The following is a 44,553-nucleotide window of genomic DNA, read 5'->3' as shown; positions in this document are numbered from 1 at the left end:
GATGAATTCCTTATCGGCGCTTTGGGTAGAAGGGGCGGGAGGAGAAGTCTCCCACGGTCTGTACTGGTCAGAGTCAGAATCGAGTCTGTAGTCCCGCCCACCCCTTCAAGTCTAAACATACAAGCGAGCCTGCTCGCGAAGAGGCCGGCACGCCGAAAAGATCGCAGCCTGCGGCAGCTCCTACAGAATCGCGTCTGCTGTAGGAGCTGCCGCAGGCTGCGATCTTTTGATTCTATTTCTTCTTCAGACACTCACTCATGAACACCTTGCGCGCATCCCCGGTCAGCGCCTTGGTTTTCGCATCGGCATTGCAAGTGGTCATTTTCTGCTGCTGCGGGGTCAGGACCTTGCCATCGCTGGCCGCTGGAGCTGCCTTCAGGCACGTGCTCATAAAGGCTTTGCGCTCATCGCCCTTAAGGCTCTTGGCGGTCGCATCGGCGTTGCAAGTGGTCATCTTGTTCTGTTGCGCCGTAGCGGCGAAACCCTGGGAACACAGGAGCAGACCGATCATCAACAACGGCACACGCAACATCTTCATGGAGTTTTCTCCTTGTTGCCGCACCGACGGATGCGGCCTCTGTCGCAGTGTAGCCAAATCCTGTTACACCTTCCTGCCGTGCAGATGACTTCGGCGATAGCGTTCAGGCGGGCGGTCGCAGTATGCGGCGGCATCCGGGATAATCGCGCTTCATCAACACACTGGTTTTGTCCCATGCAATACGCGTTTCCCCTGCTGGCGATCTTCATCTGGGCCGGCAACACTGTGATCAACAAACTGGCGGTCGGTGCGATCCTCCCGGCGGAGATCGGCTTCTATCGCTGGCTGCTGGCCGGCTTGCTGTTCACACCGTTCATGCTCAAGAAAGTCATCGCGCACTGGCCGCAGATTCGTCCGAACCTGGGGCGTATTTTCATCCTCGGCGTGCTCGGCATGGCGGTGTATCAGAGCCTCGCCTACTTCGCCGCAACGCTGACTACAGCGACCAATATGGGCATCATCCTGTCGCTGATGCCATTGATGTCGCTGGCCATGGCGATCATCAGCCTCGGACAGCGCCTGACTGCCGGCGCTCTGGCAGGTGCGCTGCTGTCGTTCGCCGGCGTGTTGGTGGTGGTGTCGTCCGGCAGCCTTGCTGCGCTGCTGCAACACGGAGTCAATCTGGGTGACGCGATGATGCTGATCGCGACGCTGGCCTATGCGGTTTACAGCACGCTACTGAAAAAGTGGCAGCTGCGCCTGCCGCCGCTGGTGTTGCTGTATCTGCAGGTGCTGGTGGCGATTGTGGTGCTGTTTCCGTTGTTCGCCATTTCGTCAAAAACCGGCCTGAATCTGCAGAACGTCCCATTGGTGCTGTATGCGTGCCTGCTCGCATCGATGGTCGCGCCGCTGGCGTGGATGCGGGCGGTGCAGCGGCTGGGGCCGAGCCGCACGACCTTGTTCTTCAATCTGCTGCCGTTGATTACCGCGCTGATAGCGGCGGTGGTGCTCAAGGAGCAGTTGGCGATGTATCACCTGGTGGGCGGGTTGCTGACCTTGGGTGGAGTGGTTTTGTCGGAGCGTTGGACCACCGTGTTGGGCCGTAAAACCAGCGTCGCCTGATTGAGAAGATCGCAGCCTTCGGCAGCTCCTACAGGGACCGCATTTCAAGGTAGGAGCTGCCGAAGGCTGCGATCTTTTGATTTTGCTTCTATAAACCGGCCGCCTCCAGCCGCGCCGCATGCTCGACAAACAGCCGCAGCGGATCCGCGCCTTTGCCGACCAGCCCCAGCGACTGATTGACGATGTCGAAATGATCCAGCGGATAGTCATCGCCAATCACCGTGCCCAGATGCGAGCTGTAACGGCCGACCATGCCATCGCACTGCCCCCGCTCGCGGACGAAGGTTTTTGCGAACACGCGGCAACTGCGGTTGGTGCCGTCGAAGAGATTGCCGCCACGGTCGGTCTTGCCCGGTTGCAGCGTCCCTGACCAGGAGTAGTAACGCACACCGTTGACCTCTTCCGGCCCCTGCCCGCCCCAGTTTTCCGGCAGCCCTTGTGGATAACGTTCATTGAATAATGCAACGCCCGCCGTGGTCAGCGATTGGTGAGAGGCGTGTATATCCACCGGCAGTTTCGGCCCGCGATAACCAGTGTCGAGCAACGCCATTACCCAACCGATCAGGCGCAACAACGCTTCGAGTACGCGCCCTTTGGCGCTGCTCGCCGGATAGTGCTTTTCCAGATAATCAGCCAGCTCGGAACCGTGATTCGGCCCGGCCACCGATGTTACCGAGGCCACCAGATCCGGACGCTTCGCCGCTACATAGCGCGCGGTCAACGCGCCCTGACTGTGGCCGAACAGATTGACCTTCTGCGCCCCGGTCTCGCGGAGGATTTCCTCGATCCGCGCCAGCAACTGCTCACCACGGACCTCGGTGGAATTGAGCGGCGAGACCTGCACCGCGATCACCGTCGCACCACCGCGACGCAGTGCCTTGATGATCCCGTACCAATACGGGTACAGCACCAGCCGGATAAATCCGAGCATGCCCGGTACCAGCACCAGTGGATAACGTGTCGACATGGGCAACATCCTTGTAGTCGGTGAGTGGATGCCAGACGTGCAAGACGCCCGCCAAGCATCCTCCCTGACGATGACAAACCAAAGAGCAGCCTACTTCAGCCCCACCACCCCCGCCACAATCAGTCCCACCGAGACCAGTTTGACCAGCGTCAGGCTCTCGCCCAGCAAAGCAAAACCGAGAAACACCGTGCCCAGCGAACCGATCGCGGTCCAGATCGGATACGCGATGCTCACTGGCAAGTCACGCATGGCCAAAGTCAGAAACCAGATGCCGCCGACCGCCGCGATCACGGTAATCAGTGACGGCCACAACCGGGTGAAACCCTCGGCGTACTTCATGCCCATGGCAAAGGTCACTTCGAAGCCGGCAGCGATCAGCAGAAACAGCCAGGCCATCTAAAACTCCCGGGCCAGTTCGAGCAGGCGCTGCTCGGCCTCGGCCACCGACACCGCGAATGTACGTTCGGCAGATTCCTCGCCCTCGGCCGCGACCACAGCGACGTCATTGATACCGATAAAGCCCAGCGCGGTGCGCAGCCATGGATCGGCGTGATTGAGCGCAGCCAGTTCACCACCCGGGCCGAAGCCGAAGCCTCCGCGACTGGTGACGATCAGGGCCTTCTTGCCCTGCACCAGCGGCGTGTATTGCGCGACACCATTGTCCAGTGTGTGGTCGAAGGTCAGTCCCAACCGCACGATCTGATCGACCCACGCCTTGAGCCCGCTGGGCACGCTGAAGTTGTACATCGGCGTGGAAATCAGCAGCAGATCGTGCCCGAGCAACTCGCCGACCAGCTGGTCGCTCAGCGCCAGATCCGCCTGCATCGTCAAGGGCCGCGCCTCAGGCTGGGGATAAAACGCCGCCGCCACAAACGCCTCGTTAACCGCAGGAATCAGCGCACGCCCGACTTCACGACGAGTCACCTGCCCTTCTGGGTGACGCCCCTGCCAGGCACTCAAAAAACCCTCCGCCAACCGCCGCGAAGTCGATCGATCCCCACGCGGACTACCGTGCACCACAAGAATTCTGCTCATCTATTAACTCCTCCGACTACACTTGATTAACTTGCAGCTTGTAGCGTGTAGCTTGAAGCTCGCAGCTGCGCCTCTCAAATGAGCAAATATCAGTCGGGATGAATCTATTTCATCCATGGAGTGTTCAATGTTTGCCTCCCTGCCGCTGACCGCCCTGCGCGCCTTCGAGTCCGCTTCCCGCTTGCTGAGCTTCAAGGCGGCGGCGGAAGAACTGGCGGTGACGCCCACGGCGATTTCTCACCAGATCCGTTCGCTGGAAGACTGGCTCGGCGTTGCCCTGTTCGAACGCCTGCCGCGTCAGGTGCGCCTGACCGAGAGCGGCGAGCGCTTGTTTCGCAGCGTGCATGGTGCGCTGCTGGAGGTTGCGCAGAGCGTCGATACCCTGCGCCCGCAGCGCAACGCCAGCACCCTGACGCTGTCGACCACCGCCGCGTTCGCTGCGCTATGGCTGGTACCGCGACTTGGCCGGTTCTATGCGCAACATCCAACGATCACTGTGCGCCTCGACACTCATTGCGAAGTCATCGACCTGCATCAGGACGCCAGTGTCGACCTGGTCCTGCGCTACAGCCTCGACGCTTATCCGAACCTGTATGGGCTCTGCCTGTTCGATGAGTCCTTCGGCGTTTACGGCTCGCCCGAACAGGTGGCGCTGGCCACGCGGCGTACGCCGACCTTGATCAGCGTGCACTGGCACAACTCAAAGCTTTACGCCCACGGTTGGCAAGCGTGGTGCGCCAGGGCGGGCGAGCACTGGCTGGAGCAGGAACCGGTCCAGCGCGAATACGACGAAGAGCACTACGCGCTGCAAGCGGCCATCGCCGGCCAAGGGCTGGTGCTGGCGAGCAATATTCTCGTGTCGCAAAGCGTCGCCAGCGGTTTGCTCGTGCCCTACAGGGGTGAGGTGCAGGTCGACGGTGCCGGTTACAGCGCGCTTTGCGTCCCCGGGCGCGAGCGGCATCCGCCGGTGCGGGCTTTTTTTCGCTGGCTGCAGGAAGAAGCGCTGTTATCCGGGCTGACGCCAAGGTCGCAGCCTGCGGCAGCTCATGCACGGAGTCCGGCGTAAATCGCATAAAACTTTTTGCTGCGCTCAAGACTCACAACCTGAGTAGCGACCGCGCCCTCAGAGCGTGGCGCCTATCGGATTAGCTTCCAGGAGAATGAAATGAGTGACCTGCATTTGTCTGATGTTCAAACCCTGCGCGAGCGCGCGCGGCAACACGTGGAAAACGGCGCGGTCACCGAGGGTTACAACGCGAACCGCGAAGAAATACTGCGTTTGCTCAACGAGTCGCTGGCCACCGAGCTGGTGTGCACGTTGCGCTACAAGCGCCACTACTTCATGGCCAACGGCCTGAAAGCCAACGTCGCCGCCGACGAATTCCTCGAGCACGCCAACCAGGAAGCCGAGCACGCCGATCGCCTGGCTGAACGCATCGTGCAACTGGGCGGTGAGCCGGAGTTCAATCCCGACCTGCTGAGCAAGCTGTCCCACGCGCAATATGTGGCCGGCAACTCGCTCAAGGAAATGGTTTACGAAGATCTGGTGGCTGAGCGCATCGCCATCGACAGCTACCGTGAAATCATCCAGTACATCGGCGACAAGGATCCGACCACCCGCCGCATCTTCGAAGACATCCTCGCCCAGGAAGAAGAGCACGCTGACGACATGGCGGACATCCTCAACGATCTGTAACCCTTAACAGCAAAAGATCGCAGCCTTCGGCAGCTCCTACAGTAGACCGCATTCCCCTGTAGGAGCTGCCGAAGGCTGCGATCTTTTGATCTGCCCTTCTTACCTGGTGGGTTTGACGGTGACAGGCGCCTTGCCCTGCTTCATCTGCTCCAGCAACGGCGCGCATTGATTCGGCTCACCGCCACTCGGTGCCACCAGCGCCAGCAACCCCGCCGCGGGTGCGGCAATCACGCCCAACGCTACCATCCCCGCCCCACGCAGCATCAGCGGTACGGCCTTGACGCCGGCATCCGGTTTGATGAATTTGCCGCGCACATACAGCGGCGAGCGCAGGGAGATCAAACGCCAGCCCTTGGACTCCGGGGTGACGGTCAGGTCCAGTTGCTCGGTGGCCATGTTCGCCGTGCCATCGATGTAGATGATTGCGTTCTCGGTATCGAAAACGAACAGCCGCGTGGTTGCCAGGCCGGTCTTGATATCGAAGTCCGCCGCCGCGCAATTGATCTTCACTTCCTTGTCGCCAAAGATCTTGCCGACCACGTAGTTACCGACGTTGAGCCCAGCCAGTTCCATCAGCTCACGGCTGATCGCACCGTCGTTGATCAACATTTTCAGATCGCCGTTAGCGCCGCCGAGCAGCTTGGCCACCGAGTTGCCACGGCCACTGATGTCGGCATCGCCGTTAAGCTCGCCGAAACTGGTTTTCATCGGCTCGAAGGTCGGGAACAGTTCCTTGAGCTTGAACTTGCGCGCAGTCAATCGCGCCCGGCCTTCAAGCGGCTCGGTGCGGCCATTGAGGCGAATCTGCGCATCCAGGGTGCCGCCGGCGACGCCAAAGCGCAGCGGCTCCAGGCTGAGTTCGCCGTCGTTGAGTTTCAGATGGGTATAGAGATCCTGGAACGGCAGCTTTTCGCTGTGGACGATGCGCTTGCCAGTGAACTCGACATCGGCGTCCATGGCGCGCCAGCGATCGGTCTTGAACTCTTCGACCGGTAAAACCTTATCCGCCGGCTGCTTGCTTGCGCCGCCACGGGCCTTTTGCTCGGCGTTGGAATCGGCGCCGATCAGCGGCGCGAGGTCGGCGAACAGCAGCTGATTGGAGAGCAACGCACCGCTGAGTTTCGGCCGTGGCTGGCTGGCGACGTAAGTCAGATCGCCGTGGATGTCACTGTCGCCGATCTTGCCGTTGAATTTCTCATACGTGAATTTCGCCCCGGCCGGGTCATGCAGTTTGGCAATCAGGTGGCCGTCGGTGGAGTACGGCGGCGTGTCGGGCAGCGTTACCCCGGTGAGCGGGTAGAGATTGCCGAGACTGTCGCCGGACAGCTTCAGGCGCAGGTCGAGGGCGCCGAGATTCAGCGGGTCAGTCAGGGTCCCGGCCAGTTCGATACGCGTGTCGCCGATTTTCGCCTGGGCCTGCAACGGAAACGGCCTGCTCGCGTCCTGCAACGCCAACAAGCCGCCGATCTTGCCCTGCCCGCTGAGGTTCTGTGCGTGGTACTGGCCTTTGACCTTGAGCGCAAACGCGTAGTCCTGCGGCGCGCCGCCCTTGTCCTGTGCGTTTTTTGCCGCCTTGTCGCCGACGATTTCATTGAACGGAATCGGCTTGCCGAGCGGATCGATCAACACATCAAGATTAGTCTTCAGCGTCTGGTCATCGAGGGTCACATGCCCCTTATCGAAGCCGATCGCGCCGATATCGACCACCCAGTTCGACGGCTCGGCATTCGGGTCTTTCGGGTCGAACTTGAACGTCCAATTGGCGCGGCCATCGGCCAGGCGTTGCAGCTCGGCGTTGGGTTCGGTCAGATCGATACGCGGAATGACCACGCGCTGCGCCAACAGGGCCAGCGGCGAGATGCGTAACTCGACCCGTTTGAGCGTGACCATCTGCGGCTGCTTCGACCAATCCGGATTGCCCAGGGTCAAGTCCTCGGCCACCACATGCGGCCACGGCACCCAGGCGCGCCAGCCGCCCTCTTCGGGCTCGCGCTGCCAGATCACCGCCAGGTTGCCATTGATGGCAAATGCCCGGTGCAGTTCCTCCGAGACTTTGGCGTTGATCGTCGGTTTGACGCGGTTCCAGTCGAAAAACACGATGATCAGAATCAGAACTGCCAACAGCAGCGTGAGGATGGCGAGGGTCCAGCTGAAGATTTTTCCAGTGCGCGTCATGCACAAAGCTCCTGATCACGACCGCGCGCCGACATCCCGACGCACAGCTAAAACGGTAGACCATGCGGCCCTTATGCAGTCTGTGACTGGCGAAAGGCCCGCGGGTTTAATCGAATGGCAGTGTAAGCCATAAAAAGCGCAGCAAACCTGACCGATCGGTCGAGCAGTGTTACCGCTACCCGCACTTTTGCGAGGCGCGAGTGAGTCGAAAATACCCACGACGGTGCAAAACCTTCGCCCGCAAAGGCCCGTGCTAGAGCCTTCGGGCAGAACAATCAATTCTGTTGATTATTACCATTGCGTTTATGAACTTTTATATCGACTTATCGAGAGTAGCATTGCCCTCGTACCCACTTTATCGCCCTCCCAAGGAGCCACTATCATGAAACGCCAATTACTGCTCAGCCTTACCCTGTCGATGCTGGCCAGCACCGCTTTCGCCCTGCCCGCTGCCGATCAGGCTACCCCGCAAATCAAATCGAACCACTCGGTGTTCAGCCAGACTGTTGCTGCTGATGGTTCCGACCGCACTCCGCAGGGTCAGACCCTGGCTGAAAACGGTCGCAATCGCCTGGAAGAAAAAGGCTTGGTCCAAGACGGCTCGGATCGCACCCCACAAGGCCAGGCTCTGGCTGAAAACGGTCGCAATCGCCTCGAAGAGAAAGGTCTGGTTCAAGACGGTTCTGAGCGTACCCCACAAGGTCAGATCCTCGCATCCGACGGTTCCGATCGCACTCCACAAGGCCAGACTCTGGCGTCCGACGGTTCCGAGCGCACTCCACAGGGTCAGACTCTGGCGGATGACGGTTTTGATAAAACCCCACTGGGTCAGGCACTCGCCGAAGGCGGTGGTGACCGTGTGATCGAACGCAACAGCAAATTGAGCTGAGCCCATGACGGCCCGGCAAAAAAGCCCAATCAACGGATTGGGCTTTTGACTTTTCAGCTTCTGTAAATTCCTCGCTGCACGCCTCCCCGTTCGACGCCGACAAAGCCGATTTGCTAGAGTGCGGCGCTTGTCCTGCCGAAGAACACACCCTGCGATGCTGCCCCGCGCCGAACAGAAACAACAGACCCGCAACGCCCTGATGGACGCTGCCCGCCACTTGATGGAAAGCGGCCGAGGATTCGGCAGCCTGAGCCTGCGCGAAGTGAGCAAGACCGCCGGCATCGTGCCGACCGGTTTCTACCGGCACTTCGCCGATATGGACGAACTGGGCCTGGTGCTGGTCAGCGAGGTCGGCCAGACCTTCCGCGAAACCATCCGCCTGGTGCGACACAACGAATTCGTCATGGGCGGCATCATCGATGCCTCGGTGCGAATCTTTCTTGATGTGGTCAACGCCAATCGCTCGCAGTTCCTGTTTCTCGCCCGTGAGCAGTATGGCGGCTCGCTGCCAGTGCGCCAGGCAATCGGGCGCTTGCGCGAAAACATCAGTGCCGACCTGGCAGCGGACCTGGCGCTGATGCCCAAGCTGCAACACCTGAATCTGGCCGCCCTGAGCGTCATGGCCGACCTGATCGTCAAATCGGTGTTTGCCACCCTTCCCGATATCATCGACCCACCCGCCGAAGCCCTGCCGGAGCATCTGACGCCGCAGGCGAAGATCACCCAGCAACTGCGCTTCATCTTTATCGGTCTCAAGCACTGGCAGGGTCTGGGCAGTACCGAATAGACCCCTTCTCTCTGAAACACCGCAAATGCCCCTGTGGGAGCGAGCCTGCTCGCGAAAGCGGTGGTTAAGCTGAATACAGCTTCTGACACGACGCATTCGCGAGCAGGCTCGCTCCCACATTGCACATTCGCCATGGCCTCTCTTTGGTGCATGACAAATTCTTCATGCACCAAAACCTTCCACAATCTCTTCGCCTGTTGAAAGATCCACCCAGCGCCGACAGGCATTTCCTACATCTGCTGCGATTGGCGCGGCCCTTGCTCTAGCCCCTTCATTGTTCATTGCTGGAAGCTTTCCGATGCTGGTGATTCATCGCAGAATCGACGCTCAACCCGTCTGGGCCGCCGAGTTGCACCTGACCTTCGAAGCGCGCAGCAAAAGTCGTTTGCGCTGTTTCAGTGCCGAGGGCGAAGACGTCGGGCTGTTTTTGCAGCGCGGCCAGCCGCCGCTGCATGACGGCGAATGCCTGCAGGCCGAAGACGGCCGCGTCGTGCGCGTCTGCGCCCGTCCCGAACAACTGCTCCACGTCACTTGCGCCAATGCCTTTGAACTGACGCGTGCGGCGTACCACCTCGGCAACCGCCACGTCGCCCTGCAAGTCGGCGATGGCTGGCTGCGATTGCTCGACGATTACGTGCTCAAAGCCATGCTCGAACAGCTCGGTGCACAGGTCGAGGCCATCGAAGCACCGTTCCAGCCGGAGCACGGCGCTTACGGCGGCGGCCATCATCATTCCCGCCACGGCGACGAAGACTTCAACTACGCGCCGAAACTCCACCAGTTCGGCGTGCGTCTGTGAATCCGGCCTGGGCGTTGCTGCGTCTGGCCAGTCCGCAATTGCCGATTGGCGGTTACAGCTATTCGCAAGGTCTGGAAATGGCTGTGGATAACGGCCGGGTCAACAACCCGGACAGCGCCCGCCGCTGGATCAGCGATCAACTGCTGCTCAACCTTGCGCGCTTCGAAGCGCCGCTGCTGCTGGCGCATTGTCAGGCTGCAGCGCACGGAAACTGGAGTGAATTGCGGCAACTTTGCGAAAGTCACCGTGCCAGCCGCGAAACCCGCGAGCTGCACCTGGAGAGCCGGCAGATGGGCTATTCCTTGCAGCAACTGCTCAACGGTCTGCCGGAACTCGATTCACCCGCCCGCGACTTTCTCGGCCAGACCAGCGAACCGCATCTGGCTTTGTGCTGGGCACTGGCCGCGCGCGCCTGGGGCATCAGCGCGCAGGACGCCCTTGCCGCGTGGTTGTGGAACTGGCTGGAAAATCAGCTCGCCGTCCTGATGAAAACTCTGCCGCTCGGCCAGCAGGCCGCCCAGCGTCTGACCAGCGAACTGCTGCCGCTGCTGCAACAGGCACAGCAGGACGCGACCGGCATCAACCCGGAACACATCGGCAGCGCCGCATTCGGCCTGTCTCTGACGTGCATGGCCCATGAGCGCCAGTACAGCCGACTCTTTCGCTCCTAGGAGAAGCACACGATGAACACACAACCTCTGCGCGTCGGCATCGGCGGCCCGGTCGGTTCCGGCAAGACCGCGTTGACCCTGGCGCTGTGCCTGGCTCTGCGCGAGCGCTACAACCTCGCCGTGGTCACCAACGATATCTACACCCGCGAAGACGCCGACTTCCTGGTACGCAACGAAGCCCTGGCGCCCGAACGCATCATCGGTGTGGAAACCGGTGGCTGCCCGCACACGGCGATTCGCGAAGACGCGTCGATCAACCTCGAAGCGGTCGATCAACTGAACCGGCGCTTTGCGGGGCTGGATCTGATTCTGGTGGAGTCCGGTGGCGACAACCTCTCGGCGACCTTCAGCCCTGAGCTGTCCGACCTGACCATCTATGTGATCGACGTTTCGGCGGGTGACAAGTTGCCGCGCAAGGGCGGGCCGGGAATCTGCAAGTCCGACCTGCTGGTGATCAACAAAATTGACCTCGCGCCACTGGTGGGCGCCTCGCTGGAAATGATGGACAGCGACACCCGGCGCATGCGCAACGGCAAGCCGTTCGTCTTCAGCAATCAGAAAACCGGTCAGGGTCTGGACGACATCATCGCTTTCATCGAACGCCAGGGCCTGCTGACCGCCGCCTGATCCACTTATCAACAAGGAAGCTCGACCATGACACTCAAACGCATTCTCGGCGCCTTGGCGCTGCTGCTCGCTCCGGCGCTGGCCTTTGCTCATCCGGGGCATGGCGACAGTGGCTTGATGGCCGGCATCAGCCATCCGATCGGTGGCCTCGACCATTTGCTGGCGATGCTGGCCGTGGGTCTGTGGGCAGCGCAGCAACGAGGGGCCGCGCGCTGGGCGCTGCCGTGCGCGTTTGTCGGCACCATGCTGCTGGGCGGCCTGCTCGGTTTTGAAGGGCTTGAATTGCCGGCGCTGGAAAGCGGGATTGCCGCCTCGGTATTGGCGCTGGGCCTGGCCGTGGCACTCGCGGTGCGCCCGCCGCTGGTGGTGGCGGTGGCGGCAACGGCGCTGTTTGCGCTGTTCCATGGCGTGGCGCACGGTCTGGAGTTGCCGCAGCTGAGCAGCCCGTGGGCGTATGCGGCGGGTTTCGTCGTTGCTACCGCCGTTTTGCATGCGGCCGGTTATGGCGTGGTTCGCGTGTTGCCGCAGGCAGCGGCGCCACTGGTGCGCCTGGCGGGCGCGGCTTCGGCGGTGACCGGGGGCTGGTTGTTGGCAGGATGATTTTTTAGCGGCTGCACTGGCCTCTTCGCGAGCAGGCTCGCTCCCACATTGGATTTGTGGCGAACACAAAACCTGTGGGAGCGAGCTTGCTCGCGAAGGCGGCCGATCAGACGCCGCATCGCTGATGTCGGTCTCTCTGCTACCATGTCGCGCAATCGCCCCAGCCCGTGACGACGCCCGCCCATGCCCCACGCTTCCCGTTCCACCGCCCTGCCCGAATTGACCGCCCTGTTTGGCGAAGTGCAGCAGCACTTCCTCAACGTGATCGTGCCGCTGTGGCAAGGCCCGGGCTGGAACGCCGACATGGCGCTGCCGTTTGAAGCGCTGGACGCCGCGCACCAGCCATTACCGGCGCAGCGCTATCGGGCGATGGCCTGCGCACGGCAGCTGTACCTGTTTTCCAGCCTGATCGGGGTTGTGGATAACGCCGAAGCACGCGCAGCGGCACTGTTCCGCTCCCTGCAACGGCACTTTCACGATGCCGAGTACGGTGGCTGGTTCTACAGCATCGACGCGCAGGGCAAGCCGCTGGACCAGCGCAAGGACCTCTACACCCACGCCTTCATCCTCTTTGCCTGCGCGCATTACTGGGACAAATCCCGCGACGCACTGGTCGAGTCGACGTTGAACGCCGCTCTGGAAATCATCGGCCGACGCTTTGCTACCGGTGATGGCTTGTACGAAGCGTGCCTTGAGCGTGACTGGGTCACCCTGCAGACCGGCCCGCTGCAAAATCCGTTGATGCACCTGGCCGAAGCCTTTCTGGTCACCCTCGCCGTGCGCGAAGACCTGCAGACGCAAAAGGCGTTGCTTGAGTTGTGCACCGCCATGCACAAACAGTTTGTCGATCCGCAATATGGCGTGTTGATGGAGAAGCCGCTGGGCGCTGTGGATAACTGGTACGAGCCGGGGCACCAGTTCGAATGGTATTTCCTGCTGGAATCCTCGCCGCTGTTGCGCAGCTCGAAACTCCACGCAGCGCTGGATCGGGCGTTTGCCTTTACCGAACAGTACGGCGTGCTCGAATCATGCGGCGCGGTGCGGGCGATGCTCGATCTGGACAGCGATGGCCGGCCGAGAGATTCCACCCAACGGATCTGGGCGCAGGCGGAATATCTGCGCGCGCTGACGTTGCGCCCGGACAGCGAAGCGGCAGTGCTGCGCCAGTTGCAGGCGTTGCGCCAGCGGTTTCTGCACGCCGGGGGTTGGCATGAGTGCCGGGATGAAAACGGCGAAGTCAGTCGCAGGGATATGCCCTCGACAACGCCTTATCATTTGGCGACTTGCTACCACGGTCTGGCCACTTATCTTCGCTGACCGAACAATTGCTTTCGCGAGCAGGCTCGCTCCCACATTGGTATTGCGTTCCCCCTGTGGGAGCGAGCCTGCTCGCGAATAGCCGTTATGCGCTGTTCAGGCAATCCACTTCTTGTCGCCAGTGAAGCTGATCGTCAGCCACCGCGCCGCATCCGGCTCGCCCAACTGCGCCGAAATCTGTTCACGCAAGGCATCCAGCTGCGCAACATTGTTCAGCGCGTAAGCCGCCGGCAGCACCACATGAATTTCGATGAAACGCGCGCGGCCGTGCTTTTGCACGTAGGACACGTAATCGTCGAACCCATGCTCGACCTTCGCCACGTCCATCACCTGCCGTACCTGATCATCCAGGGTGTCCGGGGCGATCCCCAGCACATCGCGCAACGCCGGGCCGAGAATCTTGAACGCCGGCGGCAGCATGGTCAGGGCCAGCACAATCAGGATCAGCGGATCGACGTACACCGCCCACTCGCCGTAGCCCTGGGACTTGAGCAGCAGCGCGGCGAGGAAGCTGACCAGCAGCCCCACCGAGAGCATCGCGTCGACCAGCCAACTGATGTTGTCGAACTGGATCAGGCTGGATTTGAGTTTGCGGTTACGCCGACGCACATAAAAGAAGTAGGCGAATTCGACGACTGTGAACACAGCCGCGTAGACGATCACCAGGCCCAATTCGATATCGCGGCCACCATTGATGATGCCGAACACGCCGTTGAGAAATGCATAGATGGCGATCAGCAGCAGAAAACTGCCTTCGATCAGCAGCACCATCGGCTCCAGATGCCAGAAGCCGAACTGGAAGCGCTGATTGCTTTGCTTGGCGATCAACCTGGCGGTGATCAGCATCAGGACTTTGATGAACGTTGCGATCAGCGAGAAAAAACCATCGAACAGGATGGACTGCGAACCTGAAACAAACCCGGTGACGATTCCGGCAATCGACACCGCAAACATCAGCAGGGTCGACTGTTTGAGCAGTGACTGCTCACCTCGGTTACTCACTTGAACTCCTCATGAAACCTTGCACACCGCGGGGTGCGGTGGGCTGGCTGAGTGCGGAGTTTAGCTTATCGTCCTGTTTTGCCTGTGCCGGCCCTTTCGCGAGCAGGCTCGCTCCCACAGGAGAATGCATTCCAAAATGTGGGAGCGAGCCTGCTCGCGATTGGCCTCAGCGCGGTATCAAACCTTGTTACGCTCGATGGCAAATCCGGCCCAGGTCTGGCTCACCGGCATCAGCTCCAGGCTGTTGATGTTGATGTGCGCCGGGGTGTTCATCACCCAGAAGATCGTTTCGGCGATGTCATGTGGCTGGATCGGCTCGGCGCCGGCGTATGTCGCGTTGTAGCGCTCCTGATCACCGGCAAAACGCACCAGCGAAAACTCGCTTTCACACAGACCGGGTTCGATATTGCTGACCCGCACGCCGGTGCCTTGCAAGTCGCAACGCAGGTTCAGCGAGAACTGTTTGACGAATGCTTTGCTCGCGCCATACACGTGACTGCCCGGATATGGGTAGTTGCCGGCGATGGAGCCGAGGTTGACGATCCCGGCACCACGGCCGTGGGCAATCAGCCGCGGCAGCAGCAAGCGCGTGGCGTACATCAAACCTTTGACGTTGGTGTCGACCATGGTGTCCCAATCGTCCAGATCGCACTTTGGCGCCGGGTCCACACCGAGCGCCAGGCCAGCGTTGTTGATCAGGCCACGGAGTCTGGTGAACGACGGCGGCAGGTTGGCGATCGCCTCCTCCATGGCCTTGCGCTCGCGCACATCGAGCACCAGACCGTGCACTTCGGTCTGCTTCGACAGCTCGGCGCACAGGGCATTGAGGCGTTCTTCACGACGGCCGGTCAGCACCAGTTTCCAGCCGGCCTCGGCAAAACGACGGGCACATGCTTCACCAAAACCGGAGGTCGCGCCGGTGATAAACAGGGTGTTGGACATCGTGTTCTCCTTGCTTCGGCCGCCACGGCAGCCCTTGAAATAGAAAATCAGCTGGCAGCATGCCCGCCCTCGCACTTACGGGCAACCATCTGCCGCTGTACAAAAAACGACCAGCCAGGTCGACGCCATAGCCGGCGTGGTCTGTAGCCATATGCACGCATGTTATCCACAGTCCCTTCCACAGTTTCCGGGGGCAAGTGGAAACGCGCAAAGCCGCGTCCCACAAGGCTTTGCGAGCGAAATGCAAAGTTTTTTTCTTGACCTTGAAGTGGTGCATGTGCGGGACATGGCATTTTGCACGACGAGCGGTTCAACTGCGTGATCGCGCGGGGCCAGCAATTACGGTGCTCAGCGAGGTCTTTCCAGAGTTTAGTCACAGACTTATCCACAGGATTTGACAGAGCAAGGCATGCGTCCTCCCTGCACTATAAAAAGGTTGACAACGGCGCCTCACGCTCGCTTTAAAACGCCTGATCAAAAAACGATCACAAGCCTGAAAGCCACGGTATCAAAGGCGTGCAACCACATACACCCACGTTATTCACAGCCAGTTCCACAGCAAACGGGGACAAGTCAAAACTGTGGAAAAACAGCCATTTGCAGCGTCTATATGTCGCGCTTTGGCAGCTTGGTGAATTTGTTTTCCACAATTCTGAATTCCGCTTGATGTCCTGCCTTGATTCCATGTAGGAGCTGCCGAAGGCTGCGATCTTTTGATTTTGTTTTTCAAGATCAAAGGATCGCAGCCTTCGGCAGCTCCTACACAGGGATGTGGTGAATTGGGGAGATAAAAAAACCCCGGGGACTCTCGTCACCGGGGCTGTGCATAACAGCGGAAAAATCAGTGCCCGCCCAGATAGGCGTTACGCACCTCTTCATTCACCAATAACTCTTTGCCCGTGCCCGTCAGGCGAATCTCGCCATTGACCATCACATACGCCCGGTCCGACAGCTTCAGAGCATGGTTGGCGTTCTGCTCGACCAGGAAAATGGTCATCCCGGTTTTCGCCAGTTCGCGCAGGGTGGCGAAAATCTGCTTCACCACGATCGGCGCCAACCCCAGGCTCGGTTCATCGAGCAGTAACAACTTCGGCCGACTCATCAACGCACGGGCGATGGCGAGCATCTGCTGTTCACCACCCGACATGGTCATCGCCCGCTGATTGCGCCGTTCTTCCAGCCTGGGGAACAGCTCGAACATACGCTGCATGTCCTCTTTGGCGTATTTGTCGCCAATAGGGATGGTGCCCATCAGCAGGTTTTCCTCGACGGTCATGTCGGGGAACACCCGCCGCCCTTCCGGCGATTGGGCGATGCCGTTTGAAGCGATGTAGTGCGACGACTTGTGAGTAATGTCGACGCCTTGATAAAGAATCTGCCCGCCCGCAGCCCTTGGCTGACCGAAGATCGACATCAGCAAGGTCGACTTGCCGGCCCCGTTGGAGCCGATCAGGCTGACGGTTTCGCCTTCGTTGATCTGCAGCGAAACGCCCTTGAGCGCCTGGATCGGCCCGTAGAACACGTCCAGGTTGCGCAATTCGAGGATCGGTTGGCTCATACCAGCTCCTCTTCGTCGGCGCCCAGATAAGCCGCGATCACCTTCGGATCGTTGCGGATCGCTTCCGGCCCGCCTTCGGCGATGACGATGCCGTGGTCGAGAACCACGATGTGATCGGAAATGCTCATGACCATACCCATGTCGTGTTCGATCAGCACCACGGTCAGATCGTGCTCGTCGCGCAGCAGCCGGATCATCGCGCTGAGCGCTTCGGTTTCCTGAGGGTTGAGGCCGGCGGCCGGTTCGTCGAGGCAGATGATCTGCGGCCGCGTGCACATGGCCCGGGCGATTTCCAGACGGCGTTGCTGACCGTAGGACAGCTCACCGGCCAGGCGATTGGCGCAGTCCACCAGATCGACCACCTCCAGCCAGTAGAACGCGCAATCGAGTGCGTCGCTTTCGGCCTTGCGATAACCCTTGGTGTTGAGGATGCCGGCGAGCAGGTTGCGGTTGACCCACATGTGCTGCGCCACGAGCAGGTTTTCCAGCACCGACATTTCCTTGAACAGGCGAATGTTCTGGAACGTGCGGGCCAGGCCAGCGCGATTGACCAGATGGGTGCCGCCGAACATTTTGTAGTACAGCCGGCTAAGGAAGGATTTCGGCGAAACGAAATCGGTCGGCCTGAACGACTCGCCCAGCAACTGGATGACGTTGGTCTGCTGGCCGCGCACGTTGAGTTCGATCTTGCCGCCCGAAGCCTTGTAGAACCCGGTCAGGCAGTTGAACACGGTGGTCTTGCCGGCGCCGTTGGGGCCGATCAGGGCGAAGATCGAATTGCGTTTGACCTGCAGGCTGACATCGCTCAAGGCCTTGATGCCACCGAAATGCATCATCAGTTTTTCAACAGAGAGTACGACTTCACTCATGGCGCAGTCCTCTCGTAGTGAATGGCACCTTTGCGTGGTTTGACCCCGGTGCGGCTGATGCGGATCAGCCCGCGAGGTCGCCAGATCATCATCAACACCATCAGAATCCCGAACAGCAGCACGCGATATTCGGCGAAACCGCGCAGCAGTTCCGGGGCGACGGTGAGCACGAATGCAGCGATCACCACGCCGATGGTCGAGCCCATGCCGCCGAGCACGACGATAGCCAGGATCAGCGCCGACTCGAAGAAGGTAAACGAAGTCGGGTTGACGAAGCCCTGGTAGGTGGCGAAAAACACCCCGGCCAGGCCCGCCGTCGACGCACCGATGGTGAACGCCGAAAGCTTGACCAGCACGTGGTTGAGGCCCATCGAGCGGCAAGCGATTTCATCTTCACGCAGGGCTTCCCAGGCACGACCGACCGGCATCTTCACCAGCCGATGCTTGACGTACAGCACCGCCAGTACCACAAGGAACAGCACCGCGTAGATGAAGTAATACTTCACGTCAGGGTTGTAGGTCAGGCCGAAGAACTCATGAAACGGCACCCCGCCATCCTTCGCCCGCTTGCCGAATTCCAGACCGAAGAACGTCGGCAGTGGCGCTGGCATGCCGTTCGGACCACCCGTCAGGGACAGCCAGTTGTTGAGCACCAGACGAATGATTTCACCAAACCCGAGGGTCACGATCGCCAGATAGTCGCCATGCAGACGCAACACCGGGAAACCGAGGATGCAGCCGGCAAGGCCCGCCGTGATCGCCGCCAGCGGCAATACCGTCCAGAACCCCAGTCCCAGATACTGGTAACCCAGCGCCAGACCGTAGGCACCGATGGCATAAAACGCCACGTAACCCAGATCGAGCAGGCCAGCCAGGCCGACCACGATGTTCAGCCCCAGCCCCAGCAGCACGTAGATCAGACCGAGAATGACCACGCCAAGCAGATAGGAGTTGGAGAAGAACGGCAGGGCCACGGCAATGGCGATCATCAACGGGATGATCCAGCGCAGCCGCGATTTGTAATCCGGCGGCAGCACATGCACGCCGGAACCGCTGCTTTCGAAGCTGTCGAGGATCTTCAGCCCCTTGGGCGTCTGCAGGAACAGACTGAGGGCAAACCGCCCGGCCATGACGATGGCAATGATCCACGCCACACGAGTCGATTCGAGGTTGAAGCTGTAGCCGTCGAGGACCACGCCGACAATCGGCCCGAATACGATCAGTGCGATCAGACCGGCGAGAATCGCTTCAACCAGACTTTTTTTGATATCGATGGATTTTTCAGTGGTTGCAGACATCGCTTACACCTTCGACACAAGAGGACGGCCCAACAGGCCCTGGGGCCGGAAGACCAGAACGAGGACGAGCAGCGAGAAACTGAACACGTCTTTGTAGTCGGAGTTGACCAGACCGGAGAACAGCGACTCGGAGATGCCGAGAATGATCCCGCCAAGCATCGCGCCAGGCAGTGAACCGATGCCGCCAAGTACCGCTGCGGTGAACGCCTTGATGCCGATGATGAAGCCGGCATAGAAGTCGAACGTGCCGTAATTCATGGTAATCAGCACACCGGCCAGTGCCGCCATGGCGGCACCGATGATGAACACGTAGGAGATCACCCGGTCGGTATTGATCCCCAGAATCGAGGCCATCTTGCGGTCTTGCTGGGTTGCGCGGCACATGCGGCCGAGCTTGGTGTATTTGATGACGTAGGTCAGCAGCCCCATGCCGACGAACGCGGCAATCAGGATGAAGACTTTGGTGTAGGTCAGTTGCACGAAGCCGCTGCCGACTTCAACACGCCAGGCACCGGTCAGCAGCGTAGGCACGCCCTGTTGTTTGGCGCCCTGAGCGATCTGTGCGTAGTTCTGCAGAATCAGCGAGATGCCGATGGCGCTGATCAGCGGCGCCAGTCGGGTCGAGTTGCGCAGGGGTTTGTAGGCAACACGCTCGATGACCCAGCCATACACCGCCGTGACGACGATGGTGAAGATCAGCGTGCCGAGCATCAGCAGCGGGAAGGATTCGATACCGAAGTAAGCCAGCAGAGCCAGACTGATTGCCGCCAGGTAAGCGGAAATCATGTAAACCTCGCCGTGGGCGAAGTTGATCATGCCGATGATGCCGTAGACCATTGTGTAGCCGATGGCGATCAGGCCATAGACCGACCCGAGGGTCAGGCCATTGACCAGTTGCTGCAGGAAAATACCATCCATAACGCAATCTCACGCAGTGAGAACCTGCGCACGCATGGTGCGCGGTTCTTCTAGGAAAAATACAGATGTACGTCGGAGCAATGTCGGAGCGCATTCAGAAAAACCAACCGGCCCTTGTGGGAGCGAGCTTGCTCGCGAAAGCGGTGCATCAGCTACCGTTTATGGCGACTGACACCCCGGATTCGCGAGCAAGCTCGCTCCCACAGGGAATTGTGGGTTAACTGATCGCGTCAGCCCTTACTTCTGCTTTTCCAGCTGGTGGTATTTGCCGTCCTTGTCCCACTGGTAAACCACGTAGTCGGAGACTTTCAGGTCGCCTTTGGCATCCCAGGCCTTCTCGCCCATCACGGTTTTCACCGGGTTGGCTTTCAGCCATTTGGCAGCGGCTTCGCCGTCGTTCTTCTTGGCGCCGTTGAACGCTGCGGCCAGGGTCTGTACCGAGGCGTAGGCATACAGGGTGTAGCCCTCAGGCTCGGTGCCGGCCTTGCGGAACGCGTCCACGACGGTTTTGCTTTCTGGCAACAGGCGTGGGTCGGCGCCGAAGGTCATCAGTACGCCATCGGTGAATTGCGGGCCGCCAGCGGTGGTCACCAGTTCGTCGGTAACGATGCCGTCGTCGGACATGAACTTGACGTCTTTCAGACCTTGTTCACGCAGCTGACGCACCAGCGGACCGGCTTCCGGGTGCAGGCCGCCGAAGTAGACCACATCGGCGCCAGCGCCACGGATCTTGGTGACGATGGTGCTGAAGTCTTTCTCGCCACGGGTCAGGCCTTCGTACAGCACCGGCTTGATGCCGCGTTTTTCCAGCTGAGCCTTGGTGGCGTCCGCCAGCCCTTGGCCGTAAGTGTCCTTGTCGTGCAGCACGACGACTTTTTTGCCCTTGAGTATGTCGACGATGTAGTCGCCGGCAACGATGCCTTGCTGGTCGTCACGTCCGCACATACGGAACATGGCGCTCAAGCCGCGCTCGGTCACTTGCGGGTTGGTCGAGCCCGGGGTGATCGCGATGATCCCGGCTTCGTCATAGATTTCCGACGCTGGAATGGTCGACGAAGAGCAGAAGTGACCGACCACACCGGCGACTTTCTGGTTGGTCAGATCCTTGGCAACCGTTACCGCCTGCTTCGGTTCGCAGGCGTCATCGCCCTTGACCAGTACGATTTTCTCCCCGTTGACGCCGCCCGCCGCGTTGACCGCATCAGCCGCCGCCTGTGCACCCTTCATGTACTGCTCGCCGAATGCCGCGTTGGCACCGGTCATAGGACCTGCTACACCGATCTTGATATCGGCTTGAGCAAACGCAGAAACACCCAGCGCAGTAGCCACTGCGAGGGCCAGAAAGCCTTTCTTGTAAAACGTCTGGGACATGAGGTGGTGCTCCAAGGTTTTTTTTAGTTGGCACTGCGACTTCACTTCACTCAAAGCGCAGAGCAAGGCCCGTGCCATCGGTTTTTTATTCTTCAAAAAGTCGCTGTTTTCTTGTTATTCCGACTGTTTCGTTCCCATTTTCATTGGGCGTGCAACCGTCTAAACCGCGGAAGGTGAAACCCATTGTTTTTTCAGGCGCAACCCACGCGCGCCATCATTGCAACCGCAGCGGCAAACGACGTGCAACCAGCCTGTAACAGCCCGCGTCACCGAACTGCACACTGCTGGTGCGGGACTGCTACAACCCGCACCATTACAGGCTAGTCGCTCGATGCGAAAGCGCCGCCTCCGGCAACAAATTTCAACACTCAAATAACGATGCGCAGGCACTGGCCCGCGTGATACAGCGAGAACCCGGCTTCGTACAGGCAACTGCGCAAACCGGCACCCGCCAGCGGCTGCATGGGTGCGAAGGGAATCGGCAGGGCTTGGGGGTCGCCGTTGCACAGGTAATCGGCGAAGGCTTTGCCAACCACCGTGCCGGTAGTGACGCCGCGGCCGTTATACCCGGTGACGGCCACCAGACCCGGTGCCGGTTCGAACAGGCGCATCAGGTGATCTGGGGTGAAAGCGATCCGCCCGGTCCAGGTGCACTCCCACTCGACCGGCTTGAGATCGGGAAAATAATGCTGCTGCACCCGGTCGGCCCAAGCCTTGAGAAACCAGGCCGGTTTCTGATTGCCGTTACCGAGGCTGCCGAGCAGCAGGCGCCCATCCTTGTCACGGCGAATGCTGCTCAGCACCTGACGGGTGTCCCACGAGCCTTGTCCGCCGGGCAGAATCGCCTGCGCGGCATCCTCGGTGAGCGGCACCGATGCAACCTGATAGTAATAACCGGGAAAGAAATTGCGCTTGAGTTCGGTCCAGTCGCCTTCGGTGTAGGCGTTGGAAGCAATGACCACTTGTTCGGCGAGCACCGAACCCTGCTCGGTTTGTACAGACCATTTCTGCCCGACACGTTCGAGGCGAGTCACCGGCGAATGATCGAACATTTGTCCGCCGAGCCCGATCACGGCGTTGGCGAGCCCGGTCACATACGCCATCGGATTGAGCGTGCCGGCACGGCGATCGAGCAGCGCGGCGGCGATTTTCTGCGTACCGGTGGCTTGCTCGCAGGCTTTGCCGGTCAGCAGCTCGACCGGCGCACCACGGCGCTGCCATTGCTGCTCGCGACTGCGCAGGTCCGCCTCGCCCTTGGCGTTATGCGCCATGTGCAAAGTGCCTTCGCGGCGCAACTGGCAATCGATGCTGTACTTATCCACAAGGCTGAACACCAGCGCCGGCGCCGCACCGAGCATGCGGTTGAGCTGACTGCCGACCGCCTCGCCGAAACCGGCCTCGATCTCGTCCGGCGGGATCCACATCCCAGCGTTGACCAGCCCGACGTTGCGTCCGGAGCCGCCATGACCGGCGCGATGCGCCTCCAGCACACAGGCGCTTTTGCCTTTTTCCAACAGATGCAGCGCCGCCGACAGGCCGGTGAACCCGGCGCCGATCACGCAGACATCGACCCTGACCTCGCCCCTGAGCGCCGTGTTATCCGGCCGTTGTGGCGTGAGCTTTTCCCACAGACATTCTTCGCGTAACGGCATTGCCAGACTCCAACAGAAACCCAACAAACACACCACAGATCCTGTGGGAGCGAGCCTGCTCGCGAAAGGGGCGTATCAGCCAACATCAATGTCGACTTACCCACCGTATTCGCGAGCAGGCTCGCTCCCACAGGGGATCTCCATTTGAATGGAGCACTCAGTCGAAGGTAATGCCCTGCGCCAACGGCAATTCCAGCGAGTAGTTGACGGTGTTGGTCTGCCGACGCATGTACGCGCGCCAGGCGTCGGAGCCGGATTCGCGGCCGCCACCGGTCTCTTTCTCACCGCCAAACGCCCCGCCGATTTCCGCACCGCTCGGGCCGATGTTGACGTTGGCGATGCCGCAATCGCTGCCGACCGCCGACATGAACCGCTCGGCCTCGCGCACGTCGGTGGTGAAGATGCACGATGACAGGCCTTGCGGCACTGCGTTGTTCAGGCGCAGTGCTTCTTCGAAGTCGCTGTAGCCGACCACGTAGAGAATCGGCGCAAAGGTTTCGCTGCAGACCACATCGCTCTGCTCGGGCATTTCAACGATGGCCGGCGACACATAGTAAGCGTTGGGAAATTGCTCTTCGAGCTGGCGCTTGCCGCCGAACACCCGGCCGCCCTCGCTGAGTGCCTGCTCCAGCGCATCCTGCATGTTTTCGAAGCTGTGCCTGTCGATCAGCGGGCCGACCAGATTGCCTTGCAGCGGATGGCCGATGCGCACTTTCGAATAGGCTGCCTTGAGGCGGGTGACGATTTCTTCCTTGACCGACTCGTGAGCAATCAAACGACGCAGAGTCGTACAGCGTTGCCCGGCCGTGCCGACGGCGCTGAACAGAATCGCGCGCACGGCCATGTCCAGATCGGCGCTCGGGCCGAGAATCATCGCGTTGTTGCCGCCCAGTTCGAGGATGCTGCGGGCGAAACGTGCGGCCACTTTCGGCGCCACTTCGCGGCCCATGCGCGTGCTGCCGGTGGCGCTGATCAGCGCGACACGTGGATCATCGACCAGCGCTTCGCCGGCATCACGACCACCGATGACCACTTGGCACAGGCTGGCTGGGGCATCGCTGAAATTCTTCACCACGCGATCGAACAACGCCTGACAGGCCAGCGCGGTCAATGGGGTTTTCTCCGACGGCTTCCATACCACCGGGTTGCCGCATACCAGCGCCAGTGTGGTGTTCCATGCCCACACCGCGACCGGGAAGTTGAACGCGCTGATCACCCCGACCACGCCCAGCGGATGCCAGGTTTCGCGCATGTGGTGGCCCGGACGCTCGGAGGCGATGGTCAAACCGTACAACTGGCGCGACAGGCCGACGGCGAAGTCGCAGATATCGATCATCTCCTGCACTTCTCCCAGACCTTCCTGAGTGATCTTGCCGGCCTCCCACGACACCAGCTCACCGAGATCGGCCTTGTACTCGCGCAGCACTTCGCCGAACTGACGCACCAGCTCGCCACGACGCGGAGCCGGCACCTGGCGCCACTGCTCGAATGCATGATCTGCGCGACTGATGTGCTGCTCGACTTCAGCGGCGCCTTCCCAGTTCACCGAGGCAATGCGGCTGCCGTCGATGGGCGAGTGCACCGGCACTTTGCCGTTCTGGTACAGGGCCGGGTTGACTCCCAGACGATCAAGCAATGCGGCAACCATCGGTCTCTCCTCAAGCAAAAACAGAATACGTGCGGCCGTTGTTTTCATGGCCGGGCAGGCCTTTAGTTGTAGCGTCACTGTGGCGAAGCAACAAACGACCTTTACGCCAGATATCATTCCGTTTATTCATGCTGCGTAGAGAAACACAAGAATAAGGACCGGCCATGCTGAACAAACGCCACTTGCCATCGATTACTGCGTTGCAGTGCTTCGAGGCCGTGACCCGGCATCTGAGTTTCACCCGCGCTGCCGAAGAGCTGAACCTGACCCAGAGCGCGGTGAGCAAACAGGTCGCGCAGCTTGAAGAGTTGTTGCAACACTTGTTGTTCCGCCGCGTGCGTCGACGTTTGCAGATGACGCCGGCCGGGGATCTGTACTTGGTCGAGGTCAGAAAAATCCTCACGCAAGTGGAAATGTCGACCCATTACCTGCGTTCCTACGGCGGCGAAACCGAAGTCCTGCGCGTCTCGACGCCTTCGACCTTCGGTGCTCGCTGGCTGGTACCGCGCCTGAAAGGCTGGCGTCTGCGCCATCCGTCGATTCATCTGGATCTGTGCAACGAACAGGAAGCCGATGATCTGCTGCAGGGACGCAGCGACCTGGCGTTCTATTTCGGCCAGGCTTCGCGCCCGGGGACGGAATGCGTGAAATTGTTCGGCGAAGAACTGGTGCCGGTCTGCGCACCGGGCAGCCTGCCTGACACACCTTTCACTGACCCGACGCAACTCACCGAACTGGTGTTGCTGCAAAATGCCTCGCGACCGCAGGCCTGGCACGACTGGTTCGACAGTCAGGGCTACCACACCGAACACAGCTACCACGGGCCGCGTTTCGAAACCTTTTATATGTGCATCCGCGCCGCCCAGGTCGGCTGCGGCGTGGCTTTGCTGCCACGGTTTCTGGTGGCAGAGGAATTGGCCGAGGGCAAACTGGTCATACCCTGGCAGCATGCGATGCCCAGCAGCGATGCCTATTACCTGGCTTATCCCGAGCATGCGGCCGAGGTGCCGAAGGTGCGCGACTTCGTCAAATGGATGCTCGAACAAATCGATAGCCCCTGACTGCCCCCTGTAGGAGCTGTCGAGTGCAACGAGGCTGCGATCTTTTGATCTTGAAAAACAACATCAAAAGATCGCAGCCTTCGGCAGCTCCTACAAAAAATCACTGGCAATCCCCACCGCCGATATGCGCCACTAGCGCCATCGATATAGACCGCGCCAGGCGCGGCGCAACCGGAGACCCTTTTTATGAGCGAGAGTGTGTTTGCCGATCGCATCGTGCAGAACCTGCTCGACACCGACTTCTACAAGCTGACGATGATGCAGGCGGTGCTGCACAACTACCCCAACGTCGAAGTCGAATGGGAGTTCCGCTGCCGCAATGCCGAGGATCTGCGCCCCTATCTTGCCGAGATCCGCCACCAGATCGAACGTCTGGCCGAGCTGAGTCTCAGTGCCGATCAGTTGAGTTTTCTTGAGCGCATCACTTTCCTGAAACCGGACTTCCTGCGCTTTCTCGGCCTGTTCCGCTTCAACCTGCGCTACCTGCACACCGGCATCGAGAACGGCGAGCTGTTCATCCGCCTGCGCGGGCCATGGCTGCATGTGATCCTTTACGAAGTGCCGCTGCTGGCGATCGTCAGTGAAGTGCGCAACCGTTATCGCTACCGCGACACCTCGCTGGAACAGGCCCGCGAGCAGCTTTATCGCAAGTTCGACTGGCTGACAGCCAATGCCTCGGCCGATGAATTGTCGCAGTTGCAGGTCGCCGATTTCGGCACGCGGCGGCGCTTTTCCTTTGGGGTCCAGGCGGAAGTGGTGAACGTGCTCAAGCACGACTTCCCCGGGCGTTTCGTCGGCACCAGCAACGTACATCTATCCCGCGAGCTGGACATGAAACCGCTGGGCACCATGGCCCACGAATGGATCATGGCCCACCAGCAACTCGGCCCGCGCCTGATCGACAGCCAGATTGCCGCGCTCGATTGCTGGGTTCGCGAATACCGCGGCCTGCTCGGCATCGCCCTCACCGACTGCATCACCACCGATGCGTTTCTCAGCGACTTCGATCTGTTCTTCGCCAAGCTCTTCGATGGCCTGCGCCATGACTCCGGGGACCCGGTGGCGTGGGGCGAAAAGTGCATTGCGCACTACCACAAGCTCGGCATCGACCCGATGAGCAAGACCCTGGTGTTTTCCGACAGTCTGACCCTGCCAAAATCGTTGGAGATTTTCCGCGCGCTGCACGGTCGCATCAATGTGAGCTTCGGCATCGGTACCAACCTCACCTGTGACATCCCGGGTGTCGAACCGATGAGCATCGTGCTTAAAATGACCGCCTGCAACGGCCAGCCGGTGGCGAAGATCTCCGACGAGCCTGGCAAGACCCACTGCAAAGACCCGAATTTCGTCGCCTATTTGCGACATGTGTTCCAGGTTCCTGCCGAATCCAGTCTATCTAGCAAGGAGTGAATTCATGCAAGCCGTACAGCGTGAGATTGCTGAGCAGCTCAAGGTGCAACCGCCATTCGCCGACGATCAGGCTCTACAGGCCGAAATCGCCCGCCGCCTGACGTTCATTCAGGATTGTCTGGTCAATTCCGGCCTGAAGACACTGGTGCTGGGCATCAGCGGCGGCGTCGACTCACTGACCGCCGGCCTGCTGGCCCAGCGCGCAGTGCGTGAACTGCGCGAAAAAACCGGCGACGACCGCTACAAATTCATCGCCGTGCGCCTGCCTTACGAAACCCAGTTCGATGAACACGATGCCAAGGCCTCGCTTGACTGCATCGCCCCGGACGAGATTCACACGGTCAATATCGGTCCAGCGGTTAAAGCGCTCGCCGCTCAGGTATCGGCTTTCGAAGGCAAACCGGCGGCGTCGGTGGATTTCGTGTTGGGCAACACCAAGGCGCGGATGCGCATGGTTGCGCAGTACACGATTGCCGGAGTGGCTGGCGGTCTGGTGATCGGCACCGACCACGCGGCGGAAGCGGTGATGGGCTTCTTCACCAAATTCGGCGACGGCGCCTGCGACCTCGCCCCGCTCAGCGGACTGGTAAAAAATCAGGTTCGCGCGATTGCCCGCAGCTTCGGTGCGCCGGAGTCATTGGTCGAGAAAGTACCTACGGCGGATCTGGAAGACCTGTCGCCGGGCAAGCCGGACGAAGCGGCCCACGGCGTGACCTATGCCGAGATCGATGCGTTTCTGCACGGTGAAACGGTGCGGGACGAGGCGGCGAAGATCATCGTCGATACGTACAACAAGACCCATCACAAGCGCGTCATGCCGTTCGCGCCCTGAATCCTGCAAGAGCCTGTAGGAGCCTGTAGGAGCCTGTAGGAGCCTGTAGGAGCCTGTAGGAGCCTGTAGGAGCTGACGAGTGCAACGAGGCTGCGATCTTTGATCTTGCTTTCAAGATCAAGATCAAGATCAAGATCAAGATCAAGATCAAGATCAAGATCAAGATCAAGATCAAGATCAAGATCAAAAGATCGCAGCCTTCGGCAGCTCCTACACACAAAAAAAGCGTCCCGGGGGACGCTTTTTTTGTGCCTGAATCACTTGACGACGATGGTGCCTTTCATCATCGAGATGTGGCCAGGGAACGAGCAGAAGAAGCCGTAGCCACCGTCAGCTACCTTGGCAACGTCGAAAGTCACCGAATCGGTTTCCTTGGCGCCGATGATCTTGGTGTGGGCGATGATGCGCGCGTCGCCATCCTTCAGGTAGTTCTTGTCGATACCGGCGGCCAGACCGTCGGTAGCGATCGGCTGCATGTCCGCTTCTTTGCTGATCACCAGGTTATGGCCCATGACGTTCTTCGGCAGGCTGCCGGAGTGGGTCAGTTCGACGGTGAAGGTCTTGCAGCTCTTGTCGATCACGATTTCCTTGGTGTTGAAGGACATCTGATCGGTGGAGTCAACGGTGGTTTTGCACTCGGCAGCCATCAATTGGCTGCTGGCCAGCGCCAGCAGGGATACCGCAACAACTTTGGAAAACATGGTGAATCTCCAAGGCAGGGTTAACAAAAACACTAGTGGTGGAAAGACTGCCTGAAATCTTCGCAAGTTCATATGACTTGAGTCAAAAATTGTATACAACTTTCAGGCTATGACACTCATCGACACAATCTAACGGCCATTTCACCAGGCCCATCCTATGATCGGCCCATCTACTGAAACGGAGTGCCTGTCATGTTCTTTAACGGTCTGTTGTGCAGCTTGCTTGCCGCCTACGCCTGTGGCGCCAGCGGCACCTTCGAATCCCCCGAACGCGAAGTTTAGTCCTTGGAGCGCGGTGTGCCAGCCATTACCCTGTGAGAATGATCGACTCAGGAGTAACGCATGTCGCTGAAATCCGTTTGTGTGTTTTGCGGTGCCAACGCCGGTACCGTTCCCGCCTATAGCGAAGCCGCCGTCGCGCTTGGCCGGGCGCTGGCCGAGCGCAAGTTGACGCTGGTCTATGGTGGAGGAGCCGTCGGATTGATGGGCATTGTCGCCGACGCTGCCCTCGCGGCTGGCGGCGAAGTGATTGGCATCATCCCGCAAAGCCTGATGGACAAGGAGATTGGCCACAAAAGCCTGACTCGCCTTGAAGTGGTCGACGGCATGCACGCGCGCAAGGCGCGGATGGCCCAACTCAGCGATGCGTTCATCGCCCTGCCCGGCGGCCTCGGCACGCTGGAGGAGTTGTTCGAGGTCTGGACCTGGGGTCAGCTCGGCTACCACGGCAAGCCGCTGGGGCTGCTGGAAGTAAACGGTTTCTACAGCAAACTCACAGCTTTTCTCGATCATATCGTCGGCGAAGGCTTCGTTCGCGCGCCACACCGTGACATGCTGCAAGTGAGCGAATCGCCAGATTCCCTGCTCGACGCCCTCGATCAGTGGCGGCCGACCGTCACGCCCAAGTGGGTTGACCAGAAACCCGGTTAACCCCCCGACACCGATACAGGGCAGAATACGCGCCGCTCAACCTCACCTTCGACCCAAGAGGATCGCCCATGGCCAAACCCAATTACTCCTTCGCCAAACGTCAACGAGACCTGGCAAAGGAACAGAAGAAAGAGGAAAAGCTTCAGCGCAAGAAGCAAACCGCTGAAGAAGCGGCACTGAACCCTGACGGTGAAGTGGCGGCAGATGATGATGTTGATGCACCCGATGCACCGAAAGATCAGACGCCCGGCGTCTGAGCCCCACCGGGTTTGATGATCGAATCAGGCCCTGCGGATTTGTGACGGGGCTGGCAGTTTTGCCGCCGGCCCTCACAACCTCGTTTCCCATGACACACTAAAATCCCCTGTGGGAGCGAGCCTGCTCGCGAAAGCGGTGTATCAGTTTCAAATGAACTGGCTGACCGACGCTTTCGCGAGCAGGCTCGCTCCCACATTTGAAAACTCATCAATTCTGGGGCATCACGGTAACCCGCACCTCCGGGTCGTGATTACCGCCACCGAGAATCACCCCGCGCAACGGCGATACATCGGAAAAATCCCGACCCCACGCCAACGTGATGTGTTCCAGCGCCGGCTGCACGTTATTGGTCGGGTCGAAATCCACCCAACCCAGCACCGGGCAGAACACCGATACCCACGCATGTGAGGCATCAGCTCCGATCAAGCGTGGCTGCCCCGGCGGTGGCTGGGTCAGCAGGTAGCCACTGACGTAACGTGCCGCCAGCCCGCGCGAGCGCACGCAGGCGAGCATCAGATGGGCGAAGTCCTGACAGACGCCGCGCCGACGTTCGAGCACTTCCACCAGCGGCGTCGCCACTTGGGTGGCTTCGGCATCGAAGGTGAATTCGCTGAATATTTTCTGCATCAAGTCCTGCACGCCCAGCAACAGCGGCCGGCCTGCGGGGAAACAGCTGTGGGAAAACTCGACGAAGCGGCGCTTCAAATGCACATAAGGCGACTGGAACCGGTAGCGACAGGCTTCGAGCAAGTCGGCGGACAACGGCTGGCTGCTGTAGGTCAGCGCATCGCGGGTCTGTTCCCACGGCGGCGATTGATTGAAATCCAGCACCGGTCGCGCCAGCACCTCGATCGTCAGCCGTGCGTTGACCTGTAATTGGTCATGGGGCCGTTCGAATGCCAGCCGGGTCAGCGGATTGCCGAACACATCCAGCTCATCGCGGCGCATGGTCGGCACGGGACTGATCAGCAGTTGCTGCTCGGTGCAGCGCTGCCAACCGCACTCACGCGGCCACAAGTGCGCCAGCTGCTGCGCGAGGGAAACCGGGCTGTCGTAGTGATAACAGGTGTCGTGGAATATCTGGTAACGAGCGCTCATCAGACGGACACCGTACGCTGGCTGACATCATCGACATGGGCGAAATGGCGCAGGGCCAGACGATCCGAGACTTGCCCGCTGGCTTCGGCAATCTCCTGCAGCAGATCCGCCAGACCGTCGAGCGCAGCCCGGACGCTGGATTTGCCGAACAATGGGTTTTCCAGACAGCCCAGATCAAACCGCGACAGGCGCTCGACCAGTTGCGGCAGCCCGGTCTCGCGGGGCGCTGCAAAATCGTCGTTCAAGCGTTTCAGGGTGCGAGTGACCAGTTTCAACTGGAACAACACCGCGTGGGGATTCTGCTCATCGAGCAACAGAAGATCGAGCACCGGAATCAATTGCGCCACGGCCAGATACCGCGAGCGATAGGTGATGCTGCTGTTACCCAGCTCCAGCAACCACTCCAGCCCCGCCTGGTCGAACGCACCGGCACCGCGCAGAAACGCAGCCAGACTGCCACTGAGAAATTGCAGGCGCTCGATGCGCCGGCCGATCATCAGAAAGCGCCAGCCTTCGTCGCGGGTCATGTCATCCAGCGCAAATCCTGACAGCGCCGCCAGCGACATCACCAGGCGATTGAGGAAATCCAGCAGTTCGCCGAAATCCGGCTCGTCGACTTCCAGCTCGATCGCTTCGCGCTGCAGCTCGACCAGCGCCTGCCAGTTCTCCCGGGACAGCTTGCCGCGCACTTGCGACGCGGCCCACTGCAAGCGCTGCAAGTTGCAACGCAGGCTGAAAGACCAGTCTTCGCCACGCAGTGCCGCGAGCAGACGCTGCGGCAATTCGCCTTCGTCCGGCAGCAGCGCCAGTCGTTCGCCGAGATCGACCGCGGCGTGCAGCGCTTGTGGATCATCGCCATCGACATAGCGCGCAAGCATGATCCGCAACAGCCGCGCGCTGTCATCACAGCGTTCGCAATAACGGCCGAACCAGAACAGGTTTTCCACCACCCGCGAAGGCAGGTACGGATCGCGCCGCACCAGATCATGCACGCCGAGGTTGCGCTGCGCTTTCCACTGCTCGCCACTCGGCGCACGGTCGCCCAGCACCCAGGTGTCCTTGCTTGCCCCGCCGCGCTGCATCGATACCACTTCGGCGTCGGCATCGGCCGCTACCCGCGTCAGACCACCGGGCAACACACGGTAGCCGTCGTGACTGGCCACCGCGTACATGCGCATGCCGATGGCCCGCGGCTGCAAGTGACCACCCTCGGCTTGCCAGACCGGCGCCTGCGAGAGTTGCGCCAGTTCCTGCGCGACATAGGCATATGGCCGCGCCTGCATGCGTTGCGCCAGCTCCAGACGCTGGCTGTCGCTCAGATCACGACCGAACACAGGCGCGAAGCTTTGCGACGGGAATGCCGGTTTGATCAGTAGCTGCGGAAGTTTTTCCAGCGCCTGCGCCAGCACTGGCGCTTCACCGCACCACCAGGTCGCGATGGACGGCAGGATCAGTTCTTCGTCAAACAGCAATTGATTGATCTTCGGCAGAAACCCCAGCAACCCCGGCGATTCCAGCACACCGCTGCCCAGCGCATTGGCCACCAGCACCCGCCCTTGACGCACCGCTTCGAGCAAGCCGGGGACGCCGAGTGCCGAGTCGGTACGCAACTCCAGCGGGTCGCAGAAATCATCGTCGAGCCGGCGCATGATCGCGTGCACCCGGCGCAGGCCGCTGAGGGTTTTCAGGTACACCGTGGCGTTGCGCACGGTCAGGTCGCCGCCCTCGACCAACGGGTAGCCGAGCTGGCGGGCCAGATACAGATGCTCGAAATAACTTTCGTTGAAACGCCCCGGCGTCAGCAGCACCACCAATGGAGCGTCATCGCCATCGGGCGCCTGGCGCGCCAGGGTTTCCTGCAACGTGCGGAAGAATCCGGCCAGATGCTGCACCTTCAGATCGCGGTACAGCTCGGGGAAAGCCCGGGAGACGATGGTACGGTTTTCCAGCGCATAACCGGCGCCGGACGGCGCCTGGGTACGATCGGCGGTGACCCACCACCGGCCGTCCGGCGTGCGCGCCAGATCGACCGCGTACAGGTGCAGAAAAGTCGACTCCGGTGGCGTGATGCCCTGACAGGGCCAGAGGAAATTGTTGTGCCCGAACACCAGCTCGGCTGGCAGCAGGCCTTCGCGGATCAATCGCTGCGGACCGTACAGATCCGCGAGCACGGCGTTGAGCAAGCGGGCGCGCTGGGCGATGCCGGCCGACAACTGCTGCCATTCATCCGCCGCGATCACATGGGGCAACAAATCCAGTTCCCACGGCCGATCAGCGCCCTTGGGGTCGGCATAGACGTTATAGGTGACGCCGTTTTCCTGAATCTGCCGCGCCAGCAATGCCTGGCGCTGCACCAGTTGTGCCGGGCTGCTGCGCTGCAACTGATCGAACAGTCGCTGCCAATGCAGGCGCACCGCGCCGCTGCCGTCGAGCAGTTCATGATAAGTGCCCGCCGTCAGCGGGTAGCGGTCTAGCAGGTCAGGCATGGAAAACTCGGCAGACAGCAGGGAACGGTCAGACTAACGCAGGCACATGACGCGCGGATATACGAAAAATCCACGTGTCACGCGAGACTCAGAAACGTCGCAAATCAATGGTCATGGGCAGCTCGTCACTGATTTCGACTTTGGGTATCGGAAGTTTCCCCGGTGTATGTCCGAGGCGGAAAAACCGCGCCATGCGCCGACTCTCGGCTTCGTTGGCATTGACCGGCAAGGTCTGGTAATTGCGCCCGCCGGGATGGGCGACGTGATACTGGCAACCGCCCAGCGAACGCTCCATCCAGGTATCGAGCAGGTCGAACACCAGCGGCGCGTGCACCGCGATGGTCGGGTGCAGACAGTTGGCCGGTTGCCAGGCGCGGAAACGCACGCCGGCCACGAACTCGCCCACCCGCCCGGTCGGATGCAACGGCACCGCGACACCATTGCATGTCAGCATGTAACGCTGTGGCGGCAGGCCGTTGAGCTTGACCTGCAACCGTTCCAACGATGAGTCGACGTAGCGCACCGTGCCGCCCGCCGTTCCCTCCTCGCCCAGCACGTGCCACGGTTCGAGGGCCTGGCGCAGTTCCAGCTCGATGCCATTGACCGCGTAATCGCCGATCTTGGGGAAGCGAAACTCCAGATGCGCGGCGAACCACTCCGCGCGCAACGGATAACCAGCGCTGTTGAGTTCGACGATGACGTCGGCAAAATCCTGCTCGATAAAGTGCGGCAGCAGAAAGCGGTCGTGCAGCTCGGTGCCCCAGCGCGCCAGTTTCGCCGGCGCATACGGCTCGCGCCAGAAGCGCGCAACCAACGCCCGCAGCAACAACTGCTGGGCCAGACTCATGCGCGCATGGGGCGGCATTTCGAACGCACGCAACTCGAGCAGACCGAGACGCCCGGTGGCGCCCTCCGGCGAATACAGTTTGTCGATGCACAATTCAGCGCGATGAGTATTGCCGGTGACGTCGATCAGCAGATTGCGCAGCAGTCGATCGATCAGCCACGGGGCGCATTCCTCACCCGGTTCGGGCATCTGCGCGAAAGCGATTTCCAGTTCGTACAAGCTGTCATTGCGCGCCTCGTCGACCCGTGGAGCCTGGGAAGTCGGGCCGATGAACAGCCCGGAAAACAGGTACGACAGCGAAGGATGGTGGTGCCAGTAACTGATCAGGCTGCGCAGCAGATCGGGCCGGCGCAGAAACGGCGAATCCGCCGGCGTCGCGCCGCCAAGGACGAAATGATTGCCGCCGCCGGTGCCGGTGTGGCGCCCGTCAATCATGAATTTCTCGGTGGTCAGGCGCGTCTGCCGCGCCTGTTCATAAAGAAACTCGGTGCGCTCGACCAACTCGTCCCAGGTCGCCGATGGCTGCACGTTGACCTCGATCACGCCCGGGTCCGGAGTGATGCGGAAATTGCTCAGGCGCGGATCACTTGGTGGTTCATAGCCTTCCAGCAGCACCGGGCAATGCAGTTCTTCAGCGGTGGCCTCAATGGCCGAGACCAGTTCCAGATAATCCTCGACCCGCTCCAGCGGTGGCATGAACAGATAGAGCCGTCCTTCACGAGCCTCGGCGCAGAATGCGGTGCGGGTCAGCCAGTCGGCGGACTCATCGATTTTCGGCACCCTCTCATCCAGCGCAGCAGGTTCGCCGTGCACACCGAGCTGCGCCGGATCCGGCAGTTCGGGAAAGTCCTGATTCGGGTCGTTGGGATGGATGAACGGATATTCCGCCGCTTTCACCCACGGCTGCGACGCCAACGGCAAGCGATAGCCCAACGGCGAATCCCCCGGGACGAGCCGGCAGTGCTCATCGCGCAGATACCAGCGCCCGCTCTGCCATCGATCGCCCTTGGCTGTGCGCGCCAGCGGCAGCACCTGGCCGATCACCTTGTTCAGGCCCTGACTGAAGACTTTCCGCAGCCGGGCGCGCTCCAGCGGTTCTTCCAGACGCGAATCTTCGGCGCTGACGTTGCCGGGCAACGCGCCCTCGCGCCACAGATAGTAGAAATGATCCTCATAGGCCGGAAACACGAAGCGCGCAGGCAACTTCAGCCGCTCGGCGACGCTGGCCAGAAAGCGGCCGGCCAGTTCGCCGTCGGCGCCGTAATCCTGTTGTTCGTCGGCAATCAATGCGTCGTTGTGCCAGATCGCCTGACCATCGCGGCGCCAGTAGCAATTGAGCGACCAGCGCGGCAGTGGCTCGCCGGGATACCACTTGCCCTGGCCGAAATGCACCAGCCCCTGCGGCGCGTACTGTTTGCGCAGGCGCTGGAACAGTTCGGCGGACAGCCGACGCTTGTCCGGCCCCAGCGCGGCGGTGTTCCATTCAGCGCCGTCCGGGTCATCGATGGACACGAAGGTCGGCTCGCCGCCCATGGTCAGGCGCACGTCGCCTTCGAGCAGATCGGCGTCGATCTGCCGGCCCAGCGCCTGGATCGCCCGCCACTGTTCATCGGTGTAAGGCTGGGTGACGCGCGGCGCTTCCCAGATTCGTTCGACCGACATTTCATGGCTGAACCGCGTTTCGCACGGCTCGACCAGACCACTGATCGGCGCCGCTGACGACGGATCGGGACTACAGGCCAACGGGATATGCCCTTCACCGGCGAACAACCCGGACGTGGCATCCAGGCCGATCCAGCCGGCGCCGGGCAGATACACCTCGCACCACGCATGCAGGTCGGTGAAATCGACGTCGGTGCCGGTCGGGCCGTCGAGGCTTTTCACGTCGGCGGTCAGTTGAATCAGGTAGCCGGAGACAAACCGCGCCGCCAGGCCCAGATTGCGCAACAGTTGCACCAGCAGCCATGCCGAATCGCGGCAGGAACCGCAGGCGTGCTCAAGGGTGTACTCAGGGGTTTGTACGCCCGGCTCCATGCGGATCAGGTAACCGATGTCTTCGCTGAGACGCTGATTGAGCGCCACCAGAAAATCCACGGCAGGCAGCGGTGTGCGGTCGATGCCGTCGAGGTAGGCCTTGAAGGTTGGGGTCAGCGGCAGGGTTTCAAGGTACGGCGCCAGCTCCTTGCGCTCATCGGCAGCATAGGCAAACGGAATCTTCTCGGCGTACGGTTCGAGGAAGAAGTCGAACGGATTGAAAACGGCCATTTCGGCGAGCAGGTCGACTTCGATGCGCAGCTCTTCGGTTTTCTCCGGGAACACCAGTCGCGCCAGATAATTGCCCTGGGGGTCTTGCTGCCAGTTGATGAAATGCTGCTCGGGCGAGACTTTCAGCGCGTAGGACAGAATCCGCGTGCGACTGTGGGGGGCCGGGCGCAGGCGTACGATCTGCGGGCCGAGTTCGACAGCGCGGTCGTAGCGATAATGCGTGACGTGATGCAATGCGACATGAATCGACACGGCGTGCCTCCTGCGAGCCTGGGCGTAGAGGAAAGCGCGCAAGACTTATGCCATGCACAGGCCAGTGCGCTTTCTCGAAATGCTCAAGGCAGTACAGCACCAAAATCGGGCGCTGCGAGGAAATGCTTTGGCGCAGTTGCACGCAAATGTTGCGGACGCTGATTCTTGCTGTGTGTGATCAGACGCTTTCGCGAGCAGGCTCGCTCCCACATCTGGAATGCGTTCCCCTGTGGGAGCGAGCCTGCTCGCGATGCGGCCAGTCGCCTCAACACGCTTTTTTCTGGTCGACCTGAAACCGGGTGAAGGCTGGAACGCGGAGCGTCCCTGGAGCCGTTCCCAGTTCAGAGCGTGGGAACGATCAGCAAAACGCCAACCCGAAGGTTGGCGTTCTGTTCAGCTCAAGCAGTATTTAGCGCGGCACTACCGGCTTGCGCGCAGGCTTGGGCCCTTTGCCTTTGGCCGCGTCCTTGCGCTCCTTGGCCGCCTGCTGGTTACGGGCGAACGCCGCAGCCTTGGCCTGTTCACGCTTGTCCCACGGGTTACCGCCATCACTTGCACGCGGTGGCAAACCGCTGTGCTGGGTGAGGATCCTGGTGGTCTTCTCTTTGGCGACCTTGTGGCTGCCGGCCGGTGTCGAGTTCTTGCGACGAGCGCTCTGGTAGCTGTCGGTCGCCGGCTGATGCGCCGGGATCAGTTGATCCTTGCCCGACCCGATCAGATCGGCGCGGCCCATGCGCACCAGCGCTTCACGCAGCATCGGCCAGCCTTTCGGGTCGTGATACCGCAAGAACGCCTTGTGCAGACGGCGCTGCTCTTCGCTCTTGACGATAGTCACGCCGTCGCTCTTGTAGGTCACCTTGCGCAGCGGGTTCTTGCCCGAGTGGTACATGGCCGTGGCGGTGGCCATCGGCGACGGGTAGAACGCCTGCACCTGGTCGGCGCGGAAGCCGTTGCCCTTGAGCCACAGGGCCAGGTTCATCATGTCTTCGTCGGTGGTGCCCGGGTGGGCGGCGATGAAGTACGGAATCAGGTACTGCTCTTTGCCCGCTTCCTTGGTGTACTTCTCGAACATGCGCTTGAACTTGTCATAGCTGCCGATGCCCGGTTTCATCATCTGGTTGAGCGGACCTTCCTCGGTGTGTTCCGGGGCGATCTTCAGGTAACCGCCGACGTGGTGAGTCACCAGCTCTTTTACGTACTCCGGCGACTCGACGGCGAGGTCGTAACGCAGCCCGGAGGCGATCAGAATCTTCTTCACACCCGGCAAGGCACGGGCGCTGCGGTACAGCTGAATCAGCGACGAGTGGTCGGTGTTCAGGTTCGGGCAGATGCCGGGGAATACGCAGGACGGCTTGCGGCACGCGGATTCGATTTCCGGGCTCTTGCAGGCGATGCGGTACATGTTCGCGGTCGGGCCGCCGAGGTCGGAGATGACGCCGGTGAAGCCCGGAACCTTGTCGCGGATCTCTTCGATTTCGCGAATGATCGACTCTTCGGAACGGTTCTGGATGATCCGGCCTTCGTGCTCGGTGATCGAGCAGAACGTGCAGCCACCGAAGCAGCCGCGCATGATGTTCACCGAGAACCGGATCATGTCGTACGCCGGGATTTTTTCCTTGCCGTACGCCGGGTGCGGCACACGGGCGTAAGGCATGCCGAACACGTAGTCCATTTCTTCGGTGGTCATCGGAATCGGCGGCGGGTTGAACCAGACGTCGACCTCGCCGTGCTTCTGCACCAGCGCACGAGCGTTGCCCGGGTTGGTTTCCAGGTGCAAAACGCGGTTGGCGTGGGCGTACAGAACCGGGTCGTTACGCACCTTTTCCATGGACGGCAGGCGGATCACGGTCTTGTCGCGGGTCATGCGCGGGCTGGCCAGGATCTGTACGACCCTGGCTTCCTGCGGATCCTCGACCGGCCCCTTTTCCTGTTCGATGGCACAGGCCTGGGTGTCTTGCGTATTGACGTACGGGTTGATGATCTTGTCGACCTTGCCCGGACGGTCGATGCGCGTGGAGTCGACTTCGTACCAGCCCTGCGGTGTGTCGCGACGGATGAAGGCGGTACCGCGCACATCGGTGATGTCTTCGATCCTGTGGCCCCACGACAGGCGCTGGGCGACTTCGACGATGGCTCGCTCGGCGTTGCCGTACAGCAGAATGTCGGCGCTGGCGTCGATCAGGATCGAATTGCGCACACGATCCTGCCAATAGTCGTAATGGGCAATGCGGCGCAGCGAGGCTTCGATGCCGCCGAGCACGATCGGCACGTGCCTGTAGGCTTCCTTGCAGCGTTGGCTGTAGACCAGGCTGGCGCGATCCGGACGCTTGCCGGCCATGCCACCCGGGGTGTAGGCGTCGTCGGAGCGGATTTTCTTGTCGGCGGTGTAGCGGTTGATCATCGAGTCCATGTTGCCCGCCGCGACGCCGAAGAACAGATTCGGCTCGCCGAGCTTCATGAAGTCGTCTTTGGACTGCCAGTTCGGCTGCGCGATGATGCCGACGCGAAAGCCTTGCGACTCCAGCAGTCGGCCGATGATCGCCATGCCGAACGACGGATGATCGACGTAGGCATCTCCCGTAACAATGATGATGTCGCAGGAATCCCAGCCAAGCTGATCCATCTCCTCCCTGCTCATCGGCAGGAATGGCGCTGGCCCGAAACATTCGGCCCAATATTTTGGATAGTCAAATAACGGCTTGGCTGCTTGCATGTCGACGACCGGTGTTGAGATGAAAAATCGCGGGCGCGGAATATAGCACAAAATTTGACCAATTCCGACGGCGGTGGTCGGTTTCTCCATCAAGCTGCCCTGGCCCGCCAACCTGCAGGACATTAGCCGTTTTACATGAACGCACGACGCACGATACGGCAAGGAAGCCGATCACTCAGCGCCATCCCTCCCGGGACGGCGCGGCGAGAAACGTTAAAGGATGACACGCAATGCCAATCAAACCGCCCATCACGGGCATTACCACTGTTTCGGTTCATGTGCCGCGTCCTCGAGACCCGATAACCCGGCCTGGGCAACTGCCCCTTGGCGACGGCGGGCTGGTCAACAGGTTCCCCAACCGGCCAGGAACGGATACGCCGCGCACGGCGACCGATCCTGACCTCAATACCATCACGCCCCTGCCACCGCGGGTATCGGTCAGCGCAACAAGCGATTCCGCGCCAGCACCTGCTGTGGGCGAGCGGACGCTGAAGGACTTCTGGATCACTTCGCTGGCGACGCTCCCGGCACCTGATGCCCAAGGTATTTCAACGTTCAAGGGCCGCCAGTACGGAAAAGTACCGGAGGGCGGCACCGTACAGATGGGTCTGGACCCGGACAGCGGTCATTACCGAGCGACATTGCCCAGCGAACTGAATCCCTCGGGGCCGATCCTGCAGTTCGACGCCAAAAGTCGTCTGTGGCAACCGGTTGAAGATTTCGTGGCATCGACCTACTCATTATCCGACGCTCGGCTGCAGGCCTATCGCACCGATCTGCATTTCGCCACGGTCGATCCGGACAGCGATGGACTGTATCGCTTCAACGGCAAGCTCTATGTCGAGATCGGGCAGTACGCCTATCAGGTTCTGCATGACCTCAACGCCTCCTCACCGCACACCGTTGTGCTGCGGATCGTACGGCCCGGGGATCCGGTCTCGCTGCATGAACACAATATTTACGTGGGGAGCCGCATGGGCAGCTCGCAGCCCATCGTATTCGATACCCGCCACGGCTGGCGGGGCATCAATGTGAAGGGTGCCGCCGGGATGCGGCGACGGGCACAAGCGGGACGATCCGAATTTGAGTTCATGGAAATAAAGCTAAAGATAAAAGAGATCAATCAGACCCTCTTGGCCAATGACCAGAAAAATCGAGACCTGATCTCTGCATGGGAGACGGCGAGGGATTCAGAAGGTGACCCAACGGCAAGAGTCAACCGTGAAAAAAAGGCACTGAGCGCGCGCAAAAAGCACAATAAACAGGAACTGCAAGTTCTTGAAGAAGCCCTCAGCTTTTACGAGGCCGACAAATCAGTAATAAAGCCACTCCTACAGAAAAGCGTCTACAACCAAAAAATCATTGAGCTGAATAAAAGAAAAATGCATGTCTATCAACAATTTGTTGAGTGCAATCTGACACGCCAGGATCTCGACGGCTCTCTGCTTGACCTTCAGCCCCACAGGCTCTCACGGACGGTTACCGTGTTGTCCAAGATCCTCGGTCGCATGAGAGAGCGCCAGCGAATTGCCGATGACCTGGTTAAAAAATGGGGCTTGTCGCCAGACGATGCGAGCCTGACCGCCATTTCACCCATGCATATCCTCGACATCGTTGCCTCGTGGGTCCTGGCCAAAAGCCTGATGCTGAATAATCCCCAATCAAGCGTTGATAGCCCCCGGGCTTCTGATCTGGCAGTCGAGTTCGGGCGGGCAACCTTCATCTATGGAGCACTCGACAGGATCCCGCAGACCTCGCATCCGGCGGTAATGAGCAGCCTGTCCGGGGAGCTTGCCGCTATCCGCGACTGGTACGAACGACTTGACCTGCCAGCCGGACCGGAACACGTCAGCTCACGCGATGAAATCATCGCAGAGCTGAAAATATTCGAGGAAACACTGGCAGCCCGGCTGAATCATTACCACCAACAGACCGAACGTTCAGCGCCGTCGAGTCACGACCAACCGATTGATTTCGAATTCATTCCGCCGCAGGAAAGACGCGGCCGCGAACCCGGACCCAAGCGCATCGTCCGCGTAAAGAAACTCGGTATCTACAAGATCGAAGTCGGCGAATCCCGACGCACCGCGCAAAACGAAGTTGTCATTGATGTGCGAAACCCTCTTGATCCCGAGCGCCGGGTTCAGACCTATGAGCGAAGGGACGGTGAATGGCAGCCAGTCACGCCGACTTCCGACAAGGATTTACCCACGCTGATGGCTGAAGCCGATCAGCATCTGAAGCGAACCGACGCGCACGTGAATGACGCCCTGTACGAAGAGCGGCAAAAATATAACCCGGACAACATCGTCGAGAAACTCGAGGCCAGAGCCCGGAAAATGGACGAAACCGCCGCCCGGCTTGAGCGTTTTGGACTGTCCGATGCCAACCGCAGTGCCCTTGTCGAGCGTCTGAAGCGTGACAGCGCTCGCCTGCGCGCCGAAGGCGAAAACATTCGGATCCGGATCTACAAGGACAAAAATTTTCTGTGCGTCGACCGCCTGCTTTATCTGATCGATAAAGGTCATGTTGGGGCAGTGAAAATCGCTGACCGACTGAAACGAGGCAAGGGCGGCGACAGAGAGTATCTCGACATGTACTCGCTCACCGACGCTGCCAATGCTGCTCCCCTGTGGGAAGCGCATTTTCACTACCCGACTCCCAACGCCGGCCAACTTGATTTCAACGTGCGCGGCGCCCACCTGAAAACCCTTGAGCAAAGCCGCAAGGGCGCTTCATCACAGCGAAGAGAAGAAAGGGCGCACGGGAAACACACTGCCATCTGGCGAGAATATTTCGACGGACGCGCGGCGCAAAGGATTTTCGACCTGGCCACCAAGGGCGCGGCGGCCAGCGAATAAATACGCAATTTTTGTTGTACGGCGATTAACAGGCAATGAAGCCGAACGGCTATTGGCGTCCTTTCCGGGCGCAAATGGCCAACACCACAAGGAAGAAAAAATGTCACCGAGACTGCCTGTCAAAGGCACCACTACAGTCGATGTTCATCCGCGTCCGAATCGACCGGGTGACAGCGGCACACCTCGCTCCGACAGCCTGGGCCGCCAGGTTTTCGACCCTTCGAATCGTGTTGATCAGCCGGATCCGCGAACGCGGCTTTCGGGTGACAGCGACCTGGACACAATGCTGCCAGCACCGACCGTCACCGTTCACCCGGCACCCTCTCCCGTTGAAATCACTGCCGATGTCACGGCGTCGCTGGAGAGTTACAGGATCAGAAGCGTGGCAGCGTTGCCGGACGCCGACAGCGATGGCTTTCGCACATACAACAATCGCCGCTACGTCGACCTGGTCGATGGCGGCACGGTTCTGATCGGTACGGATCCGGATACCGGTCTGTATCGGGCACGACTCTCCAGCGAGTTGCGCCCCTCGGGACCTGCGCTGGCGCGCGACCGCGAGAGCGGGCTCTGGCATCCGCTCGACGACGTTGAAGCAAGCACCGCCCCGCTGACCGAGAAAAGCCTGCAGGCCCTGCGCACGGAGCTGGATTTCAGCGCTGCAGAACCCGACAGCGACGGCGTGTTCCACCACGACGGCAAGCTGTATGTGGTGATTCACAACCACGCCTATCAGGCCATGCACGATCTTGATGCATCGACCCCGACGCGCAAGGTGTGGCGCCTGGTCAATCCCGGGGACCCTGTCGCCAGCGACAGCGCGAATATCTATCGCAGCAGTCGCAGCGGCGAAACCCGCGCCATCACCCGCAACGAGGAAAACGCCTGGGTTTCATTCGCCTCAGGTCTGCGCGGCGGTATGCGGCGCAGAGAGGCAAGGCAAGCCAACCGCACGGCTGTTACGCAGCGCTACGAGCCCATCAGGATTGCCCATGCGGAAATCAGGCTCTCGGCCGCGCAGTTCGACATTCTCTGGAATCGGGCCCGCAGTCTGCCCGAGGGCCCCGCCAGGACAGAGGTGCTGGTTGAGGCTGAAGAGCACCTGCACAGACACCTCCCAAAACTGACTGAATTCGTGCAATCACTGGTAGATAACCGGGACTGGCTGCCCATGATCAAGGCAAACGGGTTATTCAAGCGGGAGCTGCACGCCTTCCGGATCGAACGTGTGGAATACCTCAACATGCTCATGGTCGTCATGGACCTCAGGGTCAGGCCTACCGTGACGGATCTGAGTGAGGCCAGCTGCAGGATCACCCTGCAGCATCTGGACAGGAAACTGAAACTTCTCGAGGAGCGCGAGGTTGTGTTGGCGCAAATCAAAAAGGCCTCTCCCGGCGCGGCTCCGGAAATCGAAGAACTGCGGCGCAAGGTGCCCGATATCGAGCGCGTCAATTTCAACAAGCTGACGCTTTATGTGCATTTGTTTGCCGGCACGCCCGATTATTCGCCAAACAGGACCATGCCTTCGCTCGCGGCCATTGAGCTGATCACCGGAGATTTGCATAACGCACCGCAACGCGAGCATTCAATGGCGCTAATGCTGGCCCTTGACCAGATCAAGGCCGACAAGGCCCGTTTCGAAACACTGCATGCTGCGAATCCCCCCAACGCCGATGACCTTAAGGAAATCATTGCGCTGATCGATCCCATCGAGAACAGGATTGAACAAAAACTCAACGAAACCCTCGATACGTCCGAGTTGCCGAACCTCGATGAAAACATCGACTTCGACTTCATTCCGCCGCAACCCGTCAGCGAGCCTCAGGCTCCAGCGCCGCGTACCAGGAAAGTCTTCCGGACCCGCCAGCACGGCCTTTATCGGGTATTGGCCGGGGAAACCGAAACGGCTGCGGACGGTACCGTGACGGTCAACGTTCCCGATGTGCTGCGCCCCGATTCTCCACCCCGACGCTACAGAAAAGTGGATGACGAATGGCTGCCGGTACTGCCGCCGATTACCAGAGCGCAGCGGCCAGAGCTGATTGCCGAGGCGCAGCGGCTACTGGCCGGAGTCGACGCTCATCTGACCACCGCACAGACACAGGAGGCGCAAAAAATACTGCCCACCCAGATTGTCGAAGACCTCGGCAAGCAGACCGATTTGCTCAACAGACAGGCGCGACAGCTGGAGAATCACGAAACCGATGTCGAAGACCGGATGCTCATCAGTCTGGCCGGCCAGTTGCGCCGCGCCGCCGACTCATTGACCACGCATGGCCAGCAGATTCTGGTGCGGATGTACAAGGACAAGGACGTGCTGGACATCATGCGCCTGAATTTCCTGCTCGATCGCAAGGAGCTTGCGGTGAGCAAAACCGTTGAACGCAAGCAGATGGGCAAAGGCAAGTCCAAATC

At 60.5% G+C, this 44,553-nt stretch carries 36 protein-coding genes; 17 read left to right on the top strand and 19 right to left on the bottom strand.

The window, feature by feature from the left end; all coding sequences use genetic code 11:
* Window positions 1–232: 232 nt before the first annotated feature.
* Window positions 233–538 carry a PsiF family protein gene (locus VNV36_RS18000; RefSeq protein WP_325719033.1) on the bottom strand — a complete coding sequence of 102 codons (306 nt, stop codon included), beginning with the start codon at window positions 536–538 and terminating at the stop codon, window positions 233–235.
* A 174-nt stretch (window positions 539–712) separates the two neighbouring features.
* On the opposite strand from VNV36_RS18000, the gene VNV36_RS17995 reads away from it, so the two are divergent.
* On the top strand, window positions 713–1,600 hold the full coding sequence (locus VNV36_RS17995; RefSeq protein WP_325719031.1) for a DMT family transporter: 888 nt from the start codon (window positions 713–715) through the stop codon (window positions 1,598–1,600).
* 88 nt (window positions 1,601–1,688) lie between these two features.
* Here VNV36_RS17995 and VNV36_RS17990 read toward each other — a convergent pair whose 3' ends face one another.
* From VNV36_RS17990 to VNV36_RS17980, 3 genes are all read right to left on the bottom strand, one after another.
* On the bottom strand, window positions 1,689–2,567 hold the full coding sequence (locus VNV36_RS17990) for an alpha/beta fold hydrolase (protein WP_325719028.1): 879 nt from the start codon (window positions 2,565–2,567) through the stop codon (window positions 1,689–1,691).
* A gap of 90 nt (window positions 2,568–2,657) precedes the next feature.
* A complete protein-coding gene (locus VNV36_RS17985) occupies window positions 2,658–2,963 on the bottom strand; it encodes a DMT family transporter (RefSeq protein WP_325719026.1) in 306 nt (101 codons plus the stop codon).
* Window positions 2,964–3,602 (bottom strand): FMN-dependent NADH-azoreductase, encoded by a 639-nt coding sequence (locus VNV36_RS17980; protein ID WP_325719024.1) that lies wholly within the window; start codon window positions 3,600–3,602, stop codon window positions 2,964–2,966. It lies immediately after the preceding gene.
* A 115-nt stretch (window positions 3,603–3,717) separates the two neighbouring features.
* Between VNV36_RS17980 and VNV36_RS17975 the strand changes: the two genes are divergently transcribed.
* On the top strand, window positions 3,718–4,668 hold the full coding sequence (locus VNV36_RS17975) for a LysR substrate-binding domain-containing protein (RefSeq protein WP_325719022.1): 951 nt from the start codon (window positions 3,718–3,720) through the stop codon (window positions 4,666–4,668).
* 99 nt (window positions 4,669–4,767) lie between these two features.
* A complete protein-coding gene (locus VNV36_RS17970) occupies window positions 4,768–5,298 on the top strand; it encodes a ferritin-like domain-containing protein (RefSeq protein ID WP_039756965.1) in 531 nt (176 codons plus the stop codon).
* A gap of 99 nt (window positions 5,299–5,397) precedes the next feature.
* On the opposite strand, the gene VNV36_RS17965 is transcribed toward VNV36_RS17970, so the two are convergent.
* A complete protein-coding gene (locus VNV36_RS17965; RefSeq protein ID WP_325719020.1) occupies window positions 5,398–7,473 on the bottom strand; it encodes an AsmA family protein in 2,076 nt (691 codons plus the stop codon).
* Between the two features lie 382 nt (window positions 7,474–7,855).
* Between VNV36_RS17965 and VNV36_RS17960 the strand changes: the two genes are divergently transcribed.
* The 7 genes from VNV36_RS17960 to VNV36_RS17930 all read left to right on the top strand — a co-directional run bounded on the left by VNV36_RS17960 (window position 7,856) and on the right by VNV36_RS17930 (window position 13,163).
* Window positions 7,856–8,362, top strand: a complete 507-nt coding sequence (locus tag VNV36_RS17960; protein WP_325719017.1) for a hypothetical protein — start codon at window positions 7,856–7,858, stop codon at window positions 8,360–8,362.
* A gap of 154 nt (window positions 8,363–8,516) precedes the next feature.
* Window positions 8,517–9,149 carry a TetR family transcriptional regulator gene (locus VNV36_RS17955; protein ID WP_325719015.1) on the top strand — a complete coding sequence of 211 codons (633 nt, stop codon included), beginning with the start codon at window positions 8,517–8,519 and terminating at the stop codon, window positions 9,147–9,149.
* A gap of 298 nt (window positions 9,150–9,447) precedes the next feature.
* Window positions 9,448–9,948 carry an urease accessory protein UreE gene (gene ureE / locus VNV36_RS17950; RefSeq protein ID WP_325719014.1) on the top strand — a complete coding sequence of 167 codons (501 nt, stop codon included), beginning with the start codon at window positions 9,448–9,450 and terminating at the stop codon, window positions 9,946–9,948.
* Window positions 9,945–10,619: an urease accessory protein UreF gene (locus tag VNV36_RS17945; protein ID WP_325719012.1), complete on the top strand. Its 675-nt coding sequence runs from the start codon at window positions 9,945–9,947 to the stop codon at window positions 10,617–10,619. The genes ureE and VNV36_RS17945 overlap by 4 nt, the downstream gene beginning before the upstream one ends.
* Before the next feature lie 12 nt (window positions 10,620–10,631).
* Complete coding sequence (ureG, locus tag VNV36_RS17940; RefSeq protein WP_325719010.1) at window positions 10,632–11,246, top strand: urease accessory protein UreG; 615 nt, start codon at window positions 10,632–10,634, stop codon at window positions 11,244–11,246.
* Window positions 11,247–11,273: 27 nt separating this feature from the next.
* On the top strand, window positions 11,274–11,846 hold the full coding sequence (locus VNV36_RS17935; RefSeq protein ID WP_325719008.1) for a HupE/UreJ family protein: 573 nt from the start codon (window positions 11,274–11,276) through the stop codon (window positions 11,844–11,846).
* Between the two features lie 183 nt (window positions 11,847–12,029).
* On the top strand, window positions 12,030–13,163 hold the full coding sequence (locus VNV36_RS17930; protein ID WP_325719005.1) for an AGE family epimerase/isomerase: 1,134 nt from the start codon (window positions 12,030–12,032) through the stop codon (window positions 13,161–13,163).
* Window positions 13,164–13,259: 96 nt separating this feature from the next.
* Here the strand turns inward: VNV36_RS17930 and VNV36_RS17925 are convergent, their stop codons facing one another.
* The 9 genes from VNV36_RS17925 to amaB form a co-directional block, all read right to left on the bottom strand.
* Window positions 13,260–14,165 (bottom strand): cation diffusion facilitator family transporter, encoded by a 906-nt coding sequence (locus VNV36_RS17925; RefSeq protein WP_325719003.1) that lies wholly within the window; start codon window positions 14,163–14,165, stop codon window positions 13,260–13,262.
* 177 nt (window positions 14,166–14,342) lie between these two features.
* Window positions 14,343–15,107 (bottom strand): SDR family oxidoreductase, encoded by a 765-nt coding sequence (locus VNV36_RS17920; RefSeq protein ID WP_325719000.1) that lies wholly within the window; start codon window positions 15,105–15,107, stop codon window positions 14,343–14,345.
* An 841-nt stretch (window positions 15,108–15,948) separates the two neighbouring features.
* Entirely contained in the window at window positions 15,949–16,665 is a 717-nt protein-coding gene (locus VNV36_RS17915) for an ABC transporter ATP-binding protein (RefSeq protein WP_076565449.1), read from the bottom strand.
* Window positions 16,662–17,534 carry an ABC transporter ATP-binding protein gene (locus VNV36_RS17910; RefSeq protein WP_325718997.1) on the bottom strand — a complete coding sequence of 291 codons (873 nt, stop codon included), beginning with the start codon at window positions 17,532–17,534 and terminating at the stop codon, window positions 16,662–16,664. Before VNV36_RS17910 ends, VNV36_RS17915 begins: the two co-directional genes overlap by 4 nt.
* Window positions 17,531–18,832 carry a high-affinity branched-chain amino acid ABC transporter permease LivM gene (gene livM, locus VNV36_RS17905; protein WP_325718995.1) on the bottom strand — a complete coding sequence of 434 codons (1,302 nt, stop codon included), beginning with the start codon at window positions 18,830–18,832 and terminating at the stop codon, window positions 17,531–17,533. The genes VNV36_RS17910 and livM overlap by 4 nt, the downstream gene beginning before the upstream one ends.
* A gap of 3 nt (window positions 18,833–18,835) precedes the next feature.
* The gene (locus tag VNV36_RS17900; protein ID WP_039756948.1) at window positions 18,836–19,750 is read right to left on the bottom strand and encodes an ABC transporter permease subunit; all 915 of its coding nucleotides are present in this window, start codon (window positions 19,748–19,750) and stop codon (window positions 18,836–18,838) included.
* Between the two features lie 237 nt (window positions 19,751–19,987).
* Window positions 19,988–21,121 carry an ABC transporter substrate-binding protein gene (locus VNV36_RS17895; protein WP_325718992.1) on the bottom strand — a complete coding sequence of 378 codons (1,134 nt, stop codon included), beginning with the start codon at window positions 21,119–21,121 and terminating at the stop codon, window positions 19,988–19,990.
* A gap of 368 nt (window positions 21,122–21,489) precedes the next feature.
* A complete protein-coding gene (amaA, locus tag VNV36_RS17890; protein ID WP_325718990.1) occupies window positions 21,490–22,773 on the bottom strand; it encodes an L-pipecolate oxidase in 1,284 nt (427 codons plus the stop codon).
* A 157-nt stretch (window positions 22,774–22,930) separates the two neighbouring features.
* Window positions 22,931–24,421, bottom strand: a complete 1,491-nt coding sequence (gene amaB, locus VNV36_RS17885) for an L-piperidine-6-carboxylate dehydrogenase (RefSeq protein ID WP_325718988.1) — start codon at window positions 24,419–24,421, stop codon at window positions 22,931–22,933.
* Between the two features lie 164 nt (window positions 24,422–24,585).
* Here amaB and VNV36_RS17880 point away from each other — a divergent pair, with 164 nt between their 5' ends.
* The 3 genes from VNV36_RS17880 to nadE all read left to right on the top strand — a co-directional run bounded on the left by VNV36_RS17880 (window position 24,586) and on the right by nadE (window position 27,724).
* Window positions 24,586–25,482: a LysR family transcriptional regulator gene (locus VNV36_RS17880; RefSeq protein ID WP_325718985.1), complete on the top strand. Its 897-nt coding sequence runs from the start codon at window positions 24,586–24,588 to the stop codon at window positions 25,480–25,482.
* A 186-nt stretch (window positions 25,483–25,668) separates the two neighbouring features.
* Entirely contained in the window at window positions 25,669–26,892 is a 1,224-nt protein-coding gene (gene pncB / locus VNV36_RS17875; RefSeq protein ID WP_325718983.1) for a nicotinate phosphoribosyltransferase, read from the top strand.
* A gap of 4 nt (window positions 26,893–26,896) precedes the next feature.
* Window positions 26,897–27,724, top strand: a complete 828-nt coding sequence (gene nadE, locus VNV36_RS17870; protein ID WP_071174248.1) for an NAD(+) synthase — start codon at window positions 26,897–26,899, stop codon at window positions 27,722–27,724.
* Between the two features lie 257 nt (window positions 27,725–27,981).
* Here the strand turns inward: nadE and azu are convergent, their stop codons facing one another.
* A complete protein-coding gene (gene azu, locus VNV36_RS17865) occupies window positions 27,982–28,425 on the bottom strand; it encodes an azurin (RefSeq protein WP_016771925.1) in 444 nt (147 codons plus the stop codon).
* 342 nt (window positions 28,426–28,767) lie between these two features.
* Between azu and VNV36_RS17860 the strand changes: the two genes are divergently transcribed.
* Window positions 28,768–29,355, top strand: coding sequence for a cytokinin riboside 5'-monophosphate phosphoribohydrolase (locus VNV36_RS17860; RefSeq protein WP_325718978.1), 588 nt, complete (start codon window positions 28,768–28,770; stop codon window positions 29,353–29,355).
* A gap of 68 nt (window positions 29,356–29,423) precedes the next feature.
* The gene (locus VNV36_RS17855; protein WP_325718976.1) at window positions 29,424–29,612 is read left to right on the top strand and encodes a hypothetical protein; all 189 of its coding nucleotides are present in this window, start codon (window positions 29,424–29,426) and stop codon (window positions 29,610–29,612) included.
* 208 nt (window positions 29,613–29,820) lie between these two features.
* Here VNV36_RS17855 and VNV36_RS17850 read toward each other — a convergent pair whose 3' ends face one another.
* The 4 genes from VNV36_RS17850 to VNV36_RS17835 form a co-directional block, all read right to left on the bottom strand.
* Window positions 29,821–30,711 (bottom strand): transglutaminase family protein, encoded by an 891-nt coding sequence (locus VNV36_RS17850; RefSeq protein ID WP_325718974.1) that lies wholly within the window; start codon window positions 30,709–30,711, stop codon window positions 29,821–29,823.
* Entirely contained in the window at window positions 30,711–33,197 is a 2,487-nt protein-coding gene (locus VNV36_RS17845) for a circularly permuted type 2 ATP-grasp protein (protein ID WP_325718972.1), read from the bottom strand. Before VNV36_RS17845 ends, VNV36_RS17850 begins: the two co-directional genes overlap by 1 nt.
* Window positions 33,198–33,285: 88 nt before the next feature.
* On the bottom strand, window positions 33,286–36,561 hold the full coding sequence (locus VNV36_RS17840) for a transglutaminase family protein (protein WP_325718970.1): 3,276 nt from the start codon (window positions 36,559–36,561) through the stop codon (window positions 33,286–33,288).
* A gap of 409 nt (window positions 36,562–36,970) precedes the next feature.
* Window positions 36,971–39,274 (bottom strand): YgiQ family radical SAM protein, encoded by a 2,304-nt coding sequence (locus VNV36_RS17835; RefSeq protein WP_325718968.1) that lies wholly within the window; start codon window positions 39,272–39,274, stop codon window positions 36,971–36,973.
* 230 nt (window positions 39,275–39,504) lie between these two features.
* Here VNV36_RS17835 and VNV36_RS17830 point away from each other — a divergent pair, with 230 nt between their 5' ends.
* Together VNV36_RS17830 and VNV36_RS17825 are read left to right on the top strand one after the other, a co-directional pair.
* On the top strand, window positions 39,505–42,135 hold the full coding sequence (locus VNV36_RS17830) for a hypothetical protein (protein WP_325718966.1): 2,631 nt from the start codon (window positions 39,505–39,507) through the stop codon (window positions 42,133–42,135).
* Between the two features lie 100 nt (window positions 42,136–42,235).
* Window positions 42,236–44,553: hypothetical protein (locus VNV36_RS17825; RefSeq protein WP_325719035.1), on the top strand; the 2,318-nt coding region annotated here is incomplete at its 3' end.

This window comes from Pseudomonas sp., assembly GCF_035554175.1.
GTDB lineage: Bacteria > Pseudomonadota > Gammaproteobacteria > Pseudomonadales > Pseudomonadaceae > Aquipseudomonas.
Note: the sequence above shows the minus strand (reverse complement) of the source record. Positions and strands in the feature narration are given on the sequence as shown.

Bases quoted from the DNA above. Each gene is read 5' to 3' on its own strand.
- VNV36_RS17960 (WP_325719017.1), top strand. From the start codon at position 7,856: ATGAAACGCCAATTACTGCTCAGCCTTACCCTGTCGATGCTGGCCAGC.
- VNV36_RS17895 (WP_325718992.1), bottom strand. From the start codon at position 21,121: ATGTCCCAGACGTTTTACAAGAAAGGCTTTCTGGCCCTCGCAGTGGCT.
- VNV36_RS17845 (WP_325718972.1), bottom strand. From the start codon at position 33,197: ATGCCTGACCTGCTAGACCGCTACCCGCTGACGGCGGGCACTTATCAT.
- VNV36_RS17835 (WP_325718968.1), bottom strand. From the start codon at position 39,274: ATGCAAGCAGCCAAGCCGTTATTTGACTATCCAAAATATTGGGCCGAA.
- VNV36_RS17910 (WP_325718997.1), bottom strand. From the start codon at position 17,534: ATGAGTGAAGTCGTACTCTCTGTTGAAAAACTGATGATGCATTTCGGT.
- VNV36_RS17900 (WP_039756948.1), bottom strand. From the start codon at position 19,750: ATGGATGGTATTTTCCTGCAGCAACTGGTCAATGGCCTGACCCTCGGG.
- pncB (WP_325718983.1), top strand. From the start codon at position 25,669: ATGAGCGAGAGTGTGTTTGCCGATCGCATCGTGCAGAACCTGCTCGAC.
- livM (WP_325718995.1), bottom strand. From the start codon at position 18,832: ATGTCTGCAACCACTGAAAAATCCATCGATATCAAAAAAAGTCTGGTT.
- nadE (WP_071174248.1), top strand. From the start codon at position 26,897: ATGCAAGCCGTACAGCGTGAGATTGCTGAGCAGCTCAAGGTGCAACCG.
- azu (WP_016771925.1), bottom strand. From the start codon at position 28,425: ATGTTTTCCAAAGTTGTTGCGGTATCCCTGCTGGCGCTGGCCAGCAGC.
- amaA (WP_325718990.1), bottom strand. From the start codon at position 22,773: ATGCCGTTACGCGAAGAATGTCTGTGGGAAAAGCTCACGCCACAACGG.
- VNV36_RS17860 (WP_325718978.1), top strand. From the start codon at position 28,768: ATGTCGCTGAAATCCGTTTGTGTGTTTTGCGGTGCCAACGCCGGTACC.
- VNV36_RS17930 (WP_325719005.1), top strand. From the start codon at position 12,030: ATGCCCCACGCTTCCCGTTCCACCGCCCTGCCCGAATTGACCGCCCTG.
- VNV36_RS18000 (WP_325719033.1), bottom strand. From the start codon at position 538: ATGAAGATGTTGCGTGTGCCGTTGTTGATGATCGGTCTGCTCCTGTGT.
- VNV36_RS17985 (WP_325719026.1), bottom strand. From the start codon at position 2,963: ATGGCCTGGCTGTTTCTGCTGATCGCTGCCGGCTTCGAAGTGACCTTT.
- VNV36_RS17920 (WP_325719000.1), bottom strand. From the start codon at position 15,107: ATGTCCAACACCCTGTTTATCACCGGCGCGACCTCCGGTTTTGGTGAA.
- ureG (WP_325719010.1), top strand. From the start codon at position 10,632: ATGAACACACAACCTCTGCGCGTCGGCATCGGCGGCCCGGTCGGTTCC.
- VNV36_RS17830 (WP_325718966.1), top strand. From the start codon at position 39,505: ATGCCAATCAAACCGCCCATCACGGGCATTACCACTGTTTCGGTTCAT.
- VNV36_RS17970 (WP_039756965.1), top strand. From the start codon at position 4,768: ATGAGTGACCTGCATTTGTCTGATGTTCAAACCCTGCGCGAGCGCGCG.
- VNV36_RS17850 (WP_325718974.1), bottom strand. From the start codon at position 30,711: ATGAGCGCTCGTTACCAGATATTCCACGACACCTGTTATCACTACGAC.
- VNV36_RS17855 (WP_325718976.1), top strand. From the start codon at position 29,424: ATGGCCAAACCCAATTACTCCTTCGCCAAACGTCAACGAGACCTGGCA.
- VNV36_RS17965 (WP_325719020.1), bottom strand. From the start codon at position 7,473: ATGACGCGCACTGGAAAAATCTTCAGCTGGACCCTCGCCATCCTCACG.
- ureE (WP_325719014.1), top strand. From the start codon at position 9,448: ATGCTGGTGATTCATCGCAGAATCGACGCTCAACCCGTCTGGGCCGCC.
- VNV36_RS17880 (WP_325718985.1), top strand. From the start codon at position 24,586: ATGCTGAACAAACGCCACTTGCCATCGATTACTGCGTTGCAGTGCTTC.
- VNV36_RS17915 (WP_076565449.1), bottom strand. From the start codon at position 16,665: ATGAGCCAACCGATCCTCGAATTGCGCAACCTGGACGTGTTCTACGGG.
- VNV36_RS17975 (WP_325719022.1), top strand. From the start codon at position 3,718: ATGGAGTGTTCAATGTTTGCCTCCCTGCCGCTGACCGCCCTGCGCGCC.
- VNV36_RS17980 (WP_325719024.1), bottom strand. From the start codon at position 3,602: ATGAGCAGAATTCTTGTGGTGCACGGTAGTCCGCGTGGGGATCGATCG.
- VNV36_RS17995 (WP_325719031.1), top strand. From the start codon at position 713: ATGCAATACGCGTTTCCCCTGCTGGCGATCTTCATCTGGGCCGGCAAC.
- VNV36_RS17955 (WP_325719015.1), top strand. From the start codon at position 8,517: ATGCTGCCCCGCGCCGAACAGAAACAACAGACCCGCAACGCCCTGATG.
- amaB (WP_325718988.1), bottom strand. From the start codon at position 24,421: ATGGTTGCCGCATTGCTTGATCGTCTGGGAGTCAACCCGGCCCTGTAC.
- VNV36_RS17935 (WP_325719008.1), top strand. From the start codon at position 11,274: ATGACACTCAAACGCATTCTCGGCGCCTTGGCGCTGCTGCTCGCTCCG.
- VNV36_RS17990 (WP_325719028.1), bottom strand. From the start codon at position 2,567: ATGTCGACACGTTATCCACTGGTGCTGGTACCGGGCATGCTCGGATTT.